The sequence below is a fragment of the Dongia sp. genome (assembly GCF_041910485.1).
Classification (GTDB): domain Bacteria; phylum Pseudomonadota; class Alphaproteobacteria; order Dongiales; family Dongiaceae; genus Dongia.
In genome coordinates, this window is sequence record NZ_JAYRQR010000035.1 from 112,522 (window position 1) to 168,831 (window position 56,310).

General features: G+C 62.2%; 56 protein-coding genes and 1 other RNA gene (2 of these 57 cut by a window edge). 10 read left to right on the forward strand and 47 right to left on the reverse strand.

Translation table 11 applies throughout. From position 1 onward, the window contains the following. Both ACE3PP_RS11370 and ACE3PP_RS11375 read right to left on the reverse strand, forming a co-directional pair. Positions 1-296 carry the start of an amino acid ABC transporter permease gene (locus ACE3PP_RS11370; RefSeq protein WP_374382116.1) on the reverse strand. The gene continues 916 nt to the left of window position 1, outside the view, so the window shows 296 of its 1,212 coding nt (coding positions 1-296); the start codon lies at positions 294-296; its stop codon lies off the left edge, out of view. Positions 297-382: 86 nt separating this feature from the next. Further along, entirely contained in the window at positions 383-1,420 is a 1,038-nt protein-coding gene (locus tag ACE3PP_RS11375; RefSeq protein ID WP_374382120.1) for an amino acid ABC transporter substrate-binding protein, read from the reverse strand. A gap of 226 nt (positions 1,421-1,646) precedes the next feature. Between ACE3PP_RS11375 and metC the strand changes: the two genes are divergently transcribed. After that, positions 1,647-2,813: a cystathionine beta-lyase gene (gene metC / locus ACE3PP_RS11380; RefSeq protein ID WP_374382123.1), complete on the forward strand. Its 1,167-nt coding sequence runs from the start codon at positions 1,647-1,649 to the stop codon at positions 2,811-2,813. Positions 2,814-2,895: 82 nt separating this feature from the next. On the opposite strand, the gene rpsD is transcribed toward metC, so the two are convergent. The 3 genes from rpsD to cimA form a co-directional block, all read right to left on the reverse strand. Continuing rightward, on the reverse strand, positions 2,896-3,510 hold the full coding sequence (gene rpsD, locus ACE3PP_RS11385; RefSeq protein WP_374382126.1) for a 30S ribosomal protein S4: 615 nt from the start codon (positions 3,508-3,510) through the stop codon (positions 2,896-2,898). Positions 3,511-3,767: 257 nt separating this feature from the next. Further along, positions 3,768-4,502 (reverse strand): RNA methyltransferase, encoded by a 735-nt coding sequence (locus ACE3PP_RS11390; protein WP_374382129.1) that lies wholly within the window; start codon positions 4,500-4,502, stop codon positions 3,768-3,770. A 10-nt stretch (positions 4,503-4,512) separates the two neighbouring features. Next, positions 4,513-6,105 (reverse strand): citramalate synthase, encoded by a 1,593-nt coding sequence (gene cimA / locus ACE3PP_RS11395; RefSeq protein ID WP_374382132.1) that lies wholly within the window; start codon positions 6,103-6,105, stop codon positions 4,513-4,515. A 118-nt stretch (positions 6,106-6,223) separates the two neighbouring features. Here cimA and ACE3PP_RS11400 point away from each other — a divergent pair, with 118 nt between their 5' ends. Next, complete coding sequence (locus ACE3PP_RS11400; RefSeq protein ID WP_374382134.1) at positions 6,224-6,856, forward strand: LysE family translocator; 633 nt, start codon at positions 6,224-6,226, stop codon at positions 6,854-6,856. Here ACE3PP_RS11400 and ACE3PP_RS11405 read toward each other — a convergent pair. The 4 genes from ACE3PP_RS11405 to ACE3PP_RS11420 form a co-directional block, all read right to left on the reverse strand. Further along, complete coding sequence (locus ACE3PP_RS11405) at positions 6,789-7,337, reverse strand: PAS domain-containing protein (protein WP_374382137.1); 549 nt, start codon at positions 7,335-7,337, stop codon at positions 6,789-6,791. The two genes, ACE3PP_RS11400 and ACE3PP_RS11405, sit on opposite strands and share 68 nt — an antisense overlap. Positions 7,338-7,482: 145 nt before the next feature. Further along, positions 7,483-8,865, reverse strand: a complete 1,383-nt coding sequence (gene cysS, locus ACE3PP_RS11410; protein WP_374382140.1) for a cysteine--tRNA ligase — start codon at positions 8,863-8,865, stop codon at positions 7,483-7,485. Positions 8,866-8,888: 23 nt separating this feature from the next. After that, positions 8,889-10,211, reverse strand: coding sequence for a glutamate--tRNA ligase (locus ACE3PP_RS11415; RefSeq protein ID WP_374382143.1), 1,323 nt, complete (start codon positions 10,209-10,211; stop codon positions 8,889-8,891). Positions 10,212-10,258: 47 nt separating this feature from the next. After that, positions 10,259-11,917 (reverse strand): NAD+ synthase, encoded by a 1,659-nt coding sequence (locus ACE3PP_RS11420; RefSeq protein ID WP_374382146.1) that lies wholly within the window; start codon positions 11,915-11,917, stop codon positions 10,259-10,261. Positions 11,918-12,045: 128 nt separating this feature from the next. Between ACE3PP_RS11420 and ACE3PP_RS11425 the strand changes: the two genes are divergently transcribed. Continuing rightward, positions 12,046-12,342 carry a hypothetical protein gene (locus ACE3PP_RS11425; RefSeq protein WP_374382149.1) on the forward strand — a complete coding sequence of 99 codons (297 nt, stop codon included), beginning with the start codon at positions 12,046-12,048 and terminating at the stop codon, positions 12,340-12,342. On the opposite strand, the gene ACE3PP_RS11430 is transcribed toward ACE3PP_RS11425, so the two are convergent. From ACE3PP_RS11430 to ACE3PP_RS11480, 11 genes are all read right to left on the reverse strand, one after another. Further along, positions 12,343-13,521: a nicotinate phosphoribosyltransferase gene (locus tag ACE3PP_RS11430; protein WP_374382152.1), complete on the reverse strand. Its 1,179-nt coding sequence runs from the start codon at positions 13,519-13,521 to the stop codon at positions 12,343-12,345. It lies immediately after the preceding gene. Beyond that, positions 13,493-14,872 (reverse strand): class II 3-deoxy-7-phosphoheptulonate synthase, encoded by a 1,380-nt coding sequence (locus tag ACE3PP_RS11435; RefSeq protein ID WP_374382638.1) that lies wholly within the window; start codon positions 14,870-14,872, stop codon positions 13,493-13,495. Before ACE3PP_RS11435 ends, ACE3PP_RS11430 begins: the two co-directional genes overlap by 29 nt. A 134-nt stretch (positions 14,873-15,006) precedes the next feature. Continuing rightward, entirely contained in the window at positions 15,007-15,354 is a 348-nt protein-coding gene (locus ACE3PP_RS11440) for a hypothetical protein (protein WP_374382155.1), read from the reverse strand. A 322-nt stretch (positions 15,355-15,676) separates the two neighbouring features. Further along, complete coding sequence (locus ACE3PP_RS11445; RefSeq protein ID WP_374382158.1) at positions 15,677-16,120, reverse strand: hypothetical protein; 444 nt, start codon at positions 16,118-16,120, stop codon at positions 15,677-15,679. Between the two features lie 38 nt (positions 16,121-16,158). Then, the gene (gene gor, locus ACE3PP_RS11450) at positions 16,159-17,517 is read right to left on the reverse strand and encodes a glutathione-disulfide reductase (protein WP_374382160.1); all 1,359 of its coding nucleotides are present in this window, start codon (positions 17,515-17,517) and stop codon (positions 16,159-16,161) included. Positions 17,518-17,651: 134 nt separating this feature from the next. Then, complete coding sequence (locus ACE3PP_RS11455; protein WP_374382163.1) at positions 17,652-18,701, reverse strand: ABC transporter ATP-binding protein; 1,050 nt, start codon at positions 18,699-18,701, stop codon at positions 17,652-17,654. A 78-nt stretch (positions 18,702-18,779) separates the two neighbouring features. Next, entirely contained in the window at positions 18,780-19,943 is a 1,164-nt protein-coding gene (locus tag ACE3PP_RS11460) for an extracellular solute-binding protein (RefSeq protein ID WP_374382166.1), read from the reverse strand. 54 nt (positions 19,944-19,997) lie between these two features. Further along, a complete protein-coding gene (locus ACE3PP_RS11465) occupies positions 19,998-20,816 on the reverse strand; it encodes an ABC transporter permease (protein WP_374382168.1) in 819 nt (272 codons plus the stop codon). Further along, complete coding sequence (locus ACE3PP_RS11470; protein WP_374382171.1) at positions 20,813-21,676, reverse strand: ABC transporter permease; 864 nt, start codon at positions 21,674-21,676, stop codon at positions 20,813-20,815. The genes ACE3PP_RS11465 and ACE3PP_RS11470 overlap by 4 nt, the downstream gene beginning before the upstream one ends. Positions 21,677-21,758: 82 nt before the next feature. Beyond that, positions 21,759-23,168, reverse strand: coding sequence for a hypothetical protein (locus tag ACE3PP_RS11475; protein WP_374382174.1), 1,410 nt, complete (start codon positions 23,166-23,168; stop codon positions 21,759-21,761). After that, the gene (locus ACE3PP_RS11480; protein ID WP_374382177.1) at positions 23,165-24,121 is read right to left on the reverse strand and encodes an ABC transporter ATP-binding protein; all 957 of its coding nucleotides are present in this window, start codon (positions 24,119-24,121) and stop codon (positions 23,165-23,167) included. Before ACE3PP_RS11480 ends, ACE3PP_RS11475 begins: the two co-directional genes overlap by 4 nt. A gap of 262 nt (positions 24,122-24,383) precedes the next feature. Between ACE3PP_RS11480 and gltA the strand changes: the two genes are divergently transcribed. Next, positions 24,384-25,802: a citrate synthase gene (gltA, locus tag ACE3PP_RS11485; RefSeq protein WP_374382180.1), complete on the forward strand. Its 1,419-nt coding sequence runs from the start codon at positions 24,384-24,386 to the stop codon at positions 25,800-25,802. Between the two features lie 76 nt (positions 25,803-25,878). Here the strand turns inward: gltA and ACE3PP_RS11490 are convergent, their stop codons facing one another. The 21 genes from ACE3PP_RS11490 to ACE3PP_RS11590 form a co-directional block, all read right to left on the reverse strand. Further along, positions 25,879-26,331 carry an N-acetyltransferase family protein gene (locus tag ACE3PP_RS11490; RefSeq protein WP_374382183.1) on the reverse strand — a complete coding sequence of 151 codons (453 nt, stop codon included), beginning with the start codon at positions 26,329-26,331 and terminating at the stop codon, positions 25,879-25,881. Then, a complete protein-coding gene (locus ACE3PP_RS11495; RefSeq protein ID WP_374382186.1) occupies positions 26,328-27,266 on the reverse strand; it encodes a DMT family transporter in 939 nt (312 codons plus the stop codon). Before ACE3PP_RS11495 ends, ACE3PP_RS11490 begins: the two co-directional genes overlap by 4 nt. Next, on the reverse strand, positions 27,245-27,901 hold the full coding sequence (locus ACE3PP_RS11500; protein ID WP_374382189.1) for a GNAT family N-acetyltransferase: 657 nt from the start codon (positions 27,899-27,901) through the stop codon (positions 27,245-27,247). Before ACE3PP_RS11500 ends, ACE3PP_RS11495 begins: the two co-directional genes overlap by 22 nt. A gap of 119 nt (positions 27,902-28,020) precedes the next feature. After that, complete coding sequence (locus tag ACE3PP_RS11505) at positions 28,021-29,631, reverse strand: methyl-accepting chemotaxis protein (protein WP_374382192.1); 1,611 nt, start codon at positions 29,629-29,631, stop codon at positions 28,021-28,023. 174 nt (positions 29,632-29,805) lie between these two features. Further along, a complete protein-coding gene (gene gloA / locus ACE3PP_RS11510) occupies positions 29,806-30,195 on the reverse strand; it encodes a lactoylglutathione lyase (protein ID WP_374382195.1) in 390 nt (129 codons plus the stop codon). 25 nt (positions 30,196-30,220) lie between these two features. Further along, positions 30,221-31,582: a phosphoglucosamine mutase gene (glmM, locus tag ACE3PP_RS11515; protein WP_374382198.1), complete on the reverse strand. Its 1,362-nt coding sequence runs from the start codon at positions 31,580-31,582 to the stop codon at positions 30,221-30,223. A 72-nt stretch (positions 31,583-31,654) separates the two neighbouring features. Next, the gene (gene folP / locus ACE3PP_RS11520; RefSeq protein ID WP_374382201.1) at positions 31,655-32,689 is read right to left on the reverse strand and encodes a dihydropteroate synthase; all 1,035 of its coding nucleotides are present in this window, start codon (positions 32,687-32,689) and stop codon (positions 31,655-31,657) included. A gap of 92 nt (positions 32,690-32,781) precedes the next feature. Then, positions 32,782-34,683, reverse strand: coding sequence for an ATP-dependent zinc metalloprotease FtsH (gene ftsH / locus ACE3PP_RS11525; RefSeq protein ID WP_374382641.1), 1,902 nt, complete (start codon positions 34,681-34,683; stop codon positions 32,782-32,784). An 89-nt stretch (positions 34,684-34,772) separates the two neighbouring features. Next, positions 34,773-36,026: a tRNA lysidine(34) synthetase TilS gene (gene tilS / locus ACE3PP_RS11530; RefSeq protein WP_374382204.1), complete on the reverse strand. Its 1,254-nt coding sequence runs from the start codon at positions 36,024-36,026 to the stop codon at positions 34,773-34,775. Between the two features lie 58 nt (positions 36,027-36,084). Then, complete coding sequence (gene ybgF / locus ACE3PP_RS11535) at positions 36,085-37,086, reverse strand: tol-pal system protein YbgF (protein ID WP_374382206.1); 1,002 nt, start codon at positions 37,084-37,086, stop codon at positions 36,085-36,087. A 202-nt stretch (positions 37,087-37,288) separates the two neighbouring features. Continuing rightward, positions 37,289-37,816 (reverse strand): peptidoglycan-associated lipoprotein Pal, encoded by a 528-nt coding sequence (gene pal, locus ACE3PP_RS11540; RefSeq protein WP_374382209.1) that lies wholly within the window; start codon positions 37,814-37,816, stop codon positions 37,289-37,291. A 196-nt stretch (positions 37,817-38,012) separates the two neighbouring features. Then, positions 38,013-38,519: a peptidoglycan-associated lipoprotein Pal gene (pal, locus tag ACE3PP_RS11545; protein ID WP_374382212.1), complete on the reverse strand. Its 507-nt coding sequence runs from the start codon at positions 38,517-38,519 to the stop codon at positions 38,013-38,015. Positions 38,520-38,834: 315 nt separating this feature from the next. Continuing rightward, positions 38,835-40,151, reverse strand: a complete 1,317-nt coding sequence (gene tolB / locus ACE3PP_RS11550; RefSeq protein ID WP_374382215.1) for a Tol-Pal system beta propeller repeat protein TolB — start codon at positions 40,149-40,151, stop codon at positions 38,835-38,837. 145 nt (positions 40,152-40,296) lie between these two features. Next, positions 40,297-41,196 (reverse strand): hypothetical protein, encoded by a 900-nt coding sequence (locus ACE3PP_RS11555; RefSeq protein WP_374382218.1) that lies wholly within the window; start codon positions 41,194-41,196, stop codon positions 40,297-40,299. A 10-nt stretch (positions 41,197-41,206) separates the two neighbouring features. Further along, positions 41,207-41,674 carry an ExbD/TolR family protein gene (locus ACE3PP_RS11560; protein WP_374382221.1) on the reverse strand — a complete coding sequence of 156 codons (468 nt, stop codon included), beginning with the start codon at positions 41,672-41,674 and terminating at the stop codon, positions 41,207-41,209. After that, positions 41,674-42,369, reverse strand: a complete 696-nt coding sequence (gene tolQ / locus ACE3PP_RS11565) for a protein TolQ (protein WP_374382644.1) — start codon at positions 42,367-42,369, stop codon at positions 41,674-41,676. The genes ACE3PP_RS11560 and tolQ overlap by 1 nt, the downstream gene beginning before the upstream one ends. A gap of 120 nt (positions 42,370-42,489) precedes the next feature. After that, complete coding sequence (ybgC, locus tag ACE3PP_RS11570; RefSeq protein ID WP_374382224.1) at positions 42,490-42,927, reverse strand: tol-pal system-associated acyl-CoA thioesterase; 438 nt, start codon at positions 42,925-42,927, stop codon at positions 42,490-42,492. Between the two features lie 163 nt (positions 42,928-43,090). After that, complete coding sequence (ruvB, locus tag ACE3PP_RS11575) at positions 43,091-44,161, reverse strand: Holliday junction branch migration DNA helicase RuvB (RefSeq protein WP_374382227.1); 1,071 nt, start codon at positions 44,159-44,161, stop codon at positions 43,091-43,093. Then, positions 44,158-44,778, reverse strand: a complete 621-nt coding sequence (ruvA, locus tag ACE3PP_RS11580) for a Holliday junction branch migration protein RuvA (protein WP_374382230.1) — start codon at positions 44,776-44,778, stop codon at positions 44,158-44,160. Before ruvA ends, ruvB begins: the two co-directional genes overlap by 4 nt. 13 nt (positions 44,779-44,791) lie before the next feature. Further along, the gene (ruvC, locus tag ACE3PP_RS11585; protein ID WP_374382233.1) at positions 44,792-45,307 is read right to left on the reverse strand and encodes a crossover junction endodeoxyribonuclease RuvC; all 516 of its coding nucleotides are present in this window, start codon (positions 45,305-45,307) and stop codon (positions 44,792-44,794) included. A gap of 41 nt (positions 45,308-45,348) precedes the next feature. Beyond that, complete coding sequence (locus ACE3PP_RS11590) at positions 45,349-46,098, reverse strand: YebC/PmpR family DNA-binding transcriptional regulator (protein ID WP_374382236.1); 750 nt, start codon at positions 46,096-46,098, stop codon at positions 45,349-45,351. A 273-nt stretch (positions 46,099-46,371) separates the two neighbouring features. Here ACE3PP_RS11590 and ACE3PP_RS11595 point away from each other — a divergent pair, with 273 nt between their 5' ends. Next, a complete protein-coding gene (locus tag ACE3PP_RS11595) occupies positions 46,372-46,638 on the forward strand; it encodes a hypothetical protein (protein WP_374382239.1) in 267 nt (88 codons plus the stop codon). Positions 46,639-46,645: 7 nt separating this feature from the next. Here ACE3PP_RS11595 and ACE3PP_RS11600 read toward each other — a convergent pair whose 3' ends face one another. The 6 genes from ACE3PP_RS11600 to ACE3PP_RS11625 form a co-directional block, all read right to left on the reverse strand. Next, positions 46,646-48,556, reverse strand: a complete 1,911-nt coding sequence (locus tag ACE3PP_RS11600) for an MHYT domain-containing protein (RefSeq protein ID WP_374382242.1) — start codon at positions 48,554-48,556, stop codon at positions 46,646-46,648. 111 nt (positions 48,557-48,667) lie between these two features. Next, a complete protein-coding gene (locus tag ACE3PP_RS11605) occupies positions 48,668-49,495 on the reverse strand; it encodes a YmdB family metallophosphoesterase (protein WP_374382245.1) in 828 nt (275 codons plus the stop codon). 22 nt (positions 49,496-49,517) lie between these two features. Beyond that, positions 49,518-50,135, reverse strand: a complete 618-nt coding sequence (locus ACE3PP_RS11610; RefSeq protein ID WP_374382248.1) for a 5-formyltetrahydrofolate cyclo-ligase — start codon at positions 50,133-50,135, stop codon at positions 49,518-49,520. A gap of 45 nt (positions 50,136-50,180) precedes the next feature. Further along, positions 50,181-50,338, reverse strand: a non-coding RNA gene (ssrS, locus tag ACE3PP_RS11615) — 6S RNA. Positions 50,339-50,352: 14 nt separating this feature from the next. Further along, positions 50,353-50,682 carry a cell division protein ZapA gene (locus ACE3PP_RS11620; protein ID WP_374382251.1) on the reverse strand — a complete coding sequence of 110 codons (330 nt, stop codon included), beginning with the start codon at positions 50,680-50,682 and terminating at the stop codon, positions 50,353-50,355. A gap of 5 nt (positions 50,683-50,687) precedes the next feature. Beyond that, positions 50,688-50,915, reverse strand: coding sequence for a hypothetical protein (locus tag ACE3PP_RS11625; RefSeq protein ID WP_374382253.1), 228 nt, complete (start codon positions 50,913-50,915; stop codon positions 50,688-50,690). Between the two features lie 293 nt (positions 50,916-51,208). On the opposite strand from ACE3PP_RS11625, the gene tkt reads away from it, so the two are divergent. The 5 genes from tkt to ACE3PP_RS11650 all read left to right on the forward strand — a co-directional run. After that, positions 51,209-53,206: a transketolase gene (tkt, locus tag ACE3PP_RS11630; RefSeq protein ID WP_374382647.1), complete on the forward strand. Its 1,998-nt coding sequence runs from the start codon at positions 51,209-51,211 to the stop codon at positions 53,204-53,206. Positions 53,207-53,229: 23 nt separating this feature from the next. Next, positions 53,230-54,240 (forward strand): type I glyceraldehyde-3-phosphate dehydrogenase, encoded by a 1,011-nt coding sequence (gap, locus tag ACE3PP_RS11635; protein WP_374382256.1) that lies wholly within the window; start codon positions 53,230-53,232, stop codon positions 54,238-54,240. A 131-nt stretch (positions 54,241-54,371) separates the two neighbouring features. Beyond that, entirely contained in the window at positions 54,372-54,770 is a 399-nt protein-coding gene (locus tag ACE3PP_RS11640) for an MAPEG family protein (protein WP_374382259.1), read from the forward strand. Positions 54,771-54,790: 20 nt separating this feature from the next. Next, positions 54,791-55,738 (forward strand): heparin lyase I family protein, encoded by a 948-nt coding sequence (locus ACE3PP_RS11645; protein WP_374382261.1) that lies wholly within the window; start codon positions 54,791-54,793, stop codon positions 55,736-55,738. Positions 55,739-55,836: 98 nt separating this feature from the next. Beyond that, on the forward strand, positions 55,837-56,310 hold the beginning of the coding sequence (locus ACE3PP_RS11650) for a serine hydrolase domain-containing protein (RefSeq protein WP_374382264.1). Its footprint extends 723 nt past the window's final position; 474 of the gene's 1,197 nt are visible here — the first part of the coding sequence; it begins with the start codon at positions 55,837-55,839; its stop codon lies beyond the right edge, outside the window.

The window sequence follows — 56,310 nt, forward strand, 5'->3', positions numbered from 1 at the left end:
CCGGCCAGGATCATGTGGCCGATCTGGGAATCCAGCGTCACGTCGATGATCGAGAAACTGAGCTGGAAGCCGGCGATATTGGTGAGGAAGTCGAAGCTGATGGCTGGGCCGGATGCTTTCGACTGCTTTTCGAGAAAATTGTAGATCAGGAAGGCAAAGGTCGCGACGAGCAGCAGCACAACGGCGATTTGCGCGATAATCCCACGCACGCGTTCGTCGCGCCAGAATGCCGGCTTGCCTTGAGAAAGAGTATTCGCAGCGGCACCTGCGGTGGCCGCTGTTTTTGCTGACGCCATGTCAACGCCTCCCCAACGGGTTGCGTGTGGATAAGACATCTACGCCCGGCTTTTGGGCCGGGCGTAGGTATCAGCGATCAAGTGGTTTAGCGGACCGGCGCAGCGTACTGCAGGCCGCCCTTGTTCCACAGGGCATTGAGACCACGCTCAAGCCCAATCGGGGTCTTCGGACCAACGTTGCGGTCGAAGATCTCGCCATAATTGCCGACGGCCTTGATGATGTTGTAGGCCCAGTCGTTCGAGAGGCCGAGGCCCTCGCCCATCTTGTCGGTGACGCCGAGGAGACGCTGCACTTCCGCGTCCGCCGCCGGATTGTCCGGCGCGTTCGCACCCTTCACCTCGTCGACATTCGCCTGGGTGATGCCCTTTTCTTCGGCCACGAGGGTCGCGAAATGGGTCCAGCGAACGATGTCGCCCCAGTTGTTGTCGCCGTGACGAACGACCGGGCCCAGCGGCTCCTTCGAGATGATTTCCGGCAGGATGATGTTGTTGGCCGGATCCTTCAAAGCCGTGCGTTCACCAGCAAGGCCTGAGGCATCGGTCGTGTAGGCGTCGCAACGGCCTTCGTCATAGGCGGCGCGGGCCTGGTCGTTTTCCTTGAACTTCACGGGCTGGAAGCCAAGGCCATTGGCTTTGTCGAAATCGCCCATGTTCTTTTCGGTCGTGGTGCCTTCCTGCACGCAGACGGTCGCACCCTTGAGTTCAAGAGCGCTCTTCACGCCGAGATCCTTGTGCACCATGAAGCCCTGACCGTCATAGTAGTTGACGGCGACGAAATCGAGCGCCAGCGTGCTGTCGCGCGACAGGGTCCAGGTGGAGTTGCGGGCGAGCATGTCGACTTCGCCCGATTGCAGTGCGGTGAAACGCTGCTCGGCCGAGAGTGGCTTGTATTCGACCTTGCTCGCATCGCCGAAGACGGCCGCGGCAACGCCCTTGCAAAGATCGATGTCGAGGCCGGCCCATTCGCCCTTGTCGTTCGGCGCGCCGAAGCCGGCGAGGCCCGTGGTCACGCCGCACAGCAGCTTGCCGCGCGCTTTGACGTCATCGAGCGTACCGGCTTGCGCCGCCGTGGCCATCCCAGCCAACAGAGCGACAGTAGCGACGGCATATTTCATGTGCTTCATTTTTGCAGTCCTTCCCTGGAGTATTTCTTCCTTTGTCACCGGCCGCGCCATTGCCCCAATTTTCGGGTGCAGTTCCCAGAAGCGAAACCGGCTTAAATTTTCTGTAACACATGGAAAATTCCCTCACAAGCTTCCTGGCCCGTGAGAAAACCTAAGGCTGTCCGGCTAGGAACCTCGTGCGCGGAATGCTAATAAATTGAGTAAGCTCGAATTTTGGGACTGAATCATGAAACGACGCGACCGAACCCTAATTACACACGCAGGCAACAACCCGAAAGCCAACAAGGGTATCGTTAACCCGCCGGTCTATCACGCCTCGACCATCCTTTTCGACAGCGTCGAGGATATGCACGCGCGCGGCCGCGACAAGTTCAACAACGTTTATTACGGCCGCTATGGGACACCGACGACCTTCGCACTCGAGGAGGCCGTGGCTGCCCTTGAAGAGGCGGACAAAGCGGTTGCCGTACCGTCCGGCATGGGCGCCATCGCCGGGGCCCTGCTCAGCTTCCTCAGCGCCGGAGATCATGTGTTGGTGGTCGACACCGCCTATGAACCGACGCGCTTCTTCTGCGACAGCCAACTCAAGAGATTCGGCGTAGAGACGACCTATTACGATCCGCTCATCGGCGCCAAGATTGCCGATCTCATCCAGCCCAACACAAAGATCGTCTATCTCGAAAGTCCTGGGTCGCACACGTTCGAGATTCAGGACGTCCCGGCGATCGCAGCGGCCGCGCATGCCAAGGGCTGCGTCGTGATCTTGGACAATACCTGGGCAAGTCCACTCTACTTCAAACCCTATCGTCACGGCGTTGATATCGTCGTCCACGCGGCGACGAAATACTTGGTGGGGCATTCCGATGTGATGATGGGCATCATCACCATGCGCGAAGAATTCTATAAGCAGGTGAAGACCCAAGTGCACGGCATGGGCTTCGCCGTCGGCGGCGACGATTGTTATCTGGCGCTACGTGGCCTGCGCACACTTTCCGCCCGATTGGCACAGCATCAAGAAAGTGCCCTGACCCTCGCCAAATGGCTGAAGGACCGGCCGGAGGTCGAACGGGTGTTGCACCCCGCCCTCCCCGACAATCCCGGCCACAAGCTGTGGAAGCGCGATTTCCTTGGTTCCAGCGGCCTTTTCGGCGTGGTGCTGAAGCCGGCATCAACCGAACGGGTCAATGCCATGATCGACGGTATGGAGCTCTTCGGCCTCGGCTTTTCATGGGGCGGCTATGAAAGTCTGATGGTGCCGTCGAATCTGAAGACGGCGCGCACGGCAACGAAATGGGAAGCCGGACCGACAGTTCGCATCCATGCCGGGCTCGAGGATCCACAGGATATGATCGAAGATCTGGCACGCGGCCTTGACCGCCTGCGGGGTAATTGAAGGCGCGGCAATAAATCGCGACAATGAAAAAAGGGCCGGTCAAAAGACCGGCCCTTCTTCTTTGCTGTCGCTCGCGCGTAGATTAACGCGAGTAATATTCGACCACGAGGTGCGGTTCCATGCTGACCGGGTACGGCACGTCGCCGAGGGCCGGGACGCGCACGAACTTCGCGGTGAGCTTCTTCTGATCGACTTCGAGATAGTCCGGCGTATCGCGCTCCTGCGACTGCACGGCGCCGACGACCAGGGTCAGCTGCTTGGCGCGCTCGCGAACTTCAACCACGTCGCCTTCGGAAAGCTTGTAGGAGCCGATGTTGACGCGCTTGCCGTTCACCAGGACATGGCCGTGGTTGACGAACTGGCGGGCGGCGAAAACGGTCGGCACGAACTTGGCGCGATAGACGACCGTCTCGAGGCGGCGCTCCAGGAGGCCGATCAAGTTCTCGGAAGTGTCGCCACGACGGCGCACGGCTTCCTGATAGAGCTTGCGGAACTGGCGCTCGCCGATCGAGCCGTAATAGCCCTTCAGACGCTGCTTCGCCATCAACTGGATGCCGTAATCGGTCGGCTTCTTGCGGCGCTGGCCGTGCTGGCCCGGGCCGTATTCGCGATCATTGACCGGGCTCTTCGGGCGACCCCAGAGGTTCACGCCCAAGCGGCGGTCGATTTTGTGCTTGGCTTCAATACGCTTCGACATAACTTACCTTCTCGTTTTTTCACGACGTTGTTCATGTCCCGGCTGTCCGACCCGGTTCTAAAACCGGCGGCTGGGCATGCCTTTAGGCAGTCCGGCGCGGGAGCGGGCGGAATATAACGGCTAAATCCTGGCGGTCAAGCGTGGATTGAGATGGCAGATCGACAAGTAATTTATTGATTTATAATAGTTATTTGTCGACCGCCGATAGCATCCCAACCTCTGGCACGCGAACTTATCCACAAGATTGCGACTTCCGGCTATTTCCGAGGCACCCGAAGGGTCGTCAACTCCTTCACCACGCCGTGAAGTGTACGGACTTCCTGCTCGGTCAGCTGCGCCCGCGACCACATGTTACGGAGGTTCCGCACCATGTTCGGCCGGGCCGCCTCATTGCGCAGAAAGCCGCAGGCATCGAGTTCGCGTTCGAAATGCTCGAAGAAGGCATAGACCTGATCCTTCGTCGCAAGTTCAGTCCCGTTCATGTCCATTTGCGCGGGCGGCGTCTTATCACCCGACTGGTACCATTCGTAGCCGACCAGCAGGACAGCCTGCGCCAGATTGAGGCTGGTAAATTCCGGATTGAGTGGCACCGTGAGCAGTGCATCCGCCAGGGCCACGTCGTCATTGACCAGCCCCATGCGTTCGGCCCCGAACATGAAGCCGATTTTCCCCCCAGCCGCGATCTTCTCACGGGCCTCGGTGGCGGCAAAGCGCGCCGTTACGACCGGCTTCACCATCTTCCGGTCACGGGCCGACGTCGCGTAGACATAGGTGAGATCTGCACAAGCCTGCTCGGTCGTATCGAAAACCTTGACCGGCTCCATCATCTCAAAGGCGCCGACGGCAGCCCGCTCGGCCTTCACATTGGGCCAACCGTCCCGCGGGCCAACCAGACGCAGATCCCTGAGGCCGCAATTGAGCATGGCACGGGCGGCCGTGCCGATATTCTCGCCCATCTGGGCCGAGACCAGGATGATAGCCGGTTTATCCATACTCATCGCTTCAGCTTGCACGAGCCTTCAGCAACTTCCAGGTGATGGCATCATTCAGTGCCTCGAAGGAGGCATCGATGATGTTCGGCGAAACACCGACTGTGCTCCAGCGTTCACCTTTGCCATCAACGCTTTCGATCATGACGCGGGTGATGGCCTCGGTCCCGGCCTGGGGCGTCAGGATGCGCACCTTGAAGTCGACAAGGCGCATATCGGCAAGCGTTGGATAGGCGGGCATCAAGGCTTTGCGCAACGCACCGTCGAGCGCATTGACCGGACCGTTGCCGCTGGCCACAGTCATCAGTTGCTCGCCATCGATGTCGAGCGTCACTGTGGCTTCGGATTCCGTGATCAAGTCACCACGCATATTCCAGCGCCGCTCATCCATCACCCGGAATCGCGCCAGCTTGAAGAAGGTCGGTACTGACCCCAGGGCACGACGCGCCAGCAGCTCGAACGAGGCTTCGGCGCCGTCATAGGCGTAGCCTTCATATTCGCGCAGTTTCACCGTCTCGACCAAGGCGCCGACCTTGCCGTCATCGGCATCGACATCCAGGCCGATTTCGCGAAAGCGCGCGAGGATGTTGGCCCGGCCTGATTGATCCGAGACGACGATATGGCGCCGGTTCCCCACCAGCGACGGCTCGATATGTTCGTAAGTCTTCGGATCCTTCTCGACGGCCGACACGTGCAGGCCGCCTTTGTGCGCAAAGGCGCTTTCCCCGACATAGGCGGCGCTGCGGGTCGGTGCGCGGTTCAGCCGCTCGTCGAGCAGGCGCGAAAGATGCGTCAGTTGCTTCAGATCCTGGTCCGATAGACCGGTCTTGAAGTCAGTCTTCAGCATCAGCGAGGGAATGAGCGAGACCAGATTGGCGTTGCCGCAGCGCTCGCCAAGGCCGTTCAGAGTGCCCTGCACCTGGCGCACGCCCGCCCGGATCGCAGCCAGCGAATTGGCGACAGCATTTTCAGTGTCATTGTGGCAGTGGATGCCAAGGTTGCTGCCAGGGATCTTGGCGCTCACTTCGCCGACAATACGCTCCACTTCATGGGGCAACGTGCCACCATTGGTGTCGCACAACACGACCCAGCGCGCGCCCGATTTGTACGCAGCGCTGACGCACTCCAGCGCATAGGCGGGATTTGCCTTATAACCGTCAAAGAAATGCTCGGCGTCGAACATCACCTCACCCGTCCGCTGCTTGGCATAGTCGACGCTTTCGGCGATCATATCGATATTCTCGCTGCGGCTGATGCCCAGCGCCACATCGACATGGAAATCCCAGCTCTTCCCCACCATGCACACTGCGCCGGTCTTGGCATTCAACAGGGCGTTGAGGCCTGGATCGTTGGCAGCGGAACGACCCGGGCGGCGGGTCATGCCAAAGGCGACGAATTTGGCTCGTTTAAAGCTAGGCGGTGCCCCGAAAAAGGCATCGTCAGTCGGATTGGCGCCAGGCCAGCCACCTTCGACATAATCGACGCCGATACGGTCCAACGCCTGCGCGATGGCGATCTTGTCGTTCACGCTGAAGTCGACTCCCTGCGTTTGCGCACCATCGCGCAGTGTGCTGTCGAACAGATATACCCGCTTGTCGTCGGCCATGATTTTGCTGGCTTTTCCAACCCTTTGCCCCGATTGACCGGGTATTCAGCATATGGGACTCTGCCCGTCAAGGAGACGTGGCGACACAATATTACCAAGCCATTGAAATGAGGACGAAATGCCCGATCTAGCCAGCCTTTGGCCGTTCTTTGTCGCCGCCCTCGCCCTTAACCTCACCCCCGGCGCCGACATGACCTATGTCATCGCCCGGACAGCAACACAGGGGCGTACTGCCGGGATCGCGGCGAGCTTTGGTATCGCCGGTGGCTCGCTTGTACATACCGCTTTGGCAGCCTTTGGCGTATCGGCCATCCTGGCCCATTCCGAGGGAGCTTTCCTCACGGTGAAGGCGCTGGGTGCTGCCTATCTGCTTTATCTGGCTTGGAAGGCCTTAATGTCCGGTACCGCGCGGGCCGCGGCGCCGGCCGCTCTGCCGCCCGTCCCGCTTTGGCGGTTGTTCGGCGAAGGCATGCTCACCAACATCCTCAATCCAAAGGTGGCACTGTTCATCCTCGCCTTCCTGCCGCAATTCGTGGACCCCGCTGCCGGGCCGGTCTGGCTGCAGATCCTGTTTCTCGGAACGTTGTTCAACATCAGCGGCACGACGGTGAATTGCATCGTCACCTTTTCGACGGCGGCTGCGGCTGGGTTGTTACGTGGATCGGTCGGACTTGGGCGTTGGCTCAACCGGCTGTCGGCGCTCGTTTTCGTTGGTCTTGCCATTCGCCTTGCCTTGGCTGAACGGCGTTGAGGCCCGGCAGAGTCAAAGGTTCGATGTCCTGGTAAATCAGAATTTTGTCGACATGGTCGCCGTCCGTCGACAATGGCAGGAAGAGCGTACCGACTTCACGTGCAAGGCCAGATCGTGAGGGGCTCGCATCGAAATCGAAGACTATTGATTGCTCGTCGATCGCGATCCGGTAGTTCTCCAGCACTTCCTCCCGGATATTGCCGTAGAGTCCTTCCTGTACCGGACGCCCCGTCGGATCATATCCTCGGTGCGTGCAGACGGCGGTGCCGACGACGCGATAAGTGATGCGCCGCTCCGGCTCTTCGATAACGTCCACCAGAACGAGACCGGGCAACCACGGTTTCATTTCAGCCGGATCGATATCTGCCCGGCGCGGAAGCTTGCGACCGTGTTTCTTGCCGTCCCAATAGCGGTAGAGCGCCGCTGTGCGGATAGAGCATATTTGCAGAAACATGTCCGTCGTCAGGCGCTGATAAGCCATACCAGCCTCGCCTGCCCTGCCGTGTTTACGCCCGGCACAACGTCGTCCCCGCAGAAATCATCCGTCTGAAATGATGCTTTGGCAAGAGGTGCGATTGCCTAGGCGCAGGTCTTAACGATTAAGAACGGCAGCCTAGACCATCGTTTCAGCTGCGCTTCCAGCTTGTGCCCGACGGACTGTCCTCCAGCGCGATACCCTCACTGGCAAGCATGTCCCGAATGCGATCGGCCTCGGCAAAATTCTTCGCCTTACGGGCGGCGATACGGTCAGCGATCAGTTGCTCGATCTCAGCAGCACTGCGCCCCTTGCCGCCGTCATCCTGTTGCAGCCAGGTAACCGGATCCTGCCACAGCAGCCCGAGGAGCCGGGCAGCCCCCAAAACCGCGGCCTTGGCTTCCGCCTTCTTGGCGGGGTTGGTGGCTTTGTTAAGCTCGGTTACAAGCTCGTGAAGTTCACTCACGGCAAGCGGCGTGTTCAGATCATCAGCCAATGCAGCGAGGATCGTATCAGGCACCTGCGGCTCAACTTCAACTTCCCCGACTTTTGCCAGGGCGCCGTAGAAACGATCGAGCTGTGCCTTCGCTTCCTTGATGCCGTCGCGGGTGATGTCGATCGGTTGACGATAATGGGCTGAAAGGAGCGCCAGGCGCATCGCCTCGCCCCGCATCCCCTCTTCCAGCAATTCGTGAACGGTAAAGAAGTTGCCGAGCGATTTCGACATCTTCTGCCCGTTCACTTGCACGAAGCCGTTGTGGAGCCAGTAATTGGCCATCACCGGCGTCCCATGTGCGCAGCGGCTCTGGGCAATCTCATTCTCATGGTGCGGGAAGATGAGGTCGATCCCGCCGGCATGAATATCAAAGACCTGTCCGAGCAGATCGCCGGCCATCGCCGAGCATTCGATATGCCAGCCGGGACGCCCCTGGCCCCAGGGGCTCGGCCAGCCGGGTTGACCGGCATCGGACGGCTTCCACAGCACGAAATCGGCCGGGTGCTTTTTGTAAGGTGCCACTTCGACGCGAGCGCCAGCAATCATGTCGTCAAGGCTGCGCCCCGAAAGGCCACCGTAATCCACCATCGACGGCACGTTGAACAGAACGTGCCCTTCGGCCGCATAGGCATGCCCCTTGGCGATCAGTTGCTCGATCAACTTGACCATCTGCGGCACAAAGGAGGTCGCGCGCGGCTCATGATTGGGCGACATGGCACCCAAGGCGGCCATATCGTCGTGATACCAGCCCGTCGTGCGGTTGGTGATACTGGCGATGCTTTCGCCGGTCTCGACCGACGCCGCCATGATCTTGTCGTCTATGTCGGTGATGTTGCGGGCATAGGTTACGTGATCGGCACCATAGACATGGCGCAGCAGGCGATAGAGCACGTCGAAGGCCACGACCGGCCGTGCATTGCCGATATGGGCATAGTCATAGACCGTCGGACCGCAGACATACATGCGTACGTTCTTGGGATCGATCGGCGTGAAGACCTGCTTTTCGCGGGCCAGCGTATTGTAAAGATGTATCGTCATTTCTTTGTTCCCGTCTGGCATCGTCACGCGGTTTCGCCGCGCAACCGACGCAGAGTCTTTTCCGGACCGATCAGCGGCAGCAAAAGGCGCATTTCGGGACCGTGATCGAGCCCCGTCAGTGCTTGGCGGAGCGGCATGAACAGCTCCTTGCCCTTGCGGCCGGTGGCCGACTTCACGGCATCGGTCCAAATCTTCCAGCTGCCCTCATCCCAGGGCGCGGGTGGCAGAACATCGGCCGCCTGGGCGCCGAAGGCCGGATCGACGATGTGCGGCGCGATGCTGCCACGGCAGATGCGATGCCATTCTGCAATCTCCTCGATCTTTTCCACATTGGCACGAGCGACATCCCAAAGAGCCGCATCAACCTCGCCCAGACCCACGCCCGCCAGATGCGCCTTGGCCTCGTCATAGGGCAACGTGTGCAGAAGACGGGCATTGAGATGCAGCAGTTCAGCTGGATCGAAACGCGGGCTCGATTTGCCGAACTTGGCCAGATCGTGCGCGGCAACCAGATCTGAGAGATGCGGCTTCATGACCAGCGGTACGCCCGTCCCGATATGTGCGAGATAGGTGTTCAGCGCCATCGGCTCCAACCCCTGCTCTCTAAGGTCGGCGATGGAAAGCGAGCCCAGCCGCTTTGAGAGGCCTTCGCCCGCCGCATCCACCAGCAGCGGCAGGTGCGCAAATTCAGGTGCCTTGGCACCGAGCGCTTCAAATATCTGCGTTTGCGTTCCCGTGTTGGTCACATGATCGGCGCCACGGATGATATGCGTCATGCCGAGAGCGATGTCGTCGACGACGGACGTGAAGGTATAGAGATAAGTCCCGTTCTCGCGGATCAGCACCGGATCGGACTGGCTCGACGTATCGATATGTTCCGCCCCGCGAACGAGGTCGTTCCATTCGACGCGGCGATGCTCCAGCTTGAAGCGCCAATGCGGTCGCTTGCCCTCTGCCTCAAGCTTCGCTCTGTCTTCTGCGGTGAGCTTCAGCGCCGCCCGGTCATAGACGCGGTGAATCTTCCGCTTCAGCGACAGTTCCTCGGCGCTCTCATAGCAGGGGTAGAGCCGGCCGCTGGCTTTGAGCTTTTCAGCGGCAGCGTCATAGTCGGCGATCCGGTCCACCTGGCGGGTGAACGAATCCCAGCTGAGGCCGAGCCAAGTCAGGTCGGTTTCGATGCCTTGGGCGAATTCGGCGGTGGAACGTTCGGTATCGGTATCGTCGAGGCGCAGCAGGAAATGACCGTCGCGCTGGCGCGCGAACAGCCAATTATTCAGGGCAATATAGATATTGCCGACATGCAACCGGCCCGTGGGGCTGGGTGCGAAGCGAACGCGAACCGACATCACAACACTCGATTTCCATCAAAAGAACCTATCCCCGGGGCTGCGGCTCATTGGGGCCGGAAGCCATTGGTGATCGGATAACGCCGGTCCCTGCCGAAGGCGCGCCGCGAAATCTTGACCCCCGGCGGGGCCTGGCGGCGCTTGTATTCGGCCAGATCCAGCATGCGCCAGACCCGAAGAACCGTGGCCCTGTCATAGCCTTTGGCAACGATCTGGTCCACGGCCATCTCGTTCTCGACCAGGCAGGTGAGGATCCCATCCAGCACATCATAGGGCGGCAAAGTGTCCTGATCCGTCTGGTTCGGCTTCAATTCCGCCGAGGGCGGCTTGGTGATCACCCGCTCGGGCATGACCAGTCCTTTGGGGCCCGCCAGACCGGCCGGGGAATGCCCGTTCCGCCAGCGGCAAAGCTCGAAAACGGTCACCTTGTAGATGTCCTTGAGAACCGAATAGCCACCGCACATGTCGCCATAGAGGGTGGCGTAGCCGACCGACATTTCGGATTTGTTTCCGGTGGTCAGCAGCATGTGGCCAAGCTTGTTCGACATCGCCATGAGGGTGAGGCCCCGGGCGCGGCTCTGGATATTCTCCTCAGTCGTATCCTTGCCCTTGCCGGCGAAGATGCCGCTGAGCATGCCCTCGAACGCCGTCATCGCCGGCTCGATCGAGACGATGTCATAGCGGATGCCGAGCAGTTTGGCACAGGCCGCGGCATCGTCGAGGCTCTCCTGGCTGGTATAGGGCGACGGCATCATCACCGCCCGCACCTTGTCCGGCCCCAGTGCATCGACAGCCACGGCAGCCGACAGGGCTGAATCAATGCCCCCCGAAAGCCCCAGGATGACACCCGGAAAGCCGTTCTTCTGCACATAATCCCGGAGCCCCAGAACCATCGCCCGGTAGATGGATTCGAGCGGCGTCAGCGGCTGTGCGACAGCGCCTGGCAGGCACAGCCAGCCCTTGTTGCCACGCTGCCATTCGGTGATCGCCACCTGTTCCTCAAAGGCAGGCAGGCGTGCTTTCAGCACCTTGCCGCGATCAAGCACGAAGGAATCACCATCGAAGACCAGTTCGTCCTGTCCGCCTACCTGATTGACATAGATGATGGGCAGGTCCGTCTCGTCCTGCCGGTCGCCGGCGATCTCCAACCGCTGCTCGGGCTTGGCGTGATCGTAGGGGCTGCCATTGGCAACCAGCAGCAGCTCGGCCCCCTGCTCCTTCAGATGGCGGCTGCTCGTGGCAAACCACACGTCTTCGCAGATCGGCAGGCCAAGCTTGACGCCGTTGAAGGCAACCGGCTCCGGCAGCGGTCCAGGCGAGAAAACACGCTTCTCATCGAAGACGCCATAGTTGGGCAGATCATATTTGAAGCGCTTGGCGAGGATCTTGCCGTCGCCCAACAGGAACACGCCGTTATGGAGCTTCCCGTCCTCGGCCCAAGGCGCGCCGACGATGATCGCCGGACCGCCATCCGTCGTCGCCTTAGCGATCGCTTCGACCCCGTCCCGGCAGGCCAGCTGAAAGGCGGGTTTCAGGACCAGATCCTCCGGCGGATAGCCGGAAACGACCAGTTCGGGTGCCAGCACCAGATCGGCCCCGGCAGCGGCAGCTTCCCCGCGCGCCTTCAGGATGCGGGTCACATTGCCGGCGACATCTCCCAGCTTCGGGTTGATCTGCGCCAGCGCGATTTTGATTTTGTCTGTCATGGTGGGAACTTAACCGGCACCGGGATGAAGTCAATTGCGCTCCCGACAGGGCCGTCATGTGCCGTCTTTTTGGCCTGCCGCTTGCTTGTGCTAGGGTCCCGGCCAAGGGGGACAGAAAGGATGCAATCATGAAACTGCACGCGATCCTGTGGGCGTTCCTGGCGGCGGCGATTGCCGCTCCCGCACTGGCCCAGGATGCCGAGATACTGACCCCCACCCCGGTCATCGAGCCGGCGGGGAACCGCTATATCCTGATGGTCCTTGACCAGCCGCAACGTGATCTCACCCGCGGCTCCTCCAAGGTCAACATGCTGCTCGACACCAAGACCGGCAAGACCTGGATCCTGGAATTCGGCGTGAAGAGCAACAGCAACGAGAACGGCTATGTCTGGTCCGAGGTGCCGTTCAACACGGCGCCGAAATAGCTATTTCCGGAACAGGAACTCGCGGCCGATCTTCACGCGCCTGACGCCGTTATATTCGATGATGTCGGCCGTCGCGTAGGTTTCCGTCCAGCGTTGCGGCAGGAACGAGCCGGTGCCGACCACATCGATCGGCGCCTGGGCCTCGGCCATCACCTTGCACTTCGCCGGATCGAAGCCGGACGAGGCGACGATCTTGACCTTGTGGAAACCTTCACGATTGAGCGCATCGCGCAAATGCCAGATCGCCGCCGCCGAGACACCGGCACCCACCAGATGCCGGAGTTCGCTTTCCGAGCGGTAGCCGCGGATCACCTTGGGCACATGCCGATCGAGCACGGCATAGGAAGCCGGCGGATCGAGGCCTTCGATGAAGCGGCTGCCCGGCGTGTCGATGCGGACCGAGAGCATGCCTTCCGAGGCCATCCCCGGAAAACGCCGCGCCACGGTGAGCGCGTCCGTGACCTCGCGGCCGAAATAATCAACGAGGACCGTCATCGGCTCGCCGGGGAACGCCTCGTGGAACATCTCGGCCGCCCGCAGGGTCGACCCGGCGTAGCCGATGAGCGCGTGGGGCATGGTCCCCAGCGCCTTGTCACGCCCGAAATAATGTGCCGTCGCCTGCGTCGCGTTGCCGACGAAACCCGTGGCCTTCACCTTGCGGTTGGCGCGCGCTGAACCGACCGAGGCGGCATAGGCCATCATCTCGGCCATTTCCAGCCCGGCACAATGGCGCGCATCCATCGCCAGAAAGGCGACATTGGGAAGGTCCGCGCACATGGTGAAGGCGTTGAATGCCGCAACACAGGCCGGCCCCAGCTTCATCAGCAGCAAGGTCTCGAGATCGGCCAGATGCACGAAGGAGCCGGTCACGTACATGATCGGCTCACCGGCGCCGACCCAGCGCCCTTCTTCATATTGCAGGTCGATGTCGAAATCGGTGCCGCGCTCGACGGCCATCCGCTTCAGCCAGTCGACGGCCAGGCGCGGTGCCGAGATGACCGGCCGGCGCATGAAGATCGCATAGGTGACGCGCACGTCGCCGAACTTGGCAACGGTTGCCTTGGTCTTCAGAAAATACTGATCCGACCAGGCCGCAACTTCTTCAGATGCCGGACCGGAAGCCGGCCCGGCCTCTTTCGGCGCGTCCCCGTTACGAGGCTTCGGCGATGCGTTGTCCACCGGCACGCTCCGCTTTCAATTGCTCCGCGATGAGGAAGGCCAGCTCCAACGCCTGCGTGGCATTGAGGCGCGGGTCGCAATGCGTGTGATAGCGATCGGCCAACGCTTCTTCCGTCACGGCCTTGGCACCGCCGATGCACTCGGTCACATCCTGGCCCGTCATCTCGAAATGAACGCCGCCCGCATGCGTGCCCTCGGCCCGGTGCACCGCGAAGAAGCCGCGCACTTCGCTTAAGATTCGATCGAAGGGCCGCGTCTTGTAGCCGTTCGACGATTTGACCGTGTTGCCATGCATCGGGTCGCAGGACCAGACCACCTTGGCGCCATGCCGCTTCACGGCGCGGACCAGCGGCGGCAGCTTCTGCTCCACCTTGTCATGCGCCATGCGGGCGATCAGCGTGAGGCGGCCTGGAATGTTCTGCGGGTTGAGGATGTCGATGAGGCGCAGCAGATCGTCAGGCTCCATCGTCGGACCGCATTTGAGGCCGATCGGATTCTGGATGCCACGCATATATTCGACATGGGCGCCGTCCGGCTGGCGCGTCCGGTCGCCGATCCACAGCATGTGGGCCGAGCAGCCATACCATTTGCCGGTGAGGCTGTCGGTACGCGTGAGGGTCTGCTCGAAATTGAGCAGCAGCGCCTCGTGACTGGTGAAGAATTCGGTCTCGCGGATCTGCGGCACCGTCTCCGAGGTCAGGCCGCAGGCAGCCATGAACTCAAGCGTTTCCGACAGGCGATCGGCCAGTTCCTTGTAGCGATGCCCCAGCGGACTATCGGCAACAAAGTCGAGGTTCCACCGATGCACCTTGTGGAGGTCGGCAAAACCACCTTGCGCGAAAGCCCGCAGCAGATTGAGGGTCGCCGCCGATTGGTTATAGGCCTGGATCAACCGCTCGGGATCCGGAATGCGCGCAGCGGGCGTGAAATCGATGCCATTCACATTGTCGCCGCGATAGCTCGGCAACTCGACGCCGTCGATCACCTCGGTCGGCGACGAACGCGGCTTGCCGAACTGGCCCGCCATGCGGCCGATCTTCACGATCGGCATAGCGGCGCCATAGGTCAGCACCACGGCCATCTGCAGCAGCACGCGGAACGTGTCGCGGATGTTGTTGGCAGAGAACTCGGCAAAGCTCTCGGCGCAATCGCCACCCTGCAGCAGGAAGGCCTTGCCTTCGGCAACCTGGCCCAGGGATTCGGTCAGGCGGCGCGCTTCGCCGGCAAATACGAGCGGCGGAAAAGCGCGCAGACGCTCCTCGACCGACGCCAGCTTGGCGGCGTCCGGATAGGTGGGAACCTGGGAGATCGGCTTGTCGCGCCAGCTCTCCGGCGACCATTTCGTGCTCATCATCTGCCTCTGCGCAAACTCCCCTGCCGACCAGTTCGCCAGGGGATAACGGGGCATTGTATATATGATTTATGGCCGGCTCGCGCAAATTCTGATCAATTCGCGCACAACACATTGTTTAATATGAATATTTCTTAAGGACCCGCAAGTTTTTCTGCTGCGGGAATGTCCGCTGCTCCAATTTGCAGGATGAGTTCACCAAAGACATCAGCTTGCAGGGGCACGTACTGCCAGTGCCCGTCGGTTGCGAGATTGTAGGCGTGGCGCCGGCTCAGTGGAATATGCAGCAGCTTGCCAGATCGATCGCTTGTAGAAATCGAACGTAGCAGCGTGTTGTCCGTAGAGTTCGCAATATCGAAGCCCTCAGATTTCAGCCATTCCACATTGAAATCCGCCTGCCCAACAAAGACGTCTGTGTTTTGGGGACGATCAATGAGCAGCGTTGCATCAATCGGCGTCCGGCCCTGAAGCACAATCGTCATCGAGATGTCTTCAGCAGAGAGTTCCGCTTGGCGCCCGGCAATCAGTCAAAAGCTCCTCTTCGCCGGCCAATTCACTTGGGGGACGAAGATAGTCATGGGCTGTGGATAGATCTTGAGCAGATACGTTACCTGCAGTGCCCTGGCGGCGTCACACACCGCCTGCCCAACTTCCGCTGTTGCGGGTGCAGCAATGGCAATGCTCAAGAGAGCCAATATATACCGCAGCATAGCCTCCACCTTTCAAGGAAGAGGCTACGCCAATTAAATAGAACAGCACCAGTTCTGCGAGAGATACCCTTGCGCAATCACGCGTTCGTGATGATCAGGGTGCTTTGACCACATTGCCCTTCAGGGCGACACCCGCGACAACGGCCCCGGCATGGCATTCGAACAGGGTCTCGCTCGAGAAGACCTTCTTTTTGTAATAGCTGACGATACCGACGACGGCATTGCCACCCTCAGCCAGCGCCCGCTCGCCCAGTTCCTTCATGGCCGAGATCATCGCCCAGGTGCAGGCTTCTTCATCCTGCTTGCCGAAGGAATTGGTTTTCCGGTTGGTGACGAACTCACCGAGATTCTGGCCCGCAGGTGCAGCTTGATCGGCGAAGTAGAACTTCACGCCGGCGGGCACATTCGCGGCATATCGCGGGTCCGCCACGACGTCGGCAATCTTCAGTTCATAGCGTGTGTCGCGCGCCGCAGCCGGCGTGGCCGCCGCCGAAACGGCCGACAAAAGAATGGCAGTGATCGCAATAGAACGCAGCATCGACATCTCCAGGAAGCTCTTCCCGTCCCCCAGCACCCTTACCCCGCCGCGACGGGGGTCCGCAAGGTGACGAATTCTTCCGCCGCGGTCGGGTGAACGGCGACAGCGGCATCGAACTGCTGCTTGGTCGCCCCCATCTTCACGGCAATGGCAATCGCCTGGATGATCTCCGGCGCATCGATCCCCACCATATGGGCGCCCAGAACCACTTGGCTTTGGCGGTCCACCACCAGCTTCATCAGCGTCCGCTCGTCCCGGCCTGAGATCGTGTGCTTGAGCGGCTTGAAATCCGCCTTGTAGATATCGAGGGCCCTCCCCTCCCCACGCGCTGCCGCTTCGGAGAGGCCAACCACACCCACCGGCGGGTGACTGAACACGGCCGAGGCAATGGTTTTGTGATCGACGGCCCAGGATCTGCTGCCGAAAACGGAATCCGCATAGGCATGCCCTTCGCGGATGGCGACCGGCGTCAAATTGACCCGGTCGGTGCAATCGCCGATGGCGTGGATGCTCGGTACGGCAGTCTGCGAAGCGGCATCGACCGCTATGGCGCCGCTCTCTTTCAGCGTCACGCCAACTTCGGCCAGGCCAAGCCCATCCGTCTTCGGTCGCCTTCCGGTCGCATACATGATGGCATCGCACGCCAGAACCGCACCGTCCTTCAAGGTGACATTGAGGCGGGCACCGCTCTTGTCGATACGCGCGACATCGGCGTGGGTTCTTATCGCTATCCCCTTCTTCGCCATCTCAGCCGCCAGGAAATGGCGGACCTCGTCGTCGAAGCCGCGCAGAATCTGCTCCCCGCGATAGAGTTCTGTCACCTTGGCGCCGAGCCCGTTGAAGATGCCGGCAAACTCAACCGCGATATAGCCGCCACCAACGACGATGATCTCCTTCGGCAGGCTTTGGAGATGGAAAGCTTCGTTCGACGTGATCGAATGCTCGATCCCTGGAATCTGCGGCCGCTCCGGCCACCCACCCACGGCGATCAGCAGGTTCTTCGCCGTGACACGCTTGCCGCCGACCTCGACCGTATGCGGATCGACAATGACGGCACGCGATTCCAGCAGTTCCACCTTCGACCCGGCGAGCAGCTTTTTGTAGATGCCGTTGAGCCGGTCAATCTCCTTGTCCTTGTTCGCGATCAGCGTCGCCCAATCGAAGGTCGCCTCGCCAACGGTCCAGCCGTAATTGCGGGCGTCTTCGAAATCCTCATGAAAGTGGGCGGCATAGGAGAGCAGCTTCTTCGGCACGCACCCGCGGATGACACAGGTTCCGCCGACCCGGCTCTCCTCGGCGATGGCGACCTTGGCGCCATAGCCGGCCGCAACGCGCGCCGCGCGCACACCGCCGGACCCGGCGCCGATGACAAAGAGATCGTAATCGTATTGGGGCATGTGCGCTCCACTTTCCATCTGCCGGCCGACTTGCACCACAGGTTTGCGGCAGGGTCAACCTTGGCTTAGGAAATGGGGACGCCCAATCGGCGCGTCAACCAAGCCCCTAGATCCATAAGGGGTTTGGCGTCAGGTCAGAGAATGCGGCAATGCTCCGGCGCGATGGCAAGCGACACGGCCTCGCCCACCCGCCTTGCGCCGTCACGGATCGTCGCCAAGGCCATGACTTTCTGCCCGCCGGCCAGGGTCACATCATAGCGTGCCGTGGATCCCAGATAATCGACAGCGGCAATCGTGCCCGAAAGTCCGGCCTGCCCCAGTTCAATCTTCTCGGCACGGACAATCACATTGACCGCCTCACCGGTCTGGACCGACCGCGCCACGTCAGCCACGTCGATCCGGGCTCCGTCGGCGAGAGCAACGCTCACGCGCTTGCCGTCGACGGCCACCACTTTGCCGGCAAGGAAATTGGCGTTGCCGAGGAAGTTCGCGACGAACTCCGAGCGCGGATGCTCATAGACTTCCGCCGGGGCGCCGCGTTGTTCGATCTTGCCTTTGTTCATGACCACAACCAGATCGGACATGGCCAGCGCCTCACCCTGATCGTGGGTCACGAAGATGGCGGTGACGCCGATGCGCTGCTGGATGGCCTTGATCTCGCCGCGCATCTCCTCGCGCAGGTTGGCATCGAGCGCCGACAAGGGCTCATCGAGTAGCAGCACGTCCGGTTCAATTACCAGCGCACGCGCCAGCGCAATGCGCTGCTGCTGACCGCCGGAAAGCTGCGGCGGGAAACGCTCCTCAACCCCCGGCAACCGCACGATATCGAGCGCCCGCTTCACACGCATCGCGATATCGGCCTTGGAAACGCCGCGATATTTGAGGCCGAAGGCAACATTCTGAAAAATCGATTTGTGCGGAAAGAGCGCATAGTTCTGGAAGACCATGCCCAGATTGCGTCGATGGATCGGCGTTTCATTGACGCGCTGGCCCTTGATGCGAATCTCGCCACCCGTCGGTGTTTCAAGACCGGCTACCATGCGCAAGGTCGTGGTCTTGCCGCAGCCGGACGGGCCCAACAGCGTCACGAATGCACCATCCGGCACGTCGAGATCGATGGCATCGACCGCCACCACGCCGCCGGCAAAATGCTTCTCGACCTTTTTCAGCTCAACCGAACTCATGGCCAACCTTGATCTTCACGGGGAAAAGCGGGATGCCCGGCTGCCGCCGTCCCAGGGCAGCCGGGCACCATGTGGGTCTTACGCACCCTTCGAGATGCGGTCCCACTCCTTCTTGTAGGCGTCCTGGTTATCGAACCAATAGGTCGCCTTCTCCCAGACATAATTGTCGAACTTGCCCGTCGGGTCGAAGCCGGGCAGCTTCTTCACCTTGTCGGTGAGTTCGACCTTGGTGGGATCGAGCGAGGGCGGATAATTCTGCCCTTCGGCGATCGCAATGGAGACCGCCGGCTCGACGCAGAAATTGATGAGCTGCTCAGCCGCTTCCATCGGGCTGCCCTTCAGCACCATCAGACCCTCGATCCAGGCAAAGCCCGCCTGCGCGGTGTCGATGAAGCCGATATCGTGGCCGTTCTGCTGCAGATAGGCGACGCGGCCCGACCAACCGTCGGAGAGGATGATTTCCTCCTTCGACATCAGGTCGATGAATTCCTGGCCCGATCCCCAGTACTTCAACACCAGATCGCGCTGCTTGCGGGTCGCATCCCACATGGCGGCGACATCGGTCGCACCTTGCGGATCCTGGCCGGTAAAGAGGCTCGACATCCAGGCGCGGGTCTGGAACCCGTCATAGAGGCCGATCTTGCCCTTGTACTTCTCATCCCACAGCAGCTTGGCGCCGGCCTGCGCTTCTTCGTCCGAGATATATTTGCGGTTATAGGCGATACCGGTCGTGCCGTAGTCGAACGGAACGGCCGCGAGCTTTCCTTCGCTCTCGTTGCGGAACGCGGCCAGCGTCGCCGGCAGCAGCTTCTCGAGATTGGGGATGTTCTTCTCGTTGACGAAGTCGGCCAGACCCATCTTCACGAAGCGGAAATAGTCATAGACCCCGCTCACCAGGAAGACATTGTACTCGCCGGGCTGCGATGCCTTCACCAGCGAGATGAATTCGTCGGTATCGCCGAACTCGCCCTCGACCACCTTGATACCGGTCTTTTCAGTATATTGCGGGAAGGCATTGTTGTGAAAAGCTTCGGAAACGATGCCGCCCCACCCGTCGAAGCGAATGGAATCGACGCCCTCGGCGAACGCCTGGCGGCGCAGCAGGCCGAGCGGCCCGCCGGTAACGCCCACCGCTGCCGCCGTGGCGCCGATGATGCGCAGCAGCGACCGGCGGTCGATGTCACCGCTCTCCACCGCTGCGAGCAACCGCTCGTAGCGCTTCTGGTCAGTCAATTTCTTCATGCCTTCCTCCCTGGGTTTGAAAACGCGGTCGAGAAAACAAATCTGGTGACTTGATCAACGGGCCTTGGCGAAACGGCGAACCATATACCCACCCACCAGCGGCAACAGGATGGTGATGACAATCATGACGGCGCCGAGCGCGTTGATCTCGGGACTGACCGAGGTCCGCAGCATGGCGAAGATCTTCGTCGGCACCGTCTCGATGCCGGGCTTCTTCCAGAAAAGAGTGGCGGTGATGTTGTCGAAGCTCAAGGTCGCCGCAAACAGGAAGCCGCCGACGATCGCTGGCGAAATGAGCGGCAGCGTCACCTCGAAAAATGTCTGAATCCGATTGGCGCCCAAAGTCCAGGCAGCCTCTTCATAGCTCGACCGCAGGCCCACCAATCGGGCCTGAACCACCAGCACGACATAGGGCAGCGACAGGACCGTGTGTCCCACCAGCAGCACGGCAAAGCTCCGCGGCATGGACAGGAATTTGAGAAACATGAGAAGCGCGACGCCCATCACCACTTCGGGCATCAAGAGCGGCAGCGACAGGAAGGTCTGGATGCCCTCCTTGCCCTTGAAGCTGTAGCGGACCAGGGCCAAGGCCGCCATCACGCCGATCACGGTAGCCAGTGCCGCCGATGTCCCGGCGAGAACCAGCGAGGTTTTGAACGCTTCGACGATGGATTGATTGGCAAAGAGCTTGCCGAACCATTGCAGGCTGAAACCTTCCATCGGAAAGGCGCCGCTGCGGGAAGAATTGAAGGCGAGCAAGATCACCACGACGATCGGGGCGAACATGAAGACATAGACCGCGATCGAACAAAGGCGCAATAACGCCCAGCCGATGCGCCCCTCACCCGGTTGCCGCACCGCCGCCGTGCTCATCGCGCAAAACTCCGATAGACGTCGGAGAGACTCATGAAGCGGTTGTAGACCGCAATGACGAGACCCAAAGCCACCAGCATGACGATGGAAAGGACCGCGCCGAACGGCCAATCGAGCTGCGAGATGATGGCTTCGTAGATGAGATCCGGGAAGAACAGCGTATCCGTGCCACCGAGGAGGCGCGGCGTCACATAGGAACCGGCTGCCAGCACGAAGCACAGCAGCGACCCCGCGCCGAGGCCCGGCAGCGACAGCGGCAGCGTAACCTCCCAGAAACTCTGCCAGGGATTGCAGCCCAGCACGCGGGCCGCCGATTCAAGATTCCGGTCGATGCCGTCGAGGCTCACATAGACATTGATGATCATGTAAGGCAGCTGGAAATAGACCAGCCCCATGATCACCGAGAAATCGTTGTAGAGAAGCTTGAGCGGCTCGTCCGTGATGCCGAGCCCCACCAGCACGGCGTTGACGAAGCCGTTCTTTCCCAGAACGTTGATCCAGGACATGGTGCGGATGATATAGGAAACCCAAAAGGGCAGAAACATCAGGAACAGGAGCAACGCCCGGTTCTTGATGTCGGCCCGCGCCAGGAAATAGGCCGTCGGATAGCCCAGCACGATGCAGACGAGGGTCGTGACCAATGCCGTCTTGAACGTGCTGTAGAGCGCCAGCCAATAGAAGCGATCGGTAAGGAAGTTGATCCAGTTCGCGAACTGAAAGGCCGGCACGTCGAGCCCTTCGGCCGTGCGCAGCCAAAAGGAATAGACCAGCACGAATATCACCGGCGCCACCATCAGCAGCGACAGCGAAAGGATAGCTGGAGACAATAGGAGATAAGGACGCGCCAACGCCCGTGACACGATCAAGCCCACCCTGTCTATGCTTCCGACTTCTTATTTGACGGCAGTATGACAGGGCGGCGGCAAGAGTGTCTACGGTCCTTTATGGGGCCAATTCTGGGACAAGCACGCCGCTTCGCGTTGCTTGGCGCCAACGCTGGTGCAGCATGGCGCCAAGGATGGCGAGCTGCACCAGGATTGGCGCAAAGCTCCAAAACAGGTCGTCGCTCGCCACCGGAAGAATAAGTGTGATGAACTGACTGTATCCGGCAAAGATCAGAATAATGCTGATCGGCCAATAGACCAGGGCCAAATAGACGAGCCAGGTGATATCCGAGCGCGCGCGCCACGCCCCGAAACTGAGCCACATCAAGACGCCAATATCCCGGCACATAAAGAGAATGATGAGGATCAGTGTTTCGGTGAGATGCGAGAAACTGAGCAGCCTGAGGCGCAGCAAAAGTGCAGAAAGTGACGTGGGCCAACCGTCCAAGCTTGGCCCGATCGCCGAGATCGCAAAGGCGAGCGCCATGAACGTGGCGACCAGGCTGATCAACCACCAAGGCAACTCTGCTGCGGCCCGGCTGAAATCGCCGCGCCGCAACGACAAAAGGCCGGAACGATAGCGGATCGGGTCGCGCCGGTCAGCGAGGGCCGCCAGATATGTCAGCAGCACCATCGCCGCGAAGACCGGCAGTGCCGCGCCGATCGCACCGCCACCCGGCCAGGGAGCGATTCCGGCTGCAAGCAACGCAGTAAAGCCGATGAACAGCGTCCACAGCCAAGGCCAGGCCCGAAATTGCAACTCCGCTCGCATCAGGCGGAAGACTGCGACGATCGCCCACAGGACCAGCACCGAACCCAGCACGGCGCGAACCATCGGCCAGGCATATCCCTGGTCGAACACATAGGCCTCGGTCGGCGCAAAACTGGCTTCGTCCAGCACCGGCGCGGTGCCGCCGCCGCTGATCGCCAGAAAGACGATAAACCCGCAGGTCTGTGCGAGCGTGATGGTCAGGCGCCGATACTGCACCGTCTTGCGCAGGCGAATCAAAGCAACGCCCAGCGCCACAACATGACCGAGCACGGCCCCTACCAGAAGCAGGTAGATGCCGAGCCAGAAATTGCCGGCACGTCCCTCGGGAAAGCCCAATTTCCATCCAGCGAAGATGTAGGCGCCAAGCGCGAGAAGACCGCAATACCAAACGAAGCTGCAGCCGCCGACCAGCTTGCCCCAGGTCATCGACCAGGCCGAAAGCCCCGACATGCGCTGCATTTCCCAGGTTCCACCGGCCACTTCCTCGGCCAGGGCATCGGCGGCACGGCGCGGTCCCCACATGCCGAGGATGATGGTGAGGAGCAGGTTGGCGGCGTAGGAGACCTTGTCGAAATCGCTGACCAGGAAGATGGCATAACCGATCGTGAAACCGACGATGCAGGCCGCCATCATCCGCTGCCAACCGAGATGGAGCCACAGGTTGCGCTGGAATTCGGGATTGATGTCGATGCTCATTCCGGCCCCACCAGGCGCAAGGGTGGCCGTTCCGCCGCCGCCTTCATGCGCGCGAGATAGATATCCTGCAGGCTCCGCCGCTCCGGCGAGAAGGAGGCAAGCGGCAGGCCCGCCGCCAATACCGACGCCAGCATGGCGGCGCGGGCGATCGGATCCGGGTCGGAAACCACGACTGCTTCATCACTGCCGCAGCTCAAGACCTCGATATTGCCGATGGCGATGAGGCGCTTCCTGAGTTCGACCACCGGCCGGGCGAAATCGAGCCGGATCTCCACCCGCCGCTCCGTCACAGCGCCCATGGTGATGAGCGGCGCGTGCTCGACCACCCTTCCCTGGCGCAGCATCAGGATATGGGTCGAATAATCCTCTAGCTCGGCCAGGATGTGGGACGAAACCAGGATCGTCATGCCGTCGCGCGCCAGATTGCGCAAAACACCTGAAAGTCCGATGCGGGCGGAAGGGTCGAGCCCCGAGGCCGGCTCATCGAGGAGGAGGAAGCTCGGCTCGTGCAGCACCGCCTGCGCAATCGCAAGACGCTGGCGCAGGCCCCGCGACAGGGTCCCCGCCTTCTGCCCCAGCCGGTCGGCAATCTCCAGCCGCTCGGCCGCCGCCAAGGCGACGCTTTTGCGCTGTGCGGCTGGAACACCCTGCGCCGCCGCCCGGTATTCGAGGCATTGCGCGACGCTGAGATCGTCATAGAGACCGAAGAAGTCCGGCAGGAAGCCCATGCGGCGGTGCGCCGCGCGCGGATTGGCATGGACATCGGCGCCGTCGAGGCGGACATGGCCGGAAAAGGGCTGCTCCAATCCCGCGCAGAGACGCATCAGGGTCGATTTTCCCGCCCCGTTGGGCCCAACCAGGGCCGTGATCGACCCGCGCTCGATGGTGAAGGAGACCGCGTCGAGGGCGCGGTGCCCCGGATAATCGTAGACCAGATTTTCGACTTCCAGCATGAGAGCCAGTCTCCGCCCTTTCGGAGGCTTTGGGAAGGCGCAGCCGTGCCTTCTGGTGTGCGCCCTTTTCCATTCGGATCAAGGCTTAAGGTCCTGTCGCCGACAAAGACGGAGCTTTTCTGGCCAGATGACAGATGCGTCACCATCCGTTAACCTTATACCTATTAGCATCTGCAGCACGGGCATTCGCTCACGGGCACAGGCTATCGTGCCGGCGCATGCATCCGCCGGGACGAAACGCTGGGGAACAAAGGGAATCGATATGGCTGGCAAGACGAAAAAGAAGACGATTGTTGCGGCAAAGGCGAAGAAGGCCGTCAAGGCGGCCAAGCCCGCGGCGAAATCGAAGACCATCGACAGCGGCATCAAGCCGGCCGCGCCGAAGGCCTATGCCACGCTCGCTGTGAAGGACAATCGCAGCAGCAAGGGCTTCGATCTGCCGGTCTTGAAGGGTACCGTCGGCCCGGATGTCGTCGATATCCGCAAGCTCTATACCGAGCACGGTCTCTTCACCTACGATCCGGGCTACGGTTCGACCGGCTCGACCCAATCCGCCATCACCTATATCGATGGCGACGAGGGCGTCCTCACCCATCGCGGCTACCGCATCGAAGATCTCGCCGAGCACAGCGACTTCATGGAAGTCTGCTATCTGCTGCTCGAGGGTGAGCTGCCGAACGCCAAGCAGAAGGTCGAGTTCGAAAAGAACATCACCTATCACACGATGCTGCACGAGCAGATCGCCCGCTTCTATTCCGGTTTCCGCCGCGACGCGCATCCGATGGCGGTCATGGTCGGCGTGGTCGGCGCGCTTTCCGCCTTCTATCACGACAGCACCGACATCCACGACCCGCGCCAGCGCATGATCGCCTCGCACCGCCTGATCGCCAAGGTGCCGACGATCGCCGCAATGGCCTACAAGTACTCGGTCGGCCAGCCCTTCGTTTATCCGAAGAACGAGCTGTCCTATGCCGAGAACTTCCTGCGCATGACCTTCGCGGTCCCGGCCGAGGAATATAAGATCGACCCCGTCGTCGCCAAGGCGATGGACAAGATCTTCATCCTCCACGCCGACCACGAGCAGAACGCCTCGACCTCGACCGTGCGCATGGCCGGCTCGTCGGGCGCCAATCCGTTCGCCTGCATCGCCGCCGGCATTGCCTGCCTGTGGGGCCCGGCGCATGGCGGCGCCAACGAAGCTGTGCTGAAGATGCTGGCCGAAATCGGCTCGACCGCCAACATCAAGGAATATATCGGCAAGGTGAAGTCGAAGCAGGACAATACCCGCCTGATGGGCTTCGGCCACCGCGTCTACAAGAACTACGATCCGCGCGCCTCGGTGATGCGCAAATCCTGCCACGAAGTGCTCGACGCGCTCGGCAAGCGCAACGATCCGCTGCTGCAGCTCGCGATGGAGTTGGAGAAGATCGCCCTCAACGACGATTACTTCATCTCGCACAAGCTCTACCCGAACGTCGATTTCTATTCGGGCATCATCCTGCAGGCGATCGGCTTCCCCACCTCGATGTTCACGGTGCTGTTTGCCGTGGCGCGCACCGTGGGCTGGGTCGCGCAGTGGAAGGAAATGATCGAGGATCCCACCCAGCGCATCGGCCGCCCGCGCCAGCTCTATACCGGCTATGGCGAACGGCCCTATGTGCCGATGAACAAGCGCAAGTAACGGCGCCGATCATCAAATCGACAAAGGGCGGCACCGCAAGGCGCCGCCCTTTCCTTTTGCCGCCCCGGACAAGGCGTCAGAGAATGCGGCGATATTGGATGAAGCCGGATTTGTCGGCGATCCGGTCGTAAAGCTGCATCGCCACCTCGTTCGTTTCATGCGTCAGCCAATAGACGCGCGAACAGCCCTGCTGCTTGGCGACATCGTAGACATATTCGATGAGCTTGCGGCCGATGCCGGCGCCGCGGATATCGGCCGCCGTGAAGAGGTCCTGCAGATAGCAATAATCGCCCACCGTCCAGCAGGAGCGATGGCGGATGTGGTGCACCATGCCCACGGCCCGGTCGCCGGCCCAGGCCAAGGCACCCGCCATCGGTTCCGATGGGTCGAGCAATCGATCGAAAGTCACCGCCGTGACTTCCGGCGCAATATCGACTTTGTAGAACTCCTGATAGCCGCGCCACAGCGGCATCCAGGCGGCGTGATCTTCGCGCCGCAACGGGCGAATAGAAATATCGGTTGCTGTCATGCGGGGTCTCCTTCTGCGCGTGATTGGGAGCTTGGACTTGTGCCGCCAACGAGCGCAAGCAGCGCCGCGACGGAAATGAGAACAAAGCCACCGAGGTCCGGATAGGTCGGCCGGTCACCGAGCAGCAGCATGGCGGCGATCACACCGATGACCGGCACCAGCAAGGTGCCGAGGCCGGCGACGCTCGCCGGCAGCCTTGCGACCGATTGGAACCACAGCAGGTAGGCAAGCGCCGTTCCGATGAAAGTACTGTAGCCAAGCCCGGCAAGGGATGACCAATGGCGGACGTCGCCAATCTCGAAACCCGTGGCGCAAAAGCCGATCGCGACCGCGACCGTCCCCACCACCAGCTGCCAGGCCGTGATCGCCAGCGGATGCGCGTCGATCCGCGCCCATTTGAGATAGACGGTTCCGGCGGCCCAGCTGACGGCCGACCCCAGCGCATAGATGGCCCCCACCGGCACGCCGTTCACGACCAGCGGCCAAAAGAGGATGATCAGCCCGGCAATCCCGAGAAGAAGCGCCGCACCGCGCCGCAGATCCAATCGCTCGCCGAGAATGAGACAGGCAAGGAGGCTCGCCCAGATCGGCATCGTGTAGGCGCAGATGGCCGTCCGGCTGGTCGTCGTTGCCAGCTGGGCGAAGGCCGCCAGCACGCCGAACCCACCGATGCTGAGGAGTCCCGCTGCCGCCAGATGCCAGCGTTGACGACCGGGCCTGATCGCCAAGCTGATGCCGCGATGACGCGCGACCGCCATCAGGATCGCGGCTCCAACGCCGAAGCAGATTGTGCGGAAGGTCCAGGGCGAAAAATCCTGCAGCCCGAACTTCGCCGACGGCCAGTTGAGCCCCCAGATGATGGTCACCAGGGCCAGCGTCGCGCGGGCGCCCCGCTCGCCTCTCGCCACCACCATCAGAAGGTCAGCTTGCGGCACTGCTGGCCGGCCGCGTCGAAATTCTCCGGCTGCAGCCAAGCCTCATAGCCGGCCTTCAATCGCGGCCAATCCTGATCGATGATGGCGAACCAGGCGGTGTCGCGATTCTTGCCTTTGACCACCATGTGCTGGCGGAAGATGCCCTCGAAACGGAAACCGAACCGTTCGGCCGCACACTTCGACGGTTCATTGAGATTGTTGCACTTCCATTCGAAACGCCGATAGCCAAGATCGAAGGCATGACGCGCGAACAGGAACAGCGCTTCCGTCGCGACACGGCTGCGGGCGATGGCTGGTCCCCACAGGATATTGCCGATCTCGATGACGCCATGCACCGTGTCGATGCGCATCAGGGATTGGCGCCCTTCGGCGCGGCCGCTCTTCTTGTCGATGACCGCGTAAAAGAACGGATCGGTTCCGGCCGCGGCCTTGTCGATCCAGGCCGTGAAAGCCGCTGAATCGCCGGGCGCTTCTTCAAAGAGATAGCGGAACCGATCCTCGGCCCCTGGGGCCTGCGCCGACGCGAACAGATCGGCACCGTGGCGCGCGGGATCGAGCGGCTCCAGCCGGGTATAGCGGCCTTCGAGCGGGACACGTTCCGGGCGCGGTGCGCCCTTCCATTGCGACAGGTCCATAAGGCAAATCCCCGACGATCAAGCGATGCCGCGATGTGCCATCAAAGTGGTTCTATTGAAAGTACCACTTAGGGAAATTTGGCCATACCACTTGGCCAGCCACCCATCTGGGACCCGGATCAGCCGGCCCGCAATTCCGACAGGACTTGGCGCACGGCGCCGTCCAGCGATTGGACCTTCTTTTCCATGTCGGCGGCCATGTCGAGCATCTGCCGCGCGACACCGCTGGTCTCACCGACGATGGCACGAACATCGGTGATGCTGCCGCTCACCCGTTTGGTCCCGTCGACCATGTGCCGGATGTTGCCGGCCATGCTCTGGGTCGAAGCCTCCTGCCGCTCCACCGCCTCGGTGATGCTGTTGGTGGCGCTGCTGGTCTCGTGCATGCTGGCCTGGATGGCGCCGATGGCCTGCGCCGACTCCTCGGCCGAACGGCGGATATCGCCGATCTGGCGGGTAATGTCCTCGGTGGCGCGGGCCGTCTGGTTGGCGAGGCTCTTCACCTCCGATGCGACGACCGAGAAACCCTTGCCCGCCTCACCCGCCCGCGCCGCCTCGATGGTGGCATTGAGGGCCAGCAGGTTCGTGCTGCCCGCGATCTCGCTGATGAGTGTCACGATCTCGCCGATCTGCTGGGCCGCGACATGCAACTGCGAGACGGTGGCATTGGTATGGTCGGCAACCTCGACGGCTTTGCGCACGCGATCGCGCGCGCTCTCCACGTTTTCCGTGATCGCCGTGATGGCATGCGCAAGATCGTCGGCCGAGGTGGCAACCTGTTGGGCACCGGCTTCAGCTTCGACCACGGCGTCGGTCGCATCCTTGGCCTGGTCGGCCGCGACATGGGCCGACCGGTCGAGTGTTGCCGCCGTCTGACCCAATTGTTCGGCCGCCGCGCGCAAGCCGCCCAATGCCTGCTGAACTTCGCCTTCCAGCTTGCCGGCCAGGACCAGCATCGCCTTGCGGCGCTCGTTGGCGGCCTGCTCACGCAAACCCGCCTGCTCGGATTCCAGCTGGCGGCGCTTCTGCGCCATTTCCTTGAAGACCTGAACAGCGCGCGCCATCAGGCCCACCTCGTCATGGCGCTCGCGCGCCGGCACTTCGGCATCGAGCCGGTCCTGCGCCAGGGCTTCCATGCTGTCCGCCAGGCGGAACAAGGGCCGCAACGAATGCCGCACCGACCAGAAGAGGCCGAGACCGGAAAGAACCGCGCCACCGATACCCAGAAGGCAAAAGGCCACCAGCAGATCCATGAAGGTGCCCAGGAACACATCCGATCGGCGCGAGATCGCCACCGTATCGGCGCCCGCGCGGAACACGGATGTCAGGCGAATATCGGACAAGGGCCAGGTCAGCGTCGGCGGCACTTCGTAGATCGGATTTTGCGCCAAGTGCGCATTGGTCTCCGCCGATTGGATGAGTGCCTCGGCATCGGCCCGCATCCCGGCATCGCCTGAGCTGCTGCCGACGAGCTTGCCGTCGCGCCAGACGGTGACATCGCCACCGATATCGGCGGCCAGTGTGCCGAGCCAGGCATCGGTGAGTTCGCCCTTCTCACCTTCCAGCGCCTGCAACGCCCGGGCGGCATGGGCGTGCGCCGCCTCGTTCACTTGCGCCAACTGACGCATGCTGCCTTCATAAACCACGTAGAGGACGACGATCGCCATCAGGCCGGTCGCAACAACAATGTTGGCCAGACCATGCACCAACAATCGGGTCGAAATTTTCATCGGCTCGGCTTCCGCACTTCTTTTCAGTGGGTGGTAAGTATGCTGTCGGCAAGGTAAGCGGCACGCCGTTAACAATTCATGACCTAGATCAAGGTCGGTGTCCCCCACCAGCACCCGAAAATGAAAGGGGCGGCCATTTCCGGCCGCCCCTTAAAGAAACTTATGTTTACCAGCTTATTTCTGAACCAATTCGATCTTGTAACCGTCCGGATCCTCGACGAAAGCGATGACCGATCCCCCATGCGCCATCGGGCCGGCCGGGCGCGGGATCTTCACCCCTTCCTTGGCCAATTTGTCGCAGGTGCCATAGATATCCTCCACCCCGATCGCCAGATGGCCGAAAGCAGTGCCGATCTCATAGGGGTCCTTGCGACCCCAATTGTGGGTGAGCTCAATGACGCTGTGATCGTCTTCGTCGCCATAGCCGACGAAGGCCAGCGTGAACTCGCCCGACGGATAATCCTTGCGGCGCAGCAGCTTCATGCCGAGATGCCGGGTATAGAAATCGATCGACTTGTCGAGATCCATGACGCGGATCATCGTGTGCAACAGACGGTTGGCCATTCTTCTTCCTCTGCTTATCTGGAGTTCAACGCGCGACGGCTTCGACGGCGCCGACGATGTCATCGACCACGCGGGCGATCAGCACCTTATCCTCGCCCTCTGCCATGACGCGGATCAGCGGTTCGGTACCGGACTTGCGGATGAGCAGGCGGCCACTGCCGTTGAGCGCCGCTTCGCCTGCCGCGATCGCTTGCTTAACCAGCACCTGATCCAGCGGCGGCACCTGCCCCGGCTGATAGCGCACATTCTTCAGGAGCTGCGGCAGCGGCGCGAACACGCGGGCCGCCTCGCTTGCCGGCCGGTCGGCGCGGATCAGCACGGCCAGGATCTGCAGTGCCGCGATGAGGCCGTCGCCGGTCGTCGCAAAATCGCTGAGGATGATATGGCCGGATTGCTCGCCGCCGATATTGAGACCCAGCCGGCGCATGGCTTCGACCACATAGCGATCGCCGACGGCGGTCCGGTGCAGCTTTAATCCCAGAAGCGCCAGGTGCCGCTCAAGGCCCAGATTGGACATGACCGTCGCCGCGATGCCGTCGCCGCTGAGGCGCCCGGCGCTCTGCCAGCTCTCGGCGATGAGCGCCATTAGCTGGTCGCCATCGATAACCGTGCCCTTCTCGTCGACGACGATGACCCGGTCCGCGTCGCCATCCAATGCGATGCCGAGATGGGCGCCGGATTGCTTCACCTGCTCGCGCAGCCGCTCGGTATGAACCGCGCCGCAGCCGGCATTGATGTTGGTGCCGTTGGGCTCATTGGCGATGGCGATGACATCGGCGCCCAGTTCCCACAGCACGGTCGGTGCCACCTTGTAGGCCGCACCGTTCGCGCAATCGATCACCACGCGCAGGCCCTCAAGGCTCAGTCCCTTGGGAAAGCTCGACTTCACGAACTCGATATAGCGCCCCTGCGCGTCGTCGATGCGCTTGGCGCGGCCCAGCTGTGGCGACGGCGCCAACCCTTGCGCGGGCTCGAAGCCCGTCCCCTGCATCCGTTCCTCGATCTCGATCTCGATTTCGTCCGACAGCTTGAAACCGTCAGGGCCGAACAATTTGATGCCGTTGTCTTCATATGGATTGTGCGAGGCCGAGATCATCACGCCGAGATCGGCCCGCATCGAGCGCGTCAACATGGCGACGGCCGGGGTGGGCAGCGGCCCCAGCAGCATGACGTCCATCCCCATCGACAGGAACCCTGAGGTCAGCGCCGTTTCCAGCATATAGCCGGAAAGCCGCGTGTCCTTGCCGATGATCACCCGGTGCCGGTGCCCGCCGCGCGTGAAATGGGCGCCGGCTGCAAGGGCTAGGCGCAGCGCCGTCATGGCGGTGATGGGCTCGGCATTCGCCAAGCCACGGACGCCATCCGTGCCGAACATTTTGCGGGTCATCCTCAGTTCCAATCCACCGAATTCAACGATTCTGCCATTTTACCCCCACCCGGCCGCCACGCAAATCGCCGATCATCCGCGCCGGAGGGCTTCGATCATGGCCCGCATCTGGAAGGTCTCCGGGACATCATGGACCCGGACGATCTGCACCCCCTGGGCCAGCCCCAGGGCCGCCACGGTGATCGAGCCTGCCATCCGTTCCTTGGGCGCCTCGCCCTTTGACAGGCGGCCGATGAAGCTCTTGCGCGAAACGCCCAGGGTCAAGCTGCAGCCGAAACCGTGGAACGCGGCGAGTTCATTGAGGAGGCGCAGGTTATGCGGGTCCTTCTTGCCGAAGCCGATGCCCGGATCGAGCGAGACGCGCGCGCGCGGCACGCCAAGCAGTTCAAGGCGCGCGAGCCGCGCGGCGAAATAGTCGATAAGATCGAGCGTCACATCGGCATAGTGGGGATCGGCCTGCATGGTCTGCGGCTCGCCCAGCATGTGCATCAGCACGATATCGGCACCGCTTTGGGCAGCGACTCGCTCGCTGTCAGGATCGCCGGTCAGGGCCGTCACGTCGTTGATGATACGAGCGCCGCTTTCGACGGCTGCTGCCATCACCTCGGCATGCCGCGTATCGACCGAGACGCAAAGCCCCTTCTCCGCCAGCGCCCGGATGACCGGCACCACACGGCGGATTTCTTCCTCGACCGATACGGGGGCCGAGCCAGGCCGGGTCGATTCACCGCCGATATCCAGAATGTCGGCACCCGCCTCGGCCAAGGCGATGCCGCGCTCAATGGCGGCCCCGGCCTCGGCATAATCGCCCCCATCCGAGAAACTGTCGGGCGTCACGTTGACGATGCCCATGATCAAATCGCGCGTGAGGTCGAACCCGGCCCACTTGGCTGGGGCCTGCGAGAAACGCGCGAGCTCAGCCGACGGCACATCGCTCAAGGCAATAGGGCGACGCTGTCCGGCGCCGGTTGCGTCGCGGTCGACCCGTTCCATCGCCCCGAAGGCCACCGGCCCACCGGCAAGGCGTCGCGCCGTCCCAGCAGCAATTGCCCGTGTGGCCGCCGATCCCTGCAGCAAGGCGGTCGGAATGAAAAAGGTCGACGTCATCACTTCATCGCCGGGTTGGTCATCGCTCTTACGCAGATAGGAGAAGCCCCGCCAACCGGGCGGGGCTTCAGTTCAGTCCAAATCGGCGCGCATCAGGCGCCGGGTTGCGGCTTCGGCTCGAAACCGCCTGGCCGCGTGATCGCCGTCGGGATCGAGGAGCGCGGCTTCACCGTGGCTGGGGCGCTGCCGCCCTGCCCCGTATCCTGCCGGATCTTGTCGCCATTGAGCAGCGCACGGACTTCATCGCCTGACAAGGTCTCGAACTCGACCAGTGCCTTGGCGACCGTATGCAACCCTTCCAAATGATGGGTCAGCAGATCGCGGGCCTTCTTCTCGCCGGTCTCGACGATGCGGCGCACTTCCTGGTCGATGAGCTTGCTGGTCTCATCCGAGATGTTCTTGCGCTGCTGGCCGATCTGATAGCCCAGGAACACGTCCTGCTCGCTGTCCGAATAGCGCAGTGGCCCCAGCTTCTCGCTCATGCCGAACTCAGTCACCATGCGGCGCGCCATTTCGGTTGCCTGCATGATGTCGTTCGAGGCACCGGAATTCAGATGCTCCTCGCCATAGATCAGTTGCTCGGCGATACGGCCGCCGAAGCAGATGGCGATGCGGCTCTCCATCCAGGTCTTCGAGATGCTGTAGCGGTCCTTTTCCGGCAGCGACATGGTGAGGCCCAGCGCGCGACCGCGCGGGATGATCGTCACCTTGTGCAGCGGATCGGCTTCCGGCACTTCGAGGTTCACGATGGCATGGCCGGCCTCGTGATAGGCCGTCGCCAGCTTTTCCTCCGGCGTCATGACCATCGAGCGGCGCTCGCTGCCCATCATCACGCGGTCCTTGGCCTGTTCGAAATCGGCCATGGTGACGACGCGCTTGCCGAAACGGGCCGCCATCAGCGCCGCCTCGTTGACGAGGTTGGCGAGATCGGCACCCGAGAAGCCCGGCGTGCCACGCGCGATCACGCGCGGATCGACATCGGGACCCAGCGGCACCTTGCGCATATGCACTTTCAGGATCTGCTCGCGCCCGCTGATATCAGGGTTCGGCACCGTGATCTGGCGATCGAAACGGCCCGGGCGCAGCAGCGCCGGATCGAGCACGTCCGGCCGGTTGGTGGCGGCGATGATGATGACGCCCTCATTGGCGTCGAACCCGTCCATCTCGACCAGCATCTGGTTCAAGGTCTGCTCGCGCTCATCGTTACCGCCGCCGAGGCCGGCACCACGATGGCGGCCGACCGCGTCGATTTCATCGATGAAGATGATGCAGGGCGCGTTCTTCTTGCCTTGCTCGAACATGTCGCGCACACGGCTCGCGCCGACGCCGACGAACATTTCGACGAAGTCGGAACCGGAAATCGTGAAGAACGGCACATTGGCTTCGCCGGCGATGGCGCGGGCGAGCAACGTCTTACCCGTACCCGGGGGACCGACGAGCAAGCAGCCTTTCGGGATTTTGCCGCCGAGACGCTGGAATTTCTGCGGGTCTTTGAGGAACTCGACGATTTCCTCAAGCTCCGACTTCGCCTCTTCGATGCCGGCGACGTCGTCGAAAGTGACGCGGCCCGTGCGTTCGGTCAGCAGCTTGGCGCGCGACTTGCCGAAGCCCATCGCCTTGCCGCCCTGGCCTTGCATCTGGCGCATGAAGAACACCCAGATGCCGACGATGATGATCAACGGCGCCCAGTTGATGAGCAGGGCGATCAGCGTGTTGTTGCCTTCATCCTGGGGCGCTGCCTTGATCTCGACGCCCTTGGCGGTCAGGTTCTCGACCAGCTTGGGGTCATTGGGCGCGTAGGTGGAAAAGGCCTGGCCATCAGACGTATGGCCGGTGATATCGGGGCCACGAATGGTGACGTCGGTAACCGACCCTTCATTGACCTTCCCGAGGAAAGTCGAATAGGCCATCTGGGTCTGCGCCGAACGCGACGTCGGGTCGCCGAACATGTGGAACAGGACGATCAGCAACAAGGCGATCGCCACCCAGATCATCAGGTTCTTACCCCAATTCACAATCTTTCATCCTTCAACTGGGCCCTGCCGCCTGAGAGGGGCTCGCCCGACCGTCCATTTGTAATAGGTTAAATAGTGTGCGGCCACCCGTGCGCAACTGTAAAGCCGCTTGATGTTGCTGAATTTCGGGGCAAAAAGCGGATTTGCACGCTCTCCCCGCGCCCATACGGGTCGAAACCGAGATATGGCACGTAGATGAGACGACCTGTCGCATCGCGGATGGCGGGCAAGGCGGGCCGGGCGATGGGTGGAATGTCCTTGCCAAGGGTCCGGGAATAGCCGGAAAGGCCTATTTCGGCGATGCCGGAATCGCCCAGAATTGACACCTTTTCACCTCCCTTTTCCTCCTTGTTTGAAACCTCGAACCGGCCATCCCACAGCCCCGAGCCTACCAGGACGTGTCGGACGCACCCCGCCTCGCGACAGACCAGTCCCCGCCCCCGCCACCTGCCGATCAGGGTCCCGCCGAGGCTCGCGACCGGCGCCCCGTCCCTGAGCCCCGCCTCGATACGCGCGAGTGCCGCCTTGGCCGGTGGATGATCGCCCCCGCCGATCATGCCGATGAGCCGCGTGAGGGCGAGGTGCCGGACAGGCTCCGGCCCTTCACCCCACGCGTCGAGGTCGATCAGCACATGCCCGGCCGGGTGGATCTCGACTGCGCGCAGCAGGTGATCGCCGGTCTCGGCTTCGAGCGCTTGCCGCTGCCGGCCCCAGCGGGCGATGTCGGCACGATCGGGCAAGGGCCCTTCGAGGCCCTGGCGCCAGCGGATTCGTTCAAAGCGGGTCGATTGGTTGCTGGGATCCTCGATCCAGGCGAGGCTGTGCTCCCGGAGATAGGCGCGCAGATCGGCGCCGGGTACGTTGAGCAGCGGGCGCAGAAGGCGGATGCCATTGCGAACGGTGATCGCACTCATGCCCGCCAATCCGAGATCGCTATCGGGATTGCGGGCGCGGCGCATGGCGATCGTCTCGCGCTGATCGTCGAATTGATGCGCGATCAGCAAGTGATGCACCTGCGCCGCCCGGCACCAATCGGTCATGAGATCATAGCGCGCGGCGCGGGCCGCGGCCTGCAGGCCGCCCGTGGGCTTATCGCCCGTCCAGCGCAGGATGCGGTGATCGATGCCGGCCGCCGCCGCCCAGGCCGACACCTGCGCCGCCTCGGCAGCGGATTCCGGCCGCAAACCATGATCGACGGTGAGTGCGGTGAGCCGCCCGCCGTGCCCGGCGACCCAGTTCTTGAGGAGATGCATGAGGGCAAGGCTGTCGGCCCCGCCCGAGACGGCGACGGCGATCTGCGGCGCGTGTTCGAACGGCCCCACCGCCCCCATCAGGGCGGCGAAACTGGCGTCGTTCAGCGTATCCCCAAGCGGAATGACCTCAGCCGCACTTGTAGCGCTGCTTGGCGCGGGCGGCGCGATCCTTGATCGCCTGCGAAGCGTCCGGGAACTGCTTGTCGAGTTGACGGAAAGCCGTGCAGGCATCCGCATTGCGGCCGGTCTGACCCAGCGACATGCCGAGCTTCAGCAGATTGTCGGCGGCCTTGCTGCTCTTCGGGTACTTCTGATAGCCCTCGGCGAAAGCGACCGAGGCGTTCTTGAAATCGCTGCGGACGTAATAGGTCTCGCCCAGCCAATATTGCGCGTTGCCGGCGAGCGGGTCCTTCGGATGTTCGGCGACGAACGACTTCAAGGCGAGTTCCGCTTCGGCATAGGCACCACGCTGCACGAGGCCGGTCGCATATTCGTACTGCTCCTGCGGCGAGTTGCCAGGGAGGACGACCGAGCCACCGGCACTGGCGGCAGCCTGATCAGCGGCACCGGCCGGCGCCTGCGGCAGCGATTGCATCTGGTCGTTGCTGAGGGTCCCCATGACACCGGGCTGAGTCGGCTGCGGCGGTGCGCCGGGATCGACCGCCGGCACGGATGCGGCAGCGGCCTGTCCGGCAGGTGCGGCGCCCATGTCGGCACCGGCAACAGGTGCTGCACCACCGGCACCGCCGGCCATCGCCTTTTCAAGTTCGCCGAGGCGGAACTCGGTATCCTTTTGGGCACGGTCGAACTTGTCGGCGAGATCGTTAATCTTGAGTTCGAGCTGCTCGATCTGGCCGGTGAGCTGGCTCATCTGCTGATCGTATTGCTGGAAGCGGACCTCGGTCTGGGCCGCGGCCGTGCCACCACCCGCGACGGCCCCGCCGCTGCGCGGCATCTGATTCTCGATATAGGAGACCTTCTGCTTCAGCTGCGCGAGCTCGGCGCGCAAATCGTCGACCTCATCCGCCTGCGCGATACCCAGCGGCGCCAGCGCCAGCAGGCCGGCAAGTGCTGCCACGCGGGCCGCCACCTTCATCCCATTCGCATTCATCACGCGGGTCATCCTCATCGCTCGTCTTCCCGGTCCAGCCCGACATCGGCGCGGGCTTCATGCTCGACACCGATCCGGGCGGAATTATGGCGTAGCCGGGCCAGCCCGGTCACAAAATTGCGAGCTGACAATGCCAAAGGGACTCGGTGAAAAGCAAGCCTGGGCAATCTCTTGCCCAGGCGGTCGCCGCTGGTCGTTCCGAGTGGAAAGCAGCGAGAAATCAGGGATTCAACGCAGTGACGGCGCGACGGTTCCGCTCCCAGCAGCCTTCCTCCGATTCCGCACAAAGCGGCTGTTCCTTGCCGAACGAGGTTGTCTGAAGCCGGGCCGCGTCAACGCCCAGGGCCACCAGATAGGCGCGCGCCGATTCAGCCCGGCGCTCGCCCAGCGCCAGATTGTATTCGCGGGTGCCGCGCTCGTCGCCATGTCCTTCGATTACCGCCGTGCGCACGGGATATTGCTGGAGCCATTGCGCCTGCCGCGTCAGCACCGATTGCGCATCTGTCGAAAGGTCATATCGGTCCGTGGCGAAATAGACCGTGTTGCCGATCTCGTTGTTGAAGACCTGGTCGGCACCGAGCGGATTGCCACCAATGTCGCCAGGATTGGTGTTGGCGATGTTGGTGTCACCCGAACCGTTGCCGGTACCAGCGACCTGGGCCGTGTCGTCACTGCCGCAGGCGGTAAGTCCCAGCAGCATCAATCCAGCGAGCAAACCACGTTTGGTACCCGCCCCAAAAGTCAGCATTCGATTGTCCCCTCTTAAGGTTGAAAAACATCAACGGGGATAAACTCGATGCCAAAGAGGGCGGGATTGCGGCGAAAATCGCGCGAAGACGGGGAAATTGCGCAAGCTCGACAGCATGCCGCGCGCAAACAAAAACGCCGGCCCGGATTTCTCCGGACCGGCGTTAATGACGCCAGTTATCTGCTAAAGAGCGAGATTACTGGTTGATGGCGCTGACGCCACGACGGTTCTGCGACCAGCAGGACTCATCGCTCTCGGTGCAGAGCGGACGCTCCTTGCCGTAGGAGATGGTGCTGACGCGAGCCTTGTCGACGCCGAGGGCGACCAGGTAGTTGGCAACCGAGTTCGCACGACGCTCGCCGAGGGCGAGGTTGTACTCACGGGTGCCGCGCTCGTCGCAGTGACCTTCAACGGTCAGCGTGCGCTGCGGGTACTGCTGGAGCCAAGCGGCCTGACGCTGCAGCTGGGACTGGGCGTCCGAGCTCAGCGAGTAGCTGTCGAGGTCGAAATAAACGGTGTTGCCGACGTTCTGGTTGAAGTCCTCGGGCGAACCCGGAACCGCCGCACCGGCGATGCCCGAGTCAGCCGCCGAGGCCGACGAGTTGCCCGAACCGGCGGCGCCGGCGTCGTTCACCGGCACATCCGACGAACAGGCTGCCAGGAGAGCGGCCGCAGCCAAAGCCGACAGGATCGAAAGACGCATTTTTTGTTTCCTCTTATGTCCGTTCTCAGCCCGTGCAGTCCCCCCGACCACCCCCCGATTGTGGATCGCCGAACTACACGCGCTTCAAATTCCGCGCTGAATCAAGGTTTTCCATGATCGAGTTGATCTTGGAAACGGGGCGGAACATAGATCATTATTGCTTTGCTAGCAAGGGCGCGCGCGCCATTTTAACCCTGTCCAGTGGCGTTTTGGTGACACACTGGTGTGTCGACGCAACAGTATTCCGCGACCGACCGGTTGCGATCTGAAAGCGTCGGGAGACGGTCCGCGCCGACCGTCTCCCGGTGACAAACCTCAGTCCTGAAGCAGCGGCGACCAAGCCGGATCGGAACCGTCGAGGGGGGTTTTCATGACTCGTTCGTTGTGGCCGGTAAGGTCGATCGAGTGCAACTGCGTCCGACCGCTCGGTTCCTGCTTGTAGAAGGCAAGGACTCGGCCGTTGGGAGCCCAGGTCGGGCCTTCGATCAGCCAACCCTGCGAGAGCATGCGCTCGCCCGAGCCGTCGGGACGCATGACGCCGACATAGAAGCTGCCCTGGTACATGCGGGTAAACGCAATGAGATCACCGCGCGGCGACCAGACCGGGGTGCCGTAGCGCCCCTGCCCCTTGCTGATTCGGCGCGCCCCGCCGCCATCGGCGCTCATGACATAGATCTGCTGGGAGCCGCCGCGATCGCTTTCAAACGTGATCTGGCTGCCGTCCGGGGCGTAGCTCGGCGCGGTGTCGATGCCCGGCGTGTTAGTGACACGCTGGGTACGGCGGGTACGGATATCCATGACATAGATATCGGTGTTGCCGCCCTGGGCCATGCTCATGATGACCTTGGAGCCGTCCGGCGAGAAGCGCGGGGCGAAAGTCATGCCCGGGAAGTCGCCGAGCACTTCCTGCTGGCCGCTGTCGATATTGAAGAGGTAAACGCGCGGCTTGTTGCCGTAATAGGACATATAGGTGATGTCCTGGGCGGCCGGCGAGAAGCGCGGGGTCAGCACCAGCACGCCGCCATCGGTGAGGTTCGTATGGTTCTCGCCATCCTGGTCCATGATGGCGAGGCGCTTGATACGCTTGGCCTTGGGACCGGTTTCCGAGACATAGACGATGCGGGTATCGAAATAGCCTTCTTCGCCAGTGATACGCTTGTAGATCTCGTCGGCGATCTTGTGGGCGACGCGGCGCCAGTTGTTGCCGGCCGAATTGTACTGGAAGCCGGTCATCTGCTGTTCGCCGAACACGTCCCAGAGACGGAACTGGACCGAGACCTGACCGCTGGCCTGCGAGGTCACATTGCCCGCCACCAGTGCCTGGGCGTTGATGAGTTTCCAATCCTGGAAGCGCGGCGATTGCTGCAGTGAGGCGTTGTCCTGGATGAAGGCCTTCTTGTCGATCGGCGCGAAAAGGCCCGAACGCTCGAGATCGGCGGCCACGACGCCTGCGATATCGCGGGCGATCTGGGCATCATTGGGGGCCGCCGCATAGAAATCCGGCACCGCGATCGGCATCGGTTCCACCGTGCCCCGCGTGATATCGATCGTCGGTTCGGCCTTGGCCGCGCCGATGCCGACGGGAAGGATCACCAGCGACACCATCAGAATGCCGCGCAGAAACTGCTTCATGCCTAGCCTCTTAATTTAAGGACTTAACCGGTCCAACCGTCCGCTGCACAACGATGCAAGCGTTCAATTGGTTTCATAACCCGAATCTTGCGTTAACGCATCTTACAAACAGTTGAATTCCGGCGTTTTTGTGGCCGCCGACCAATCAATTGATCTCTGACGGGCGGAAACGCAGCTTCATGGTCGGCCAATATTTCCCCGGTGGCAGGCGCAAGGGACTGGCGCGTTTCACGGCACGGATGGCGCCTTCCGCCAGCGAACGGAAATAGGGGTCGGCCTGGTTGTTCAGGAGTTCGACCCGCGTCACCGTGCCGTCCGGCATCAATTCGATACGCAGTTCCACCATGATCTGATCCAGGTTCGGCGCGCCGGCGGCGCTGCCGATATTCCAGTTCTTCTGGATCTGGTCGCGAATCCCATCCTCATCCCCGGCCGTCATCGGAATCTCGGAAATGAGATCGGTTTGCGGCCCGGTGCTTTCCTCAGGCTCGGCGGCGGCTTGCTTCTTCGGCTTTTCCGGCGTCGGTTCGGCCGCCGGCTCGTTGAGCACGCTGGCCAGCAGATTGTCGAGTTCAGCCGAATCCTGTTTCTTCTTCTTTTCCTTCGGCTTTTCCTCGGTCTTCTTCTTGGGCTTTTCTTCCGGTTTTTCTTCCGGCTTTTTCTCGACCTTCTTTTCTTCCTTGGGCTTGGTCTGATCCGGAATCACGACGGCCTGCTGCTCGGGCTCCGGCGGCGGCGGTGCCGAGGTGGGCTTCGGATTCTCCTTGGCCGGGGCGGGCTTCGCCTCCTTCTTCGGCTCGACCTTCTGGGTCTCTTTCTTCTTTTCGCTGACCTTCTTCGACGGCTTGTCGACCTTGGGTGCCGCGGTGAGGTCGGAGACGATCGCCGCCTCGATCCCCAAGGGCTCGACGATCACATCGTCCTGGAAGAGTTGCGGCACGCCGAACCAGGCGAAGAAAAAGACCGCCACATGGAACACGATCGAGGCGACGAAGCCGCGATTGAGTTCCGGGTCGAAGCCCAGCTTTTCGGTCAGGAAACTCATTACGCCTGCACTACTTCTTCTTCTCGGGCTCGCCAGAAGCCTTGGTATCGGTCACGATGCCGACCTTGTTGAAACCATTAGCCTGCAATTCGGCCAAAACTTGGGCAATGCCGTCCCAGTTGGCCGTGGCATCGCCACGCACGTAAATGATCGTGTCCGGCTTGTTCATGGTGATGGCCTTGAGGCGCGGCCCCACCTCTTCGATCCCGATCTGGGTTTCCTGCAGGAAGACCGCATTGTCGGAGCGCACCGTCACCACCAGCGGCTCCTCCGGGTTGGACATCGCCTCGGCGCTGGTCTTGGGCAGTTCCACCTCGACACCGACCGTCAACAATGGCGCCGTCACCATGAAGATGATGAGCAGCACCAGCATGACGTCGACCATCGGCGTCACGTTGATGTCGGCCATCGCCGCAAATTTGCGCCGCCGGGAATGCCCACGCGACGGGTGGCCACCGCCGCCGAGCTTGACGGCCATCAGTGCTTCTCCTCGAGCTGACGCGACAGGATGGCGCCGAACTCGCCGGCGAAGGCTTCGAGCCTGTTGCCGTAGCGGTTGATGTCACCGGAGAGCTTGTTATAGGCGAGCACCGCCGGGATGGCGGCGACGAGACCCAAGGCCGTGGCGAAAAGGGCTTCGGCGATGCCGGGGGCGACGACGGCCAGCGTCGTGTTCTTGGAACCGGCGATAGCGGCGAACGAGTTCATGATGCCCCAGACCGTGCCGAAGAGGCCGATGAAGGGAGCCGCCGAACCGACCGAGGCGAGATAGCCCATGTAACGTTCGATCTGGTCCATCTCACGGCCGAGCGTGATGTTCATGACGCGCTCGATGCGGTCCTGCAGGCTTTCGCGCAGATGTTCCGAAGCCAGCAGGCCCTTGGCCGCCGAGCGACGCCATTCGCGCATCGCGGCGACGAAGATCGAGGACATCGGGTCGGTCGGCCGGTTCGAGATGCGGTCGTAAAGCTCCTCGAGCGAGCCGCCGGACCAGAAGGCCTCCTCGAACTGGCGGGCCTGTTCCCGGAGGCGACGGAGGCGGATGATCTTGTCGAAAATGATCGCCCAGCTCCAGATCGACGCGCCGAGCAGGAAGAGCATCACGCCCTTGACGATCCAGTCGGCCTGCATGAACAGGGCCCAGACCGACAAATCATGCGCGGCGCTGGGCATGCCGACCGCCGTTTGCGCGGCCGCGTCGACGCCATCTAGGACGTTCCCAGAAACCGGGGCGACGGGCGTTGCGGAAGGTGCTGGTTGTTGCGGATCCATGATTCTTCTTCGCTTCTTCTTTTAAGATTGAATTTGGGTCGATAGCGCCTGGCGCAGGGTCGCCGGCAGACGCGCGGGCCTGCCGTCGCGACCGACGCAGGCAATGGTGACGGCGACGCGGCACAGTTCCTGGCCGCCGCGCTGAATGGATTGGTCGAGCTCGATGGTGGCAGCACCCAATCCCTTGACGCTGGTGGTCACGTCGAGCGCATCGTCGAGTCTGGCGGGCTTCAGATATTCCGCACTGACGCGGCGGACCGCCATCATGATGCCGTCGCCCGCCATCATAGCTGTGTGATGGAAGCCGGCATCCCGCAGCATCTCAGTCCGCGCTCGCTCGGCGAACTTCAGATAATTGGCGTAGTACACGATCCCGCCCGCATCCGTGTCCTCGTAATAGACGCGGATGGGAAAGCTGTGGGTTGGCGTGGCGGCGGTGTTCAAGGCGGTGAGAGTCATCGCTGATACCCCCCTCCACCGCCGACGCATGTCGGCATTCGCCGACTGGCCTCGCCCTCAAGGGGGGAGGGAGAGGGCATCGAGGTGTTGGCATCAACTCGTTCTAGTCCTCTCCCCCCTTGAGGGGGAGAGCTAGAGAGGGGGGTAAGCGATTGAAGAAAGCTCACAGCTCATCCTCCCCGATCGCGGGTTCGAGGAGATCGGCTTGCGCCGCATGGGTCGAGGGCGTCAGGCCCAGATGCTTGTAGCCGTTCAAGGTCAGCATGCGGCCGCGCGGGGTTCGCTGCAGCAGGCCCTGCTGGATGAGATAGGGTTCGATTGCGTCTTCGATCGTGTCGCGCTGTTCGGACAAGGCGGCGGCCATCGTTTCGACGCCGACCGGACCGCCATCGTAATTCTCTGCGATGCAGGTGAGATAGCGCCGGTCCATCGCGTCGAGGCCGAGCTGGTCGACCTCGAGCCGCGTGAGTGCCGCATCGGCATGCTTGGCTTCGACGCGGCCGACCTTGGCGACGATGGCAAAGTCGCGCACGCGGCGCAGCAGGCGGCCGGCGACGCGCGGAGTACCGCGGGCGCGGCGCGCGATCTCAGCCGCACCGCTGTCGGCGAGATCGAGCCCGAGGACGCGGGCGCCACGGCGTACGATCAGTTCAAGCTCGGCATGGGTATAGAAATTGAGGCGCAGCGGAATGCCGAAGCGTTCACGCAAGGGTGTCGTGATCATGCCGAGGCGCGTGGTGGCACCAACCAGGGTGAATTTGGGCAGATCGATCCGCACCGACCGCGCCGCCGGGCCTTCGCCGATGATGAGGTCGAGCTGGAAGTCTTCCATTGCCGGATAGAGGATTTCCTCGACCGCCGGCGACAGGCGATGGATTTCATCGATGAAGAGCACGTCGCGCGGCTGCAGATTGGTGAGCAATGCCGCGAGGTCCCCTGCCCTGGCGATGACCGGACCGGAGGTGGCGCGGAAGCCGACGCCAAGCTCGCGGGCGACGATCTGCGACAGGGTCGTCTTGCCGAGACCTGGCGGGCCATAGAAGAGCGCATGGTCGAGGGCCTCGCCGCGCGCCTTGGCCGCCTCGATGAAGATGGCGAGGTTCTCGCGCAGCTTCTGCTGGCCGATGAATTCGGAAAGGCCCTGCGGACGTAAGGTCTGCTCGCCGGTATCTTCCTCGGCGCGCTCCGGCGTGATCATGCGGGTCTCACCCGCGCTGTTCACCGGCGAGCTCATTGCGCGAGCTCCTTGAGGCCGTGGACGATCAGTTCATTGAGCGCGACGTTGGCGCCCTGCTTCTGCATCACCTTGGCGACGGCACCATAGGCTTCGGCCCGCCGATAGCCGAGATTGACCAGGGCCGAGACGGCATCATTGAGCGGCCCGTCGGCGCCATCCACCGGGGCTGCCACCGGCACATCGCCCTGCAATGCCGCGGCACCCAGACCGATACCGCCCGCCTTGTCCTTCATTTCGGAGACGACGCGCTGGGCAAGCTTTGGCCCAACCCCGTTGGCGCGGGCGACCGCCGCCTTGTCCTGAGCCGCAATCGCGCGGGCGAGTTCGTCGGGGGCGAGGACCGAGAGGATGCTCAAGGCCACCTTGGCGCCGACACCCTGAATATTGAGAAGCGCCCGGAACCAGTCGCGCTCGACACCTTCGGCAAAGCCGAAGAGCGAGATCGCGTCCTCGCGCACATGGGTGTCGATGAGGAGGCTGACGCCCGAGCCCTTGGGGCCGAGGCGCGCGAGCGTCTTGCCGCTGGCGTGCACGACATAGCCGACGCCGCCCACGTCGATGATGGCGGAATCGCTCGCAACACTGTCGACCTGGCCTGTCAATTTGCCGATCATGAGTCTTGAACACTCATCGGGCGACCTCACGGAAATCCTGGGCGCCCCACTTGCCCAGCGTGCCCATGTGATGGGCATGACAGATGGCGACAGCCAGCGCGTCATTGGCGTCGGCGCTTTTCTGGTCGCGCGCCGCCGGCAGCAGCACGCCCACCATCATCTTGACCTGGTCCTTGTCGGCATGCCCCGCCCCCACCACCGACTTCTTCACGAGGTTGGTGGGATATTCGGCAACGCGCAGCTTGTAGAGTGCGGGGACCAGCAGCGACACGCCGCGCGCGAGCCCCAGTTTCAGGGTTGAGCTCGGGTTCTTGTTGACGAAGGTCTCCTCGACCGCCGCCTCGTCGGGCTGGTTGAGGTCGATCACTTCGCGGAGGCCGTCATGGATCTGCACCAGGCGCTCGGCGAGGTCCAGCTTGGCGTCGGAATTGATGACACCGGCGCCGACAAAGGAAAGCCGCGAGCCGACGGCATCGATGACGCCCCAGCCGGTATGCTGCAGACCGGGATCCAGTCCGAGAATTCGCATGCCCTTCGCGGTTCCTTGTTCGAGGCTAGAATTGACCGGTCTTAGGCCGTCAGCTTCGCCAGGGTCTCTTCCGATACTTCGAAATTGGCGCTGACGGTCTGCACGTCGTCATTGTCTTCCAGCGTGTCGATCAGCTTGAAGAGCGTTTCCGCCGTGTCGCCGTCGACCGGCGCCGTCGTCACCGGGCGCCATTGCAGGCGCGCCTCCTTGGCTTCCTTGAACTTGGCCTCGAGCGCGTCACGGACAGAGGCGAAATCCTCCGGCGCGCAGGTCACCTCATGACCTTCGGCATCGGATTCCACATTGTCGGCCCCCGCCTCAAGCGCCGCCTCGAAGATCGCATCGGCAGTGGCGGCCTTGGCCGGATAGCGGATGACGCCCTTGCGTTCGAACATGAAGCTCACGGAATTGGTTTCGCCGAGATTGCCGCCGGCCTTGGCAAAGGCGGTGCGGACCTCGGTCGCGGTGCGGTTGCGGTTGTCGGTCAGCGCCTCGACGATGATGGCGACACCGCCCGGGCCGTAGCCTTCGTAGCGGACCTCGTCATAGGCGGTGTTGTCCTCGCCGCCGGCGCCGCGTTTGATGGCGCGCTCCATCGTGTCCTTGGGCATGTTCGCATCGCGCGCCGCGATCACCGCCGCCCGGAGGCGCGGGTTGGTCGCGGGATCGGGCGAGCCCATCTTCGCCGAGACCGTCAATTCGCGGATGATCTTCGTGAAGACCTTGGCGCGCTTCGCATCCTGCGCGCCCTTGCGGTACATGATGTTCTTAAATTGGGAATGGCCAGCCATCGATCCGTTCCTGAACGCAAAACCTAGTGTGGACTATCGGCAAATCCTGACCAGATATTGTGATCGGCGCCATCCTTGGGGCGACGCTAGACCGCGAATATGGCAGGATTTTGACGCCTTTTAGCACAATTCCCCCCGCTGCCAAGCCCACCGGCCCTGCGAAATTCGGCACCGGCAACACCTTGGATTCATGACTCGTTTACGGAAGGCTCCGTATAGCTTTTAACGATTGGCCCCGATTCGGGCCAAATGATGCGACCAGCGAGGTTTTTCATGTCCCGAACAATCCGGGAAAATGGCGGCGAAAGCCGCAGCGTCGATCTGGAGGCTGAAATCCGCCGCATGGCGGAGGTCGTGACCAAGGTCGCCCGGCAGATGGGTATCGAAGGTGTCACCGGCGCCCTCACCATGGCGGCCGACGGCGAGCCCAAAGCCTGCGACCGTGTTCATGAAATGGCGCGCCAGTTCATGGACCGGACCGAGCAGATGCAGGCGGAAGTCGATCGCTTCATGGCCGTGGCGGGCGCCAGGCGCGCCTGACCCCTTCTTACCACGCGGCGAGATCGGCCTCAGCCGGTTCCGGGCTTTCGGCCGGCACGACCCGGCTGGGTGGGAATTTCAAGATCACCAGGGTTCCGACACCGCGTGCGCTTTCGATGATGATGCGCCCGTCATGGAGCCCCATCAGCGCATTGCAGGTGGCAAGTCCCAGCCCGACCCCGTCGAAAGTCCGGTTGAGCCCGGCATTCCCCTTGCCGAAGGGCAATAGAGCCTGGGCCACCTCGTCCTCGCCCATGCCCCGCCCGTTATCCTGAACGGCGACGACGAGGCTGCCCGTTACATCGATTTCGGCGCTGACATCGATCCGGCCGCCCTGCTCCGTGAACTTAAGGGCGTTCGACAGGAGGTGATTGAGGATCTGCCGGAATTTACCCTGGTCGGCCATCAGCCTGACGGGCGCCGTAAACGGCTCGCTGGATATGGAGATGCTCTTCTCGGCAATTTCACGCGCATGGTTCCGAATGATGACCGCCGCCTCGACCATTGGATCCAGGGGAACGCTCTCGATCCGAACGGTGCCGGCCTCCGCCTGAGAGAAGTCCAGTGTCCTGTTGACGAGATCCAGGAGCGTCTTGCCGCCGTCATTGATGTCGCGCGCGAATTCCATATAGGCCTGCTGCAACGGCCCTTTCGTTTGCGCGATCAGAAGGTCGGAAAAGCCGATAATTGCGTTGAGTGGCGTCCGAAGCTCATGGCTTACATTAGCAAGGAAGGTCGACTTGACGCGGTTGCTTGCCTCGGCACGTTCCTTGGCGGCGCGCAGTTCCTCGGTGATGCGCTTCTTCTCGGTGACGTCGTGGAGTTTCACGACCAAGGCGCGGAGATGCGGGTCACCCAGCAGGTTGGTCACGGCGAGATCGGCAAAGATGACAGACCCGTTGGCTGCCTGGAACGGCATTTCGACTTCGACCGACTCTCCCGAAGCGGTCAAGATTCTGGTGATAAGATTCTGATAGTAAGGCTTATTTTCTGCCGGAATGAGCTCTTCAAGCGGTGTTCCAAGCAAGCTGCCGCGCCCAAAACCCAGAACACGCTGGGTCGAAGGGGATTCATAGGCGATGCGCCCCGCTTCATCGAGCAAGAAGACGATGTTCGAACTGGCGCTCACGACCGTCTCGAAGCGCCTTTCGGACCGCAGCTGCCGCTCCGCATCTCGGCGCGCGCGCAGATCGAAGCGCCGGTCCCCGATAGCAGCCATGTAGCCGATGGCGAGGATGAGGATGGTGGCAATCGCCAAGGCCGCAGCCAGGATCGGTTTCGGCGTCCCAATCAAGTTCGGGGTCAGCGCCGTGTGGGTGACCGGCCCGAAATAGAGGGCTGCCATTGCAGTGTAATGCATGCCGGCAATGGCCACGCCCATGAGCAGCGACGCCCCCAACTTGTGCCATACCCGGTCGATCTTGAGGCTGAGCCAGAATGCAGCCGTCGCCGCCGCCACGGCGATCAAAATGGAGACCGCGACCAGCCCAGCGTCATGGTGCATCGAGGCGGGCGCGATGATGGCCGACATGCCCGTATAGTGCATCGCCGCGACGCCAAGGCCGGTCACCAGACCCGCGAGGGCCAATTTCGGCCAGCTTATGCTGCGCCTCCGGGCGATCAAGGCGTAGCCCAACGCGGTCGACAGGATAGCGATCAGCAGAGATATGACGGTTCGACCAACGTCATAGCGGATCTCGAAGGGTGGGTCGAAGGCCAGCATGCCGATGAAATGCATCGACCAGATACCCCCGCCAAGGGTACAGCCGGCGCCGGCGAGCCAAAGCGCCCAAGTCCGTCCCCGGGCCCCACGCAGACGCTCTGCAACGTCGAGCGAGACCAGTGAACTGACGATTGCAACGAGCAGCGACAGCAGAACGATCAACGGATCATGCGTCGTATGCAGATGGTTGATCATGAAACGATCCAGCGTGACTCGGACAGAGGTTGCTCTCGCCTCATGAGTGCCAGCAGACCATTTAAGCGCAGGTTAATCTCAAGCAATCCAAGTTCGTCAGCGAACTGGAATTTAAGCCGTTGCGGTGAATTTCGGGAGCGTCTGATCCAGCTTGCCCCCCACCCTCACCGGCGCAATGCGGCGCGCAAGGCCCGTTGAATCATCGGTTTCCACCAGAACGCCACACATGGTTCCAGGCCCAGCGGCCGGGCTGAGGCGCTCGGTCGGGAGTTTCCGGGTGAAACGCAGGACGGGGAGCGATTTCTCCATACCGATGACGGAATCATAATCGCCGCACATGCCGGCATCCGATTGATAGGCCGTCTTGTGTTCGAGGATCATATGGTCGGCCGTCGGCACGTGGGTATGCGTTCCCACAACACAGCTCGCCCGACCGTCAACGAAATGGCCGAAGGCCATCTTTTCGCTGGTTGCTTCGGCATGGATGTCGAAGAGGATCGCATCGACATTGCCGCCGAGGCGGTAGGTCTTGAGGAGCGCTTCGGCCGCAGCAAAGGGGTCGTCGAGCGGATCCATGAAGAGCCGGCCCATGAAGTTCGCCACCAAGACCTTTTTTCCGCGCCCGGTCTGGAAGAGCCCTGCCCCCTTGCCAGGCGTGCCCGCCGGAAAGTTCTGCGGCCGGAGCAGGCGCGGCTCACTGCCGATAAAGGCAACCGTTTCCTTCTGGTCCCAGACATGGTTGCCGGTGGTCGCGCAATCGACCCCGGCGGCGAATAGTTCGTTGAGCAGCTTCTGGGTGATGCCGAAACCGCCGGCCGCATTTTCGACATTGGCGACGACGAAATCGACGCCGAGGTCGCGCCGAAGGCCTGGCAGGCGTTCGACGACAACGTCTCGGCCCGCACGCCCCACCAAATCACCCAAAAACAACAAATTCATTCAGTTATGTCTTTCTATTGCATTAAAACTTGAAAACAGCGCGCTCTGTGACGATGAAATCGAGCGCATGGTCGAAGTCGCCGCGCGGAACCATCGGCACTTCCTGCGTAGCAAAGGCGACCCCGACCGCGACAGTGTGCGCCTTGGCCTTGAGCTTGGCCAGCGTCCGATCATAGAAGCCGCCGCCATAGCCGAGCCGGTACCCGTCCGGATCGAAGGCCAGCAGCGGCACCAGGATCACGCTCGGCTCGACTTCTGGTGCTTCCGGCGGCGGGGTCATGACCCGGAATGCGCCCTGCACCAGATCCACCGCCGGATCCCATTGGCGGAACAGCAGCGGTGCATTCTTGGCAACAACCACCGGGAGACCAACCCGGTGCCCTTCCCGGTGATAATGGGTGAGTGTCGGCCGAACGTCGATTTCACCGGGCAAAGGCCAGTAGCCGGAGACCGCAAGTCCCGGCGGCATGGCCAGGGCTTCGATCAAGTGACGCTTCAGCACCTCGCCGGCCAGCGGATCGGCACGCCAGGCCTCTTCCCGGCGCGCAAACATTTCTTTGCGCAAATCAGCTTTAAAATCAGCGAGTTCCTGAGAATCCATAAAGCAGCCTGTGATCGACCGGACAGCAAACAGCCGCATCTTCGATCGATCCGCTCGATCAGAGATGCGGCTGTAAATTAGGTGGGCGGTGCCGCCTGGGCCGTTGGCACGTCTGATTCCTCCGGGCCTGCTTAAGCAGGTGGGCGCCATGTGCCTGGACCTCGATCCAGGTAGGGACAGCTCCCTAGAGGTTAAGAATCGGCCTCAGGGAATTCACGACCTATCGCACCCTGCAGCGCTCCGCCCAGGGAGGTACTTAGGCTGCTTCCAGCCTGGCCGCAATAGCCTCGATCTTCACGGCGAGCCGTTCGATCGTATCGGCCAGGGCGATTTCACGGCGCTGGACCAGATCTTCCTGCTGCCCCTTGAGCTGGGCGATCTGCCGGTTCTTCTGGTCGAGCTCGTCGGCCAGGAGCAAACCGGTCAGGGCAAAGAGCAGGTTTTCGGCCACTGGGCCGGAATGCTTGGCGAGGCTCTCCATGCGGCGGCGCAATTCGCCGGCCAATTCCTGGACCCGGGGCTCTTCGCCTTCACCGCAGGCGATGTCGTAATTGCGGCCATTCAGGGCAATGGTGACGGTCGGCATGGTGTTCAGGCCCCCTCAGTCACGGAATGCATGCGGCCGATGACGGTGTCGAGGCGCTCGGACACCAGCCGCGCTTCGGATTGCAGCAGGGAATAGGTCTGGCGCAGCACGGCCAGTTCGGTCTGCAGAAGGTCGCGGTCCCGGTATCCGCGGGACGAGCTTTCCTCGACCGCCGAATCCAGCCGCGCCATGGCCGCATCGAGGCGGCTCAGTGCCGTATCCAATTTGGACATCCTGTCGGTTCCTGCCCCCGGTTGCGACGGTCCGATTCTGCTTCCGACCTCATGGGGCCGGTTTGAATTGGTGACCTTCTCGTTTACCTGACCTCTTTGAGTGGCGTCAACCGACCCTGCCCGCCAATCTGTCGCAGAGCTGTAAGAACTTAGAAGTTTGCGCCAAATTCAGCGGGATTCCGGTGTTGACCTAGCGCCCTCTGGCGGGCATGTTCCGCCCCGATCCGGCGGCCGGATCGGTCGGCCGCCACTTGAGGATTCCCCGGTATCTGCCGGTCATCCAAGGAATGATGATGGACGCCAACTCGGCCGCCGCCGCCAAGAGCACGATCCCCCACAAAGATCTCGCCAATGCCATCCGCGCTTTGTCGATGGATGCAGTCGAAGCCGCCAATTCCGGCCATCCAGGTATGCCGATGGGCATGGCGGATGTCGCCACGGTCCTGTTTCAGCGGCATCTGAAGTTCAACGCCGCCAACCCGGCCTGGCCCGATCGCGACCGTTTCATCCTGTCGGCCGGCCACGGTTCGATGCTGATGTACTCGCTCCTCCACCTCACCGGCGTCCCGGGTGTGACGCTCGACGAACTGAAGCGCTTCCGCCAGTGGGGCAGCAAGACGCCGGGCCATCCGGAATTCGGTCATACGCCGGGTGTCGAGACCACGACCGGGCCGCTCGGCCAGGGCATTGCCAATTCGGTGGGTTTCGCTTTGGCCGAGCGCCTGCTCAATGCCCGCTTCGGTGACGATCTGGTCGATCATTACACTTATGTCATCGCCGGTGACGGTTGCCTGATGGAAGGCATCAGCCATGAGGCGATTTCGCTGGCCGGTCATCTGAAGCTCAACAAGCTCATCGTCCTTTTCGACGATAACGGCATTTCGATCGACGGCGCCGTCTCCCTCTCCTGCTCCGACGACCAGTTGAAGCGGTTTGAGGCCAGCGGCTGGGCGACCACCCGCGTCGACGGTCACGACCCGGAAGCGGTCTCGGCCGCCATCGCCGCCGCCAAGAAATCGACCAAGCCGAGCCTTATCGCCTGCAAGACGGTGATCGGCTATGGCGCGCCGAAGAAGGAAGGCACGTCGGCCACGCACGGTTCGCCGCTCGGCAAGGACGAAGTGGCCGGTGCGCGCGAGAAGCTCGGCTGGAGCTATGCGCCGTTCGAGATTCCGGCGGCCATTCAGGACGCGTGGGCCAAAATCGGCGGCCGCGGCGCCGAGGCGATGAACGCCTGGAGCAAGCGCCTGGACGCCAATGCGCAGAAGGCGGAATTCGAACGGGCGATGAAGGGCGAACTGCCGGCCAATTTCGCCCAGGTCGTCGGTGACCTGAAGAGCGCCATTGCCAAGGACGCGCCAAAGCTTGCGACCCGCCAATCCTCGCAGCTGGTGCTCGACACCCTGGTTCCGGCCATTCCGGAACTGATCGGCGGTTCGGCCGACCTCACCGGGTCGAACAACACCAAAGCCAAGGCGACCAAGCCGGTCAGTGCCGAGAATTATGGCGGCAACTATATCTATTACGGTATCCGCGAGCATGGCATGGCCGCGGCCATGAACGGCATGGCGCTCCATGGCGGCATCATCCCCTTCGGCGGCACCTTCCTGGTGTTCACCGATTACTGCCGCCCCGCCATCCGCCTGTCGGCGCTGATGAACCAGCGCGTGGTCTATGTCATGACCCATGACTCGATCGGCCTTGGCGAAGACGGCCCGACCCATCAGCCGGTCGAGCATCTGGCGGCCTTGCGCGCCATTCCCAACCTGCTCGTCTTCCGTCCCTGCGACACGATGGAAACGGCGGAGTGCTGGGCGCTGGCTCTGACCACCAAGGACCGGCCGTCGATCCTGGCCCTCACCCGCCAGGCCTTGCCGCATCTCCGCGCCGACGCCGCCAATGCCAATCACTGCGCGCGCGGCGGCTACGTCATCCGCCCGACGCAGAAGGAGCGCAAGGTGACGCTGATCGCGACCGGTTCGGAAGTCGCCATCGCCGTCGACGCCCAGAAGCTGCTCGAGGAAAAGGGCATCGGCACGGCCGTCGTCTCGATGCCGAGCTGCGAGCTCTTCAACGAGCAGTCGGATGCCTATAAGAAGGAAGTGCTCGGCACCGGCCTGAAGGTCGCCATCGAAGCCGCCATCGGTTTCGGCTGGGAGCGCTATATCGGCACCGACGGTATCTTCATCGGCATGAAGGGCTTCGGCGCCTCGGCACCGATTAACGACCTTTACACCAATTTCGGCATCACGCCGGCGGCCATCGTCGCGGCCGTGACGGCGAAACTCTGATCACAACGAGAAAGGTAAGAACAATGGCAATTCGGGTTGCGATCAACGGCTTCGGCCGCATCGGCCGTCTCGTGCTCCGCGCGATGATGGAATCTGGCCGCAAGGACCTTGAGATCGTCGCGATCAACGATCTCGGTCCGGTCGAGACCAACGCTCACCTCTTCCGTCGCGATTCCGTGCATGGCGCCTTTCCGGGCGAAGTTAAGACCAAGGCCGGCGCCATGGATGTGGGCCGTGGCTGGATCACCGTGACTGCCGAGCGCGATCCGTCGAAGTTGCCGTGGAAGGATCTGAAGATCGACGTCGTCGCAGAATGCACCGGCCTTTTCACCGACCGTGAAAAGGCGATGCAGCACATCAATGCCGGCGCCAAGCGCGTCGTCATTTCGGCGCCGGGCACCAATGCCGACCTCACCGTCGTCTACGGCGTCAACGACAAGAAGTTGAAGAAGGCGCACAAGATCATCTCCAACGCCTCCTGCACCACGAACTGCCTGGTGCCGGTCGTGGCCGTCCTCAACAAGGCCGTCGGCATCGAGCACGGCTATATGACAACGATCCATTCCTATACCGGCGACCAGCCGACCCTCGACACCATGCACAAGGATCTTTACCGCGCCCGCGCGGCAGCCCTCAGCATGATCCCGACCACCACCGGTGCCGCCAAGGCCGTTGGTTTGGTGCTGCCGGAAATGGCAGGCAAGCTGGACGGCTCGTCGATCCGTGTGCCGACGCCCAATGTCTCGGTCGTCGACTTCAAGTTCGTCGCCTCGAAGCCCACGACCAAGGAAAAGGTCAATGCGGCGATCGTCAAGGCGGCCGCCAGCGGCCCGCTGAAGGGGATCCTCGGCACCAATGACCAGCCGCTGGTCTCGGTTGATTTCAACCACAATCAGAACAGCTCGACCTTCGATCTCTCGCAGACCCAGGTCATCGAGGGTACGCTGGTCCGCGTGCTGAGCTGGTACGACAATGAATGGGGCTTCTCGAACCGCATGTGCGATACGCTCGTTGCGGTCGGCAAGCTCGGCTAAACAACGCCCGGCGTCCGGGACACAAGCCCCTCGTGCTCAGGCACGGGGGGCTTTTCTTTTGCCCCGATGCCCCCTGTTCGCCCTGGGCGCCCGGCAGTATCATTCCGCGATAAACTCTGTGGGAGGATGTCATGCCGGCCGAATTGACGACCGAACTATCGCTCCTGGTATGGAGTGTGGTGCTGTGCCTTGCGCAGATGGTGGTATCTGCCATTACCCTGCATCTGCAGGTTGGACTTGCGACCCTGGCCGGCAACAGGGATGACATGCCGGCAGTAACGGGCCTTGCCGGACGCGCGCAGCGGGCACACCGCAACATGCTTGAGAACCTGCCGCTCTTTGCGGCGCTGGTGCTCATCGTCCAGATGACGGGTCACAACTCGCCGACAACAGCCTTGGGCGCGCAAATGTTCATCTGGGGGCGTCTGGCCTATGCGGCGATCTACCTTGCCGGCATTCCGTGGCTGCGGACCGCGTCTTGGGCGGTTTCCCTTGTCGGCATCGTTTTGATGATCATCGAGCTCGTCTGACATCGGTCGAGCTGCCTTCCATGCTACGCGCTTTGCTTTTTGGCGTTGCTTTCTTCGCTGCAGCGGAACCTACGCTGGCAAAATCACCGGTTCCGGTGCGGGAAACGTTCGAAGCCGTCACCTTTGCGGGTTCGTTCGTTCCGTGCGAAAGGCCGGAGGGGTTGATCTCCCTCAGCCAGGAACGAGCACGCAACGGCACCCAGGCATTGAAGCTCGTCATTCCGGAACCCGTCTTCAGCACGGCGACCTGGGTCCCCAAGGCAACCTCGTGCCTCGTTGCCGGTCGCTATGCCGAATACACGCCCGACGAAAAGGAGCGCGCCGAGATCTGGGAGAGTTTCGACTTTGGCCCGACCTTCGGCGACGACCTCTATTATGGCTTTGCCATGTGGATCGACCGACACAGCGCGCCGCTGGATGACGGCACACGCCTTGTCATCGGCCAGTGGAAAGCGCGCATCGATGACAGCCCCTTTATCGCCCAGCGCTTCACCGGTGGTTATTTCCATGTAACGCTCGATGTCGATGCGGACCGGACCAATCCGGCGACCGGGCGTGCCTATGGGTGCAAACTGCTGTTGGCCTTTGACCAGGCGATGGCCGCGAAGCAATCCCTGACACTTCAGACACCCGCCATCTGCGAAACCAAGGACGGTGGGCCATCAGGGTTGAAGCCAGCCAAGGCAATTGCCATTGAGCGGTTGGATTATCTCCCGATGCCATTCGATCGCTGGACCGATCTTGTCTATCGCGTCAAGGGTGGGCCCGACGGCTTGGTTGAAGTTTGGGCGAATGGCCACCAGATCGCGCGCGCCAGCGGGTTCGTCGGACATGGGGGCGCTGAGGGCCAGCCGCAATACTTCAAGTTCGGCCCCTATCGCGATAAAGCCGCGTTCGCTACGACGGTCTATCTCGACAATCTCGCCCGTGGTGACAGCTTCGCTGCCGTCGACCCTTCCATGCCGTAATTGATCGACTGGCCCACTTGGCAGCGCGTGCCGCACGGCGCTAGATTGCAGCATCTCTTGAACATGTGGAAAACAAGACAGGTGCCGGGATGAATGAGATGCCCTATCAAGCAACGTTGATGCAGGCATCGCCCGCAGATACAGCCAATCAGGTGACGCTCGCGAATTGGCGTTTGGCGCCTTTCAATCGCTGGGCCTTTTCCCACGTTTCCGAGATCATCCCCAGCGCCATCATCGCGCACGACCCAGCTTCGGTACGCTTGCTGGAACAGGCACCCGCCGATCTCATGGCCCTCGCGTATAAGACCGCAGACGGACAGAGCGGAACGATCGCCAGCATGGTCGGCGATACCTTCACCGACGGCTTCCTGGTCCTGCATCAGGGTAAAATCGCTACCGAATATTATGCCGGTGCGTTGGCGGCCAATCGACCCCATATCATCTTCTCCGTCAGCAAGTCGGTGACCGGGACGCTTGCGGGTCTCCTTGTCGCCAACGGCCAGCTCGACCCCGATGCCCTCGTTGCCGATTACCTGCCGGAGACCAAGGGTTCGGCCTATGGCGACGCCACT

Bases quoted from the DNA above. Each gene is read 5' to 3' on its own strand.
- ruvA (WP_374382230.1), bottom strand. From the start codon at position 44,778: ATGATCGGCAAATTGACAGGCCAGGTCGACAGTGTTGCGAGCGATTCC.
- ybgC (WP_374382224.1), bottom strand. From the start codon at position 42,927: ATGACTCTCACCGCCTTGAACACCGCCGCCACGCCAACCCACAGCTTT.
- ACE3PP_RS11405 (WP_374382137.1), bottom strand. From the start codon at position 7,337: ATGGCTTATCAGCGCCTGACGACGGACATGTTTCTGCAAATATGCTCT.
- ACE3PP_RS11625 (WP_374382253.1), bottom strand. From the start codon at position 50,915: ATGTCCAAATTGGATACGGCACTGAGCCGCCTCGATGCGGCCATGGCG.
- tolB (WP_374382215.1), bottom strand. From the start codon at position 40,151: ATGAAGCAGTTTCTGCGCGGCATTCTGATGGTGTCGCTGGTGATCCTT.
- tolQ (WP_374382644.1), bottom strand. From the start codon at position 42,369: ATGCCCAGCGCCGCGCATGATTTGTCGGTCTGGGCCCTGTTCATGCAG.
- metC (WP_374382123.1), top strand. From the start codon at position 1,647: ATGAAACGACGCGACCGAACCCTAATTACACACGCAGGCAACAACCCG.
- gloA (WP_374382195.1), bottom strand. From the start codon at position 30,195: ATGGCCAACCGTCTGTTGCACACGATGATCCGCGTCATGGATCTCGAC.
- ACE3PP_RS11605 (WP_374382245.1), bottom strand. From the start codon at position 49,495: ATGAATTTGTTGTTTTTGGGTGATTTGGTGGGGCGTGCGGGCCGAGAC.
- ybgF (WP_374382206.1), bottom strand. From the start codon at position 37,086: ATGAGGATGACCCGCGTGATGAATGCGAATGGGATGAAGGTGGCGGCC.
- ACE3PP_RS11375 (WP_374382120.1), bottom strand. From the start codon at position 1,420: ATGAAGCACATGAAATATGCCGTCGCTACTGTCGCTCTGTTGGCTGGG.
- ACE3PP_RS11600 (WP_374382242.1), bottom strand. From the start codon at position 48,556: ATGATCAACCATCTGCATACGACGCATGATCCGTTGATCGTTCTGCTG.
- ACE3PP_RS11475 (WP_374382174.1), bottom strand. From the start codon at position 23,168: ATGAGCATCGACATCAATCCCGAATTCCAGCGCAACCTGTGGCTCCAT.
- ACE3PP_RS11425 (WP_374382149.1), top strand. From the start codon at position 12,046: ATGAAACTGCACGCGATCCTGTGGGCGTTCCTGGCGGCGGCGATTGCC.
- ACE3PP_RS11480 (WP_374382177.1), bottom strand. From the start codon at position 24,121: ATGCTGGAAGTCGAAAATCTGGTCTACGATTATCCGGGGCACCGCGCC.
- pal (WP_374382209.1), bottom strand. From the start codon at position 37,816: ATGCTGACTTTTGGGGCGGGTACCAAACGTGGTTTGCTCGCTGGATTG.
- tkt (WP_374382647.1), top strand. From the start codon at position 51,209: ATGGACGCCAACTCGGCCGCCGCCGCCAAGAGCACGATCCCCCACAAA.
- cysS (WP_374382140.1), bottom strand. From the start codon at position 8,865: ATGACGATACATCTTTACAATACGCTGGCCCGCGAAAAGCAGGTCTTC.
- rpsD (WP_374382126.1), bottom strand. From the start codon at position 3,510: ATGTCGAAGCGTATTGAAGCCAAGCACAAAATCGACCGCCGCTTGGGC.
- ACE3PP_RS11445 (WP_374382158.1), bottom strand. From the start codon at position 16,120: ATGCTGCGTTCTATTGCGATCACTGCCATTCTTTTGTCGGCCGTTTCG.
- ACE3PP_RS11440 (WP_374382155.1), bottom strand. From the start codon at position 15,354: ATGACGATTGTGCTTCAGGGCCGGACGCCGATTGATGCAACGCTGCTC.
- ACE3PP_RS11465 (WP_374382168.1), bottom strand. From the start codon at position 20,816: ATGAGCACGGCGGCGGTGCGGCAACCGGGTGAGGGGCGCATCGGCTGG.
- ACE3PP_RS11645 (WP_374382261.1), top strand. From the start codon at position 54,791: ATGCTACGCGCTTTGCTTTTTGGCGTTGCTTTCTTCGCTGCAGCGGAA.
- ACE3PP_RS11435 (WP_374382638.1), bottom strand. From the start codon at position 14,872: ATGAGCACGAAATGGTCGCCGGAGAGCTGGCGCGACAAGCCGATCTCC.
- ACE3PP_RS11560 (WP_374382221.1), bottom strand. From the start codon at position 41,674: ATGGCCGTCAAGCTCGGCGGCGGTGGCCACCCGTCGCGTGGGCATTCC.
- glmM (WP_374382198.1), bottom strand. From the start codon at position 31,582: ATGACCCGCAAAATGTTCGGCACGGATGGCGTCCGTGGCTTGGCGAAT.
- ACE3PP_RS11590 (WP_374382236.1), bottom strand. From the start codon at position 46,098: ATGGCTGGCCATTCCCAATTTAAGAACATCATGTACCGCAAGGGCGCG.
- ACE3PP_RS11620 (WP_374382251.1), bottom strand. From the start codon at position 50,682: ATGCCGACCGTCACCATTGCCCTGAATGGCCGCAATTACGACATCGCC.
- ruvB (WP_374382227.1), bottom strand. From the start codon at position 44,161: ATGAGCTCGCCGGTGAACAGCGCGGGTGAGACCCGCATGATCACGCCG.
- gor (WP_374382160.1), bottom strand. From the start codon at position 17,517: ATGCCCCAATACGATTACGATCTCTTTGTCATCGGCGCCGGGTCCGGC.
- ACE3PP_RS11390 (WP_374382129.1), bottom strand. From the start codon at position 4,502: ATGGATAAACCGGCTATCATCCTGGTCTCGGCCCAGATGGGCGAGAAT.
- ACE3PP_RS11455 (WP_374382163.1), bottom strand. From the start codon at position 18,701: ATGAGTTCGGTTGAGCTGAAAAAGGTCGAGAAGCATTTTGCCGGCGGC.
- ACE3PP_RS11640 (WP_374382259.1), top strand. From the start codon at position 54,372: ATGCCGGCCGAATTGACGACCGAACTATCGCTCCTGGTATGGAGTGTG.
- ACE3PP_RS11610 (WP_374382248.1), bottom strand. From the start codon at position 50,135: ATGCGGCTGTTTGCTGTCCGGTCGATCACAGGCTGCTTTATGGATTCT.
- ACE3PP_RS11400 (WP_374382134.1), top strand. From the start codon at position 6,224: ATGCCCGATCTAGCCAGCCTTTGGCCGTTCTTTGTCGCCGCCCTCGCC.
- folP (WP_374382201.1), bottom strand. From the start codon at position 32,689: ATGACGTCGACCTTTTTCATTCCGACCGCCTTGCTGCAGGGATCGGCG.
- ACE3PP_RS11415 (WP_374382143.1), bottom strand. From the start codon at position 10,211: ATGTCGGTTCGCGTTCGCTTCGCACCCAGCCCCACGGGCCGGTTGCAT.
- ACE3PP_RS11490 (WP_374382183.1), bottom strand. From the start codon at position 26,331: ATGACAGCAACCGATATTTCTATTCGCCCGTTGCGGCGCGAAGATCAC.
- gltA (WP_374382180.1), top strand. From the start codon at position 24,384: ATGGCTGGCAAGACGAAAAAGAAGACGATTGTTGCGGCAAAGGCGAAG.
- pal (WP_374382212.1), bottom strand. From the start codon at position 38,519: ATGCGTCTTTCGATCCTGTCGGCTTTGGCTGCGGCCGCTCTCCTGGCA.
- ACE3PP_RS11500 (WP_374382189.1), bottom strand. From the start codon at position 27,901: ATGGACCTGTCGCAATGGAAGGGCGCACCGCGCCCGGAACGTGTCCCG.
- ACE3PP_RS11420 (WP_374382146.1), bottom strand. From the start codon at position 11,917: ATGACAGACAAAATCAAAATCGCGCTGGCGCAGATCAACCCGAAGCTG.
- ftsH (WP_374382641.1), bottom strand. From the start codon at position 34,683: ATGATCTGGGTGGCGATCGCCTTGTTGCTGATCGTCCTGTTCCACATG.
- ACE3PP_RS11505 (WP_374382192.1), bottom strand. From the start codon at position 29,631: ATGAAAATTTCGACCCGATTGTTGGTGCATGGTCTGGCCAACATTGTT.
- ACE3PP_RS11555 (WP_374382218.1), bottom strand. From the start codon at position 41,196: ATGAGTTTCCTGACCGAAAAGCTGGGCTTCGACCCGGAACTCAATCGC.
- ACE3PP_RS11595 (WP_374382239.1), top strand. From the start codon at position 46,372: ATGTCCCGAACAATCCGGGAAAATGGCGGCGAAAGCCGCAGCGTCGAT.
- cimA (WP_374382132.1), bottom strand. From the start codon at position 6,105: ATGGCCGACGACAAGCGGGTATATCTGTTCGACAGCACACTGCGCGAT.
- ACE3PP_RS11460 (WP_374382166.1), bottom strand. From the start codon at position 19,943: ATGAAGAAATTGACTGACCAGAAGCGCTACGAGCGGTTGCTCGCAGCG.
- gap (WP_374382256.1), top strand. From the start codon at position 53,230: ATGGCAATTCGGGTTGCGATCAACGGCTTCGGCCGCATCGGCCGTCTC.
- ruvC (WP_374382233.1), bottom strand. From the start codon at position 45,307: ATGCGAATTCTCGGACTGGATCCCGGTCTGCAGCATACCGGCTGGGGC.